The 57,369-nt window shown below is 66.0% G+C and carries 48 protein-coding genes (2 of these 48 only partly in view); 18 read left to right on the top strand and 30 right to left on the bottom strand.

The features are described from left to right. Positions 1-1,221, top strand: the 3' portion of a protein-coding gene (ggt, locus tag CEY08_RS04840; protein WP_076816185.1) for a gamma-glutamyltransferase. Its footprint begins 537 nt before the window's first position; 1,221 of the gene's 1,758 nt are visible here — the last part of the coding sequence; the start codon falls outside the window, past its left edge; it ends in the stop codon at positions 1,219-1,221. Between the two features lie 12 nt (positions 1,222-1,233). On the opposite strand, the gene CEY08_RS04835 is transcribed toward ggt, so the two are convergent. The 3 genes from CEY08_RS04835 to CEY08_RS04825 are packed head-to-tail and all read right to left on the bottom strand — an operon-like array spanning position 1,234 to position 5,101. After that, positions 1,234-2,361 (bottom strand): CaiB/BaiF CoA transferase family protein, encoded by a 1,128-nt coding sequence (locus tag CEY08_RS04835; RefSeq protein WP_063642244.1) that lies wholly within the window; start codon positions 2,359-2,361, stop codon positions 1,234-1,236. Between the two features lie 11 nt (positions 2,362-2,372). Then, positions 2,373-3,353 (bottom strand): Bug family tripartite tricarboxylate transporter substrate binding protein, encoded by a 981-nt coding sequence (locus CEY08_RS04830; RefSeq protein WP_076816183.1) that lies wholly within the window; start codon positions 3,351-3,353, stop codon positions 2,373-2,375. Between the two features lie 47 nt (positions 3,354-3,400). Beyond that, the gene (locus CEY08_RS04825) at positions 3,401-5,101 is read right to left on the bottom strand and encodes an acyl-CoA dehydrogenase family protein (RefSeq protein WP_076816181.1); all 1,701 of its coding nucleotides are present in this window, start codon (positions 5,099-5,101) and stop codon (positions 3,401-3,403) included. 126 nt (positions 5,102-5,227) lie between these two features. Between CEY08_RS04825 and CEY08_RS04820 the strand changes: the two genes are divergently transcribed. Beyond that, the gene (locus CEY08_RS04820; protein ID WP_076816179.1) at positions 5,228-6,130 is read left to right on the top strand and encodes a LysR family transcriptional regulator; all 903 of its coding nucleotides are present in this window, start codon (positions 5,228-5,230) and stop codon (positions 6,128-6,130) included. Between the two features lie 250 nt (positions 6,131-6,380). After that, the gene (locus CEY08_RS04815; RefSeq protein WP_076816177.1) at positions 6,381-8,054 is read left to right on the top strand and encodes a SulP family inorganic anion transporter; all 1,674 of its coding nucleotides are present in this window, start codon (positions 6,381-6,383) and stop codon (positions 8,052-8,054) included. Between the two features lie 39 nt (positions 8,055-8,093). On the opposite strand, the gene purU is transcribed toward CEY08_RS04815, so the two are convergent. From purU to CEY08_RS04785, 6 genes are all read right to left on the bottom strand, one after another. Continuing rightward, positions 8,094-8,948 (bottom strand): formyltetrahydrofolate deformylase, encoded by an 855-nt coding sequence (gene purU, locus CEY08_RS04810; protein ID WP_042796494.1) that lies wholly within the window; start codon positions 8,946-8,948, stop codon positions 8,094-8,096. 82 nt (positions 8,949-9,030) lie between these two features. Continuing rightward, positions 9,031-10,140: an NAD(P)/FAD-dependent oxidoreductase gene (locus CEY08_RS04805; RefSeq protein ID WP_042796495.1), complete on the bottom strand. Its 1,110-nt coding sequence runs from the start codon at positions 10,138-10,140 to the stop codon at positions 9,031-9,033. Next, positions 10,137-10,661 (bottom strand): flavin reductase family protein, encoded by a 525-nt coding sequence (locus tag CEY08_RS04800; RefSeq protein WP_042796496.1) that lies wholly within the window; start codon positions 10,659-10,661, stop codon positions 10,137-10,139. The genes CEY08_RS04805 and CEY08_RS04800 overlap by 4 nt, the downstream gene beginning before the upstream one ends. Positions 10,662-10,700: 39 nt before the next feature. Next, positions 10,701-11,330, bottom strand: coding sequence for a pyridoxamine 5'-phosphate oxidase (gene pdxH, locus CEY08_RS04795; protein WP_063959994.1), 630 nt, complete (start codon positions 11,328-11,330; stop codon positions 10,701-10,703). 105 nt (positions 11,331-11,435) lie between these two features. Further along, positions 11,436-12,098: a gamma-glutamylcyclotransferase gene (locus CEY08_RS04790; RefSeq protein ID WP_063642237.1), complete on the bottom strand. Its 663-nt coding sequence runs from the start codon at positions 12,096-12,098 to the stop codon at positions 11,436-11,438. Positions 12,099-12,100: 2 nt separating this feature from the next. After that, the gene (locus CEY08_RS04785) at positions 12,101-13,309 is read right to left on the bottom strand and encodes an MFS transporter (protein WP_088607591.1); all 1,209 of its coding nucleotides are present in this window, start codon (positions 13,307-13,309) and stop codon (positions 12,101-12,103) included. 410 nt (positions 13,310-13,719) lie between these two features. On the opposite strand from CEY08_RS04785, the gene CEY08_RS04780 reads away from it, so the two are divergent. From CEY08_RS04780 to CEY08_RS04765, 4 genes are all read left to right on the top strand, one after another. Continuing rightward, positions 13,720-14,907 (top strand): efflux RND transporter periplasmic adaptor subunit, encoded by a 1,188-nt coding sequence (locus CEY08_RS04780; RefSeq protein WP_076816175.1) that lies wholly within the window; start codon positions 13,720-13,722, stop codon positions 14,905-14,907. Between the two features lies 1 nt (position 14,908). Further along, complete coding sequence (locus CEY08_RS04775) at positions 14,909-16,867, top strand: MacB family efflux pump subunit (protein ID WP_076817994.1); 1,959 nt, start codon at positions 14,909-14,911, stop codon at positions 16,865-16,867. A gap of 5 nt (positions 16,868-16,872) precedes the next feature. Further along, positions 16,873-18,309: an efflux transporter outer membrane subunit gene (locus CEY08_RS04770; RefSeq protein ID WP_076816172.1), complete on the top strand. Its 1,437-nt coding sequence runs from the start codon at positions 16,873-16,875 to the stop codon at positions 18,307-18,309. A 635-nt stretch (positions 18,310-18,944) separates the two neighbouring features. Continuing rightward, the gene (locus CEY08_RS04765) at positions 18,945-19,775 is read left to right on the top strand and encodes a tRNA threonylcarbamoyladenosine dehydratase (protein WP_042796499.1); all 831 of its coding nucleotides are present in this window, start codon (positions 18,945-18,947) and stop codon (positions 19,773-19,775) included. Between the two features lie 8 nt (positions 19,776-19,783). On the opposite strand, the gene CEY08_RS04760 is transcribed toward CEY08_RS04765, so the two are convergent. From CEY08_RS04760 to CEY08_RS04750, 3 genes are read right to left on the bottom strand one after another with little or no spacing between them, the layout of a single operon-like run. Continuing rightward, positions 19,784-20,095: a non-heme iron oxygenase ferredoxin subunit gene (locus CEY08_RS04760; RefSeq protein ID WP_042796500.1), complete on the bottom strand. Its 312-nt coding sequence runs from the start codon at positions 20,093-20,095 to the stop codon at positions 19,784-19,786. A 17-nt stretch (positions 20,096-20,112) separates the two neighbouring features. Next, positions 20,113-20,586 carry an aromatic-ring-hydroxylating dioxygenase subunit beta gene (locus tag CEY08_RS04755; protein ID WP_042796501.1) on the bottom strand — a complete coding sequence of 158 codons (474 nt, stop codon included), beginning with the start codon at positions 20,584-20,586 and terminating at the stop codon, positions 20,113-20,115. Between the two features lie 2 nt (positions 20,587-20,588). After that, entirely contained in the window at positions 20,589-21,848 is a 1,260-nt protein-coding gene (locus tag CEY08_RS04750; protein WP_076816170.1) for an aromatic ring-hydroxylating dioxygenase subunit alpha, read from the bottom strand. Between the two features lie 211 nt (positions 21,849-22,059). On the opposite strand from CEY08_RS04750, the gene CEY08_RS04745 reads away from it, so the two are divergent. Further along, positions 22,060-22,962, top strand: a complete 903-nt coding sequence (locus CEY08_RS04745; protein ID WP_076816167.1) for a LysR family transcriptional regulator — start codon at positions 22,060-22,062, stop codon at positions 22,960-22,962. An 8-nt stretch (positions 22,963-22,970) separates the two neighbouring features. Here CEY08_RS04745 and CEY08_RS04740 read toward each other — a convergent pair whose 3' ends face one another. The 3 genes from CEY08_RS04740 to uvrA form a co-directional block, all read right to left on the bottom strand. Beyond that, positions 22,971-23,603, bottom strand: a complete 633-nt coding sequence (locus tag CEY08_RS04740; protein WP_042796503.1) for an aminotransferase class IV family protein — start codon at positions 23,601-23,603, stop codon at positions 22,971-22,973. Positions 23,604-23,698: 95 nt separating this feature from the next. Then, positions 23,699-24,835, bottom strand: coding sequence for an aminodeoxychorismate synthase component I (locus CEY08_RS04735; protein ID WP_042796504.1), 1,137 nt, complete (start codon positions 24,833-24,835; stop codon positions 23,699-23,701). Positions 24,836-24,840: 5 nt separating this feature from the next. Beyond that, on the bottom strand, positions 24,841-30,603 hold the full coding sequence (gene uvrA, locus CEY08_RS04730) for an excinuclease ABC subunit UvrA (RefSeq protein ID WP_076816164.1): 5,763 nt from the start codon (positions 30,601-30,603) through the stop codon (positions 24,841-24,843). Between the two features lie 242 nt (positions 30,604-30,845). Here uvrA and CEY08_RS04725 point away from each other — a divergent pair, with 242 nt between their 5' ends. The 4 genes from CEY08_RS04725 to CEY08_RS30260 all read left to right on the top strand — a co-directional run bounded on the left by CEY08_RS04725 (position 30,846) and on the right by CEY08_RS30260 (position 33,566). Next, the gene (locus CEY08_RS04725; RefSeq protein WP_063960002.1) at positions 30,846-31,631 is read left to right on the top strand and encodes an IclR family transcriptional regulator; all 786 of its coding nucleotides are present in this window, start codon (positions 30,846-30,848) and stop codon (positions 31,629-31,631) included. Positions 31,632-31,653: 22 nt separating this feature from the next. Continuing rightward, entirely contained in the window at positions 31,654-32,304 is a 651-nt protein-coding gene (locus tag CEY08_RS04720; protein ID WP_042796506.1) for a bifunctional 4-hydroxy-2-oxoglutarate aldolase/2-dehydro-3-deoxy-phosphogluconate aldolase, read from the top strand. Next, positions 32,297-33,229, top strand: a complete 933-nt coding sequence (locus CEY08_RS04715) for a sugar kinase (protein ID WP_063642229.1) — start codon at positions 32,297-32,299, stop codon at positions 33,227-33,229. The genes CEY08_RS04720 and CEY08_RS04715 overlap by 8 nt, the downstream gene beginning before the upstream one ends. A 208-nt stretch (positions 33,230-33,437) precedes the next feature. Continuing rightward, positions 33,438-33,566 (top strand): hypothetical protein, encoded by a 129-nt coding sequence (locus CEY08_RS30260; protein ID WP_255423380.1) that lies wholly within the window; start codon positions 33,438-33,440, stop codon positions 33,564-33,566. A 91-nt stretch (positions 33,567-33,657) separates the two neighbouring features. Here the strand turns inward: CEY08_RS30260 and CEY08_RS04710 are convergent, their stop codons facing one another. Continuing rightward, positions 33,658-34,626 carry a LysR family transcriptional regulator gene (locus CEY08_RS04710; RefSeq protein WP_076816162.1) on the bottom strand — a complete coding sequence of 323 codons (969 nt, stop codon included), beginning with the start codon at positions 34,624-34,626 and terminating at the stop codon, positions 33,658-33,660. Positions 34,627-34,850: 224 nt separating this feature from the next. On the opposite strand from CEY08_RS04710, the gene CEY08_RS04705 reads away from it, so the two are divergent. Next, positions 34,851-35,786 (top strand): glycosyltransferase family 2 protein, encoded by a 936-nt coding sequence (locus CEY08_RS04705; protein ID WP_063642227.1) that lies wholly within the window; start codon positions 34,851-34,853, stop codon positions 35,784-35,786. 30 nt (positions 35,787-35,816) lie between these two features. Here the strand turns inward: CEY08_RS04705 and CEY08_RS04700 are convergent, their stop codons facing one another. The 14 genes from CEY08_RS04700 to CEY08_RS04635 all read right to left on the bottom strand — a co-directional run bounded on the left by CEY08_RS04700 (position 35,817) and on the right by CEY08_RS04635 (position 53,171). Next, positions 35,817-36,566 (bottom strand): ABC transporter ATP-binding protein, encoded by a 750-nt coding sequence (locus CEY08_RS04700; RefSeq protein WP_076816159.1) that lies wholly within the window; start codon positions 36,564-36,566, stop codon positions 35,817-35,819. After that, on the bottom strand, positions 36,566-38,359 hold the full coding sequence (locus CEY08_RS04695; protein ID WP_076816157.1) for a branched-chain amino acid ABC transporter ATP-binding protein/permease: 1,794 nt from the start codon (positions 38,357-38,359) through the stop codon (positions 36,566-36,568). The genes CEY08_RS04700 and CEY08_RS04695 overlap by 1 nt, the downstream gene beginning before the upstream one ends. After that, the gene (locus CEY08_RS04690; protein ID WP_063960005.1) at positions 38,356-39,396 is read right to left on the bottom strand and encodes a branched-chain amino acid ABC transporter permease; all 1,041 of its coding nucleotides are present in this window, start codon (positions 39,394-39,396) and stop codon (positions 38,356-38,358) included. Before CEY08_RS04690 ends, CEY08_RS04695 begins: the two co-directional genes overlap by 4 nt. Before the next feature lie 184 nt (positions 39,397-39,580). Then, on the bottom strand, positions 39,581-40,732 hold the full coding sequence (locus tag CEY08_RS04685; protein ID WP_042796512.1) for an ABC transporter substrate-binding protein: 1,152 nt from the start codon (positions 40,730-40,732) through the stop codon (positions 39,581-39,583). 189 nt (positions 40,733-40,921) lie between these two features. Then, positions 40,922-41,650 (bottom strand): SDR family NAD(P)-dependent oxidoreductase, encoded by a 729-nt coding sequence (locus tag CEY08_RS04680; protein WP_076816155.1) that lies wholly within the window; start codon positions 41,648-41,650, stop codon positions 40,922-40,924. 35 nt (positions 41,651-41,685) lie between these two features. Further along, positions 41,686-42,471, bottom strand: a complete 786-nt coding sequence (locus CEY08_RS04675; protein WP_042796514.1) for a cyclase family protein — start codon at positions 42,469-42,471, stop codon at positions 41,686-41,688. Positions 42,472-42,517: 46 nt separating this feature from the next. After that, complete coding sequence (locus tag CEY08_RS04670) at positions 42,518-43,759, bottom strand: SDR family NAD(P)-dependent oxidoreductase (RefSeq protein ID WP_063642223.1); 1,242 nt, start codon at positions 43,757-43,759, stop codon at positions 42,518-42,520. After that, entirely contained in the window at positions 43,756-44,922 is a 1,167-nt protein-coding gene (locus tag CEY08_RS04665; protein ID WP_076816153.1) for a thiolase family protein, read from the bottom strand. The genes CEY08_RS04670 and CEY08_RS04665 overlap by 4 nt, the downstream gene beginning before the upstream one ends. Then, the gene (locus tag CEY08_RS04660; RefSeq protein WP_042796517.1) at positions 44,919-46,553 is read right to left on the bottom strand and encodes an AMP-binding protein; all 1,635 of its coding nucleotides are present in this window, start codon (positions 46,551-46,553) and stop codon (positions 44,919-44,921) included. Before CEY08_RS04660 ends, CEY08_RS04665 begins: the two co-directional genes overlap by 4 nt. A 9-nt stretch (positions 46,554-46,562) precedes the next feature. Continuing rightward, complete coding sequence (locus CEY08_RS04655; protein ID WP_076816150.1) at positions 46,563-47,054, bottom strand: aromatic-ring-hydroxylating dioxygenase subunit beta; 492 nt, start codon at positions 47,052-47,054, stop codon at positions 46,563-46,565. Next, positions 47,051-48,370, bottom strand: a complete 1,320-nt coding sequence (locus tag CEY08_RS04650; protein WP_042796519.1) for an aromatic ring-hydroxylating dioxygenase subunit alpha — start codon at positions 48,368-48,370, stop codon at positions 47,051-47,053. The genes CEY08_RS04655 and CEY08_RS04650 overlap by 4 nt, the downstream gene beginning before the upstream one ends. A gap of 19 nt (positions 48,371-48,389) precedes the next feature. After that, entirely contained in the window at positions 48,390-49,367 is a 978-nt protein-coding gene (locus CEY08_RS04645; RefSeq protein ID WP_063960008.1) for a PDR/VanB family oxidoreductase, read from the bottom strand. Between the two features lie 26 nt (positions 49,368-49,393). After that, positions 49,394-50,938: an indolepyruvate oxidoreductase subunit beta family protein gene (locus CEY08_RS04640; protein WP_076816148.1), complete on the bottom strand. Its 1,545-nt coding sequence runs from the start codon at positions 50,936-50,938 to the stop codon at positions 49,394-49,396. A gap of 13 nt (positions 50,939-50,951) precedes the next feature. Beyond that, the gene (locus CEY08_RS04635; protein WP_076816146.1) at positions 50,952-53,171 is read right to left on the bottom strand and encodes a ferredoxin family protein; all 2,220 of its coding nucleotides are present in this window, start codon (positions 53,169-53,171) and stop codon (positions 50,952-50,954) included. On the opposite strand from CEY08_RS04635, the gene CEY08_RS29755 reads away from it, so the two are divergent. The 5 genes from CEY08_RS29755 to CEY08_RS04615 all read left to right on the top strand — a co-directional run. Continuing rightward, a complete protein-coding gene (locus CEY08_RS29755; protein WP_126389659.1) occupies positions 53,152-53,340 on the top strand; it encodes a hypothetical protein in 189 nt (62 codons plus the stop codon). The genes CEY08_RS04635 and CEY08_RS29755 overlap by 20 nt on opposite strands. Before the next feature lie 201 nt (positions 53,341-53,541). Next, positions 53,542-54,039: a MarR family winged helix-turn-helix transcriptional regulator gene (locus tag CEY08_RS04630; RefSeq protein ID WP_076816144.1), complete on the top strand. Its 498-nt coding sequence runs from the start codon at positions 53,542-53,544 to the stop codon at positions 54,037-54,039. 185 nt (positions 54,040-54,224) lie between these two features. Continuing rightward, positions 54,225-55,796: an ABC transporter substrate-binding protein gene (locus CEY08_RS04625; protein ID WP_042796524.1), complete on the top strand. Its 1,572-nt coding sequence runs from the start codon at positions 54,225-54,227 to the stop codon at positions 55,794-55,796. A 58-nt stretch (positions 55,797-55,854) separates the two neighbouring features. After that, positions 55,855-56,844, top strand: coding sequence for an ABC transporter permease (locus CEY08_RS04620; RefSeq protein WP_042796525.1), 990 nt, complete (start codon positions 55,855-55,857; stop codon positions 56,842-56,844). Next, positions 56,844-57,369, top strand: partial view of an ABC transporter permease gene (locus tag CEY08_RS04615; RefSeq protein WP_063642217.1) — the 5' portion only. 389 nt of this gene lie beyond the right edge of the window; 526 of the gene's 915 nt are visible here — the first part of the coding sequence; its start codon is at positions 56,844-56,846; its stop codon lies beyond the right edge, outside the window. Before CEY08_RS04620 ends, CEY08_RS04615 begins: the two co-directional genes overlap by 1 nt.

Raw genomic sequence — 57,369 nt, 5'->3', positions numbered from 1 at the left:
CGGCTGGCCGAGCAGGGATTCGCCGTGTCGCCGCGCCTGCACAAGCTTTTGGCCGGCAACAAAGAGCTGCGCGCGCAAGGCGCGGCTGCGGCCTATTTCTACGCGCCGGACGGCACGCCCTGGCCGGTGGGCCACATGCTGAAGAACCCCGAATTCGCGCGCACGCTGCGCGCGGTCGCGGAACACGGCGCGGACGCGTTCTACCAAGGCGACATCGCCCGGGACATCGTCGCCGCGGTGCGCGGCCATGCCGTGCCGGGAGACCTCAGCTTGGACGACATGGCCGGCTATCGCGCCAAGACGCGCGATCCCGTCTGTGGCGCTTATCGTGGCTACCAGTTGTGCGGCATGGGGCCCCCCAGCAGCGGCCCGATTGCGGTGCTGCAAATGCTGGGCGAGTTGGAACAGTTCCCCCTCGCGCGTTATGCGCCGGGCAGCCTGGAGGCGGTGCATTACTTCTCCGAGGCTGGCCGGCTGGCGTTCGCGGACCGCGACTTCTATGTTGCGGATCCGGACTTCGTGCGGGTGCCGGTGCGCGCCATGCTGGATCCGGCTTACCTGCGCGCCCGCGGCGCCTTGATTCAACCGGACCGGAGCATGAAGGTGGCGCTCCCCGGGGATCCGGAAGGCAAGCTCCTGTCGCTGGGCAAGGACGACTCGCTGGCGCTGCCTTCGACCAGTCATCTGGTGGCGGTGGACGCGCAGGGCAATGCCTTGAGCATGACGACCACCATCGAAAATGAATTCGGCAGCAAGATCTTCGTGCGCGGCTTTCTTTTGAACAACGAAATGACGGATTTCGCGTCGTCCTACAAGGATCCCGAAGGCCGTCTCGTCGCCAACCGCATCGAGCCAGGCAAGCGTCCGCGTAGTTCGATGGCGCCGATGATCGTGCTGCGCGATGGCAAGCCCTATTTGCTGGTGGGATCGCCGGGCGGCAGCGCCATCATCAACTACGTGGCCAAGACCATTGTGGGTGTGCTCGATTGGGGCCTGGATATTCAGCAGGCCATCGATCTGCCCAATATGGGCAGCCGCAACAAGGAAACCGAGCTAGAGAAGGGCACTCCACTGGAAGCGCTGGCGCCAGCACTGGAGCGCATGGGGCATCCGGTGCGCATCACCGAATTCCCGAGCGGCATCCACGGCATCGTGATCGGGGCTGACGGACTGCAGGGGGGCGCCGATCCGCGCCGCGAAGGGGCCGCCCAGGGAGGCTGAGGCCGCGCAGGCTTATTCGGCCGTGCCGGTGGGCCGTAGCGCCGGGGGCAGCTTGCGCAGCGTTGCTGGCGTGCGCGAGAGCTTGATCGGCGAGCCGACGCCGCGGTAGTCCCCTTGTTCCAGCACCATGCCGCGATGGCGGGTATGTGGATGCGCCAGCGCCTGGTCCACGGTCTGCACGGCGGCGGCCGGCACGCCACAACGCAGCAGATGGTCGGCCAGCACGGCGGCGTCATGCCCCGCCAGCAGCGCCGACAGGTCGTCGCGCAGAGCCTGGCGATTGCGCAGGCGATCCGCGTTGGTGGCGTAGCGCGCGTCCTCCGCCAATCCTGGCGTGTCCAGGACCTGCGCCAGTAGCGTGAACTGGCGATTGTTGCCGACCGCGAGGAAGATCGGGCCGTTGGCAGTGGGCAGCGTTTCGTAGGGAGCGATGTTCGGGTGCGCGTTGCCGCTGCGCCCAGGCACCTTGCCGCTATAGAAATAATTGGGCGCGTGGGGATGCAGTAGCGACAAGGCGCAGTCGTAGAGCGTGATGTCCAGGAATTGCCCCAGCCCGCTGCGGACGCGCTCATTCAGCGCCAGCAAAATGGCGACCGCCGCGTTCAGGCCCGTCACCATGTCCACTACCGGCAAGCCGACGCGGGTGGCTTCGCCGTCCGCTTCGCCGTTTACGCTCATCAGGCCGCACATGGCCTGGGCGCAGGCGTCGTAGCCCGGCAAGCCGCCCAGCGGGCCGTCCGAGCCGAAGCCGCTGACCCGGCAATGGATCAGCGCGGGGAAGTCGCGGCTGAGGGTGTCATACCCCAGGCCCCATTTTTCCAGCGTGCCTGGCTTGAAGTTCTCCACCAGCACGTCGGCATCCGCCAGCAGATGGCGCAGCAGTTCCTGGCCGGCGGGTTGCGACAGGTCCAGCGTCATGCCGTCCTTGTTGCGGTTCACGCCGATGAAGTAGGACGCGGTGTCGCCCAGGAAGGGCGGGCCCCAGCCCCGCGTTTCGTCGCCACCGGGCGGCTCGATCTTCAGCACGTCGGCGCCATGGTCGGCCAGGATCTGCGTGCAGTACGGGCCGCCCAGCACGCGCGACAGGTCTATCACTTTGCAGCCGGCGAGGGCGCCAGCGTTGGGCAGGGTTGCAGCCATGTGGGGTCCGTTCAGTCGATGGAAACGTGGGCGCTATTGATGACGTCGCGCCATTTCGGCACTTCGGCCGAGATGAAAGTGGACAAGCCCTGCGGGGTCTGGTCCTGGGCTTCGACGATGCCTTGGCTACGCAACGTCTGCGCGACCTCGGGATCGGACAATGCGGTCTTGAACGCGCGGTTCAGAGTGTCGACGACGTCGGCAGGCGTGCCCTTGGGGGCCACGATGCCGAAGAACACACTGACGTCGTAGCCCTTGAGGCCTTGTTCGGAGAGCGTGGGCAGGTCAGGCAGAGCGTCCGAGCGCTGGGCGCTGGCCAGGCCGATGGCGCGCAGCTTGCCCGCCTTGATGTACGGCAGCGCGGTAAGGATGTCGGTGAACGACATCGACACCTGCCCGCCGAGCAGGTCGTTGAGCGCCGGACCCGTGCCCTTATAGGGGATGTGCATGATCTGCGTGCCGGCCATGTTGTTGAAGAGAATGCCGGCCAGGTGCGACGAGGCGCCATTGCCCGACGAGGCATAGCTGAGCTTGTCCGGGTTTTTCTTGGCGTAGGCGATGAGTTGCTGCGCGTTGTTGGCCGGGACCGAAGGGTTCACCACCAGGATGTTGGGCAGGTGGCCGATGCGGATGATGGGGGCAAAGCTGGTTTCAGGGTTGTAGCCCTGCTTTTTGTACAGGCTGACATTGATCGCCAGCGGACCGGAGGTGCCGAACAACAGGGTGTAGCCGTCCGGCTTGGCCGTTGCCACGTATTCCGAACCGATGTTGCCGCCCGCGCCGGCGCGGTTCTCGACAATGACATTCTGGTTAAGCGGCTGCCGGAGCTTGTCGGCCAGCCTGCGCGCCAGGGCGTCGGTCGGGCCGCCGGGCGGGAAGGGCACGATCAGCGTCACGGGACGGGCCGCGGGATAGGCGTCCGCGGCCAGCGCGGGCGCCGAGGGAGCGATTGCGGCGGCCGCCAGCAGCAGGGGGGCGAGGTATCGGTTCATGCTTGTCTCCAGTGGTTGCGCGCCGGCTGTGCCGCCGGCGTCGGCTTTTACAGCGCGTATTGCAGGATGGCCCGGCATGCCGCGCTTTCGTCGGCCGGGATGGAATAGGGATCGCGGGGGCTCAGCCGGTGCTGCAATACCTGATCGGCCAGCAACGCGCGGCTGGCCAGCCCCGGTTCGGTGGCTTCCCAGCGCAGGGCGGCCATGGACACCGCGTGGTACAGCAGCGAAGCCGCCTGGCGGGCCAGCTCCGGACGGTCCGCCTGTGCGGCATGTTCGGCGAAAGCGTAGGTCTGCTCCAGCGCGCGCGCCTGCATATCCGCCAGCGCGGACGGGCAGGGAACGCCTTCGGCCAGCAGCGCGTCGATGTGGCTGCGCAGCGCCGGCAGCGAGTTTTCCCGGGTGATGGCGCGCAATACATCCAGCGCCACGATATTGCTGGTGCCTTCCCAGATGGAGCCCAGGTGGGCATCGCGCACCAGCCGCGGTTCGGTCCATTCTTCGATGTAGCCGCAGCCGCCGCGCACCTCCATGGCGTCGCCGGTCACTTTGCGGGCATCTCGGCAGGCGCGGAACTTGATCAGTGGCGTGAGGATGCGTGCCAGGGCCGGATCGGTTGAGCCCTGGTCCGCGCCGGCCAGGGCGCGCGCGGTCTGGAACATCACGCTGCGGGCCTGTTCCGCCCACACCGTCATCTTGACCAGCTGGCGCTGCATCAGCGGCATGTCGATCAGGCGTTTGCCGAAGGCGCGGCGGTGTTGCGAGACGTAGACCGCTTCGGTGACTGCCCGGCGCATCAGGCCGGCGGCGCGCATGCCGTTGGACAGGCGCGAGTTGTTGATCATGTCGGCCATGTGCTTGAAGCCGCGGCCGCGCTCGCCCACCAGCCAGGCCACTGCGCCTTCCAGGCGGATTTCGCCGCTGGCCATCGACCGTGTGCCCAGTTTGTCTTTAAGCCGCAGGATGCGGTAGTGGTTGTGGGTGCCGTCGGCAAGGTCGCGCGGCAGCAGGAAGAGCGACACCCCTTTCAGGCCGGGCTGGGGCTCGCTGCGCGCCAGCACCATGGCGTAGCCGGCGTCCGGATTGGAACAGAACCACTTGTCGCCGTGGATGAGCCAGGTGCCATCGTCCTGCGCGGTGGCGGTGACCTCGGTAGCGCTGACGTCCGAGCCCGCACCCTGTTCGGTCATGAACATGGCGCCCTGGCGCAGGGTGTCGAAATCTTGCGAGGTGACGTCGGGCAAGACCCGTTCGACGAGTTCAGGGTCGCCGAATTTGCGCAGAGTGCGTGCCAGTGAGTCGGTCATGCTGACCGGGCAGCACAGGCCGAACTCCGCCTGCACGAACAGGTGGCTGAGCGCGTACTTGGCGGCGGCGGGCATGGGCTCGGGCCAGCCGAGCACACCGCCGCGGTGCGACAGCGCGGCCAGGCCGAATTCGCTATAGGCCAGGCGTTCCAGTTCGACATAGGCCGGGTGCTTGTCGATGCGCGACTCGTCGGTGCCGGCGCGGCTGCGCACGGACAGCGTTGGCGGATTCTTGTCGGCCGTGGCGGCCAGTTCGTCCATGACGCCGCCGGCCAGCGCGCCCAGACGTTCCAGGTGAGGCAGCAGATGGGCATGCAGCGCGGGGGGCAGATAGCGCCGGCTCAAGGCCTCGGCGTAAGGGTCCGCGCTGAACAGGTTCTGTCCCCGGGAGTCCGGGACGGGCGTGGCGGCGGGGGGCGCGGTCTTGATGGGGGTATCCATGGCGGCATCCTGCTGGAGACGGGAACGATGCCTGTGATGGTGCTTGCATGGATTAATCTATACAAATACTGTTTTGGTGTAGAACAATCCAAAAAAAATATGGATCACAGCCGCCGAGGATGACAGATGGACCTGGATCCGCGCCTGTTGCGCTATTTCATCGCCGTGGCCGAAGAGCGCCATTTCAGCCGCGCCGCCACGCGGCTTCACATTTCGCAGCCGCCGCTCAGTTATGCCATCCGGCAGCTGGAGGACAACGTCGGCGCGCGCCTGTTGACGCGCACCAGCCGCCATGTGGAGCTGACCGATGCGGGGCAGGTGCTGTATCGGGAGGCCCTGACACTGTTGCGGCAGGCGGAGGAGGTGCGCACGCTGGTGCAACGCGTGGACGCGGGCCTGCGCGGCAGGCTGCGCATCGGCTTCGTGGGCTCCATGCTGTACCGCGGCCTGCCCGCTCTGCTCAGCGCCATGCGCGCCGAGCTGCCGGACGTGGAACACGTGCTGACCGAGCTGAATTCGCACGACCAGATCGAGGCAGTGCGGCGCGGCGAGCAGGATCTGGGCTTTATCCACGCCAATCCGGTGCCGAATGGCGTGCTGGCGCGCGATCTGATGGCCGAGCCCTTCATGGTGTGCCTGCCGCAAGCGCATCCCCTGGCCGGCCGGGAGTCCCTGCGGCTGGCAGAGCTGGCGGGCGATGATTTCGTCTTTTTTGCGCGGGCAGCCTCGCCCAGCTACTACGAAACCGTGCTGTCCATGTGCGTGTCGGCGGGCTTCATGCCGGTGATCCGGCATGAGGTCAGGCATTGGCTGAGCGTGGCGTCGCTGGTATCCCAGGGGCTGGGCGTGTCCATCGTGCCCGCCTGCCTGTCGCGCAGCGGCCTGGCGGGAACGCGATTCATTGCCTTCGAGCACGCGGCCCGGTCGGTCAGCCAGATGATCTGGCCCGAGGCGCCGCGCTCACCGTTGCAGGAAAAAGCGGTGGAAATGGCGGCGCGGCATGACTGGGAGAACGCTAAGGCGCCGTGAAGCGCGCAATGCGGGTAGGCAGAAACCGGCCGAAGGCTTATCGTTAGCGGTATCCAGCCGCCAATGATGTCCGGCCTGGGTGGGAACCGCTCATACGAACGCGCATTCCGGGTTTTTGCCATGTCCTACCGACCTGTCCTGCCGCTGACGCGCCGCAGGCGTTTCATCACCAGGCTGCGCCATTGCGGCCCTCCGGCGAAGTACTGAACCCCTGGCTGGGTGTTTCGGTTCCACTTCTCCGGAGTCATTCGTGGAAATTCCCTTTTCGTTTCATCCGCGTCTTGTCGACGCGTTGCGCGGTTACGACCGTGGCCGCTTCCTGCAGGACCTGGGGGCCGGCCTCACGGTGGCGGTGGTCGCGCTGCCGCTGGCAATGGCGTTTGCGATCGGGTCGGGCCTCAAGCCCGAGGCGGGGCTGTTCACGTCCATCATCGCGGGCTTCCTGATTGCCTTGCTTGGCGGCAGCCGGGTACAGATTGGCGGGCCCGCAGGCGCCTTTATCGTCATCGTCTATGACATCGTGCAGCAGTACGGCGTGGCCAACCTGATCATCGCCACGGCGCTGTCAGGCGTGCTGCTGTTCGTGATGGGGCTGCTCAGGCTGGGCACGCTGGTGCGCTTCATCCCGGTGGCGGTGATTATCGGCTTTACCAATGGCATTGCGGTGCTGATCGCGCTGTCGCAGGTGAAGGATTTCCTGGGACTTGAAATTCCGAAGATGCCGGGAGATTTCTTCGGCATCCTGGGGGCGCTGGGCAGCCACCTGTCCACCCTCAATCCCTGGGCCGCCGGCGTGGCGCTGGTGTCGCTCGCGGTGATCGTCGGCTGGCAGCGCTGGCTGCCGGCTCGGGGCGGCCAGCGGACGGCCAGGCTCGCCCGGGTGCCGGGCTCCATCGTTGCACTGGTGCTGGCGACGGCTGCGGTAGCCGCGTTCGGCCTGCCCGTCGAAACCATCGGCACCCGCTTTGGCGGCATACCTGCGGCGCTGCCGGACTTTACGCTGCCCGCGTTCAGCTGGGAATCGGCCCGGTTTCTGCTCATGCCCACGGTCACGCTGGCAGCGCTGGGCGCGATCGAGTCCTTGCTGTGTGCGCGCGTGGCCGACGGCATGATTGGCGACCGGCACGACCCCAATCAGGAGCTGATGGCGCAAGGCGTCGCCAACTTCGTCACGCCATTTTTCGGCGGCATGCCGGCCACGGGCACTATCGCGCGCACGGTGACCAATGTGAAAAGCGGCGCCACCAGCCCCGTGGCGGGCATGGTGCATGCGCTGGTGCTGCTCTTGGTGATGCTGGCGGCCGCGCCGCTGGCGGCCTCGATTCCCTTGGCTACGCTGGCGGCCATTCTGGTGTTCGTGGCCTGGAACATGGGCGAGTGGCGCGAGTTCTCGCGGCTCAAGACCTACCGGCTGCCCTATCGGGTCACGCTGGTGTCCGTATTCCTGCTGACGGTGATTTTCGATCTGACGGTCGCGGTGGAATTCGGCATCTTCGCTGCCTGCCTGACCTTTATCTACCGTATTTCCAGCCTGTCGCGCGCGGAACGCATCACGGCCGCCGACCAGCCTCTGCTGGCCGGGCAGGAGCGCAACGTCGCGGTCTGGCGCCTGTACGGCACCGTCTTCTTCGGCGCCACCAAGCTGGTGGAATCGCTGGAAGACCGCCTGCCCGCGCGCGCGCTGGTGCTGGACCTGAAGAATGTGATCTACGTGGACTCGACTGGCGCCGAGGCGCTTGAAGCGCTGAGCAAGGCGTGCGAGAAGAGGCGGGTGGCGCTCATCGTCTCCGGCCTGATGGGGCAGCCGCTGGATATCGTGCGCCGCATCGGCCTGTACAGGCGCTTGCAGGCCCAGCTGCAGCCCGATGTGGCGAGCGCCACGGTTGCCGCGCTGGCTTTGGCGCAAACGGACGGAAACGCCTAGCGTGCGCGGAAGAGGGCGGCCCGCGCGGGCCGCCTTTTCCTAGCGGAAGACGACGGTCTTGTTGCGGTTCAGCAGGATACGGTGCTCCACGTGGCTGCGCACTGCGCGCGACAGCACCAGGGACTCGATGTCGCTACCGACCTGGGTCAGATCCTGCGCAGTCATTGTATGGTCCACGCGTTCGATGTCCTGGTCGATGATGGGACCCTCGTCCAGGTCCGAGGTCACGTAGTGGGCGGTGGCGCCGATGATCTTGACGCCGCGGGCATGCGCCTGGTGGTACGGGCGCGCGCCCTTGAAGCTGGGCAGGAAGCTGTGATGGATATTGATGGCACGGCCATTCAGCGCGCGGCACATGTCTTCCGACAAAATCTGCATGTAGCGGGCCAGCACCACCAGATCGATGCCTTCCTGCTCGACCAGGGCCAGCACCTGCTTCTCCTGCGCCGCCTTGGTGTCGGCGGTGACCGGCAGGTGATGGAACGGGATGCCGTAGGACGCCGCCAGGCTGGCATAGTCGTTGTGATTCGAGACGATCGCGGCCACTTCGGCGTGCAGATGGCCGCTGTGCACGCGGAACAGCAGATCGTTCAGGCAGTGCCCCTGCTTGCTGACCATGATCAGCAGGCGCTCCTTGCGGCGGGCGTCATGCAGCTTCAACTCCATGCCGTACTCCGCGGACATGCCGTCCAGGCGAGACCGCAGGTCGCTGGCGGAAACGCCGGCGGGCGCATCGAAGTGCACACGCAGGAAGAAACGACCCGTCTCTTCGTCGCCGAACTGCTGCGAGTCCAGGATGTTGCAACCCAATTCGAACAACAAACCGCTGACGCGGTAAACGATGCCCGTGCGGTCGGGGCAGGACAGGGTCAGGATGTAGTCGTTGTGTTGCATGGTTCAGGGGACAGGAGAAAAAACAGAGTAGGGAGGGGCAGCCCGGGGGCAGCAAGCAAGCGCAGCGTGCGTGGCGTTGGGGCTATCCATCCAGTCGGGCCAGGGTCTCTTCCGCCAGGGCCAGGCTGGACGTCAATCCGGGGGATTCGATGCCGAACAGGTTCACCAGGCCGGGCACGCCATGCGCGGCCGGGCCTGCGATGACGAAATCGGCGGCCGGTTCGTGGGGACCGGAAATCTTGGGGCGGATCCCCGTATAGCCGGGCGCCAGCGCGTCGTCGGGCAAGGCAGGCCAATAGCTGCGGACCGCCGCATAGAAGACCTCGGCGCGGGCCGGGTCCAGCGTGTAGTCCTCGGTGCCGACCCATTCAGTATCGGGGCCGAACTTGGCCTGGCCGCCCAGGTCCAGGGTCAGGTGCACGCCCAGGCCCGCATGCTGCGGCACTGGGTAGATCAGGCGCGAGAACGGCGCGCGGCCGGACAGCGTGAAGTAGCTGCCCTTGCACAGGTAATCGGTGGGGATGCTGGATGCCGGCAGGCCATCGATGCGCCGTGCCAGCGCCGGCGCATGCAGGCCGGCTGAATTGATCAGCACGTTGCAGCTCAGCGTCATGGCCTCGTCGCCGCCGAATTGCAGCTCGAAGCCCCCCTCCGGACGGACGCGGCCCGACACCAGCGGGGTATGGAAGACGCACTGCGCGCCGGCATTTTCGGCATCGCCCTGGAATGACAGCATCAGCGCGTGGCTGTCCACGATGCCGGTAGATGGCGAAGACAGCGCCGCGGTGCAGCGCAGCGCCGGCTCCAGGCGCATGGCGTCTTCGCCGGAAATGAACTGCAGGTCGTCGACGCCATTGGCGCGGGCGCGCTGGGCGATGCCCTCCAGCTGCGCGGCCTGCTCCGTGTTGGTGGCGACGATGAGCTTGCCCAGCCGCTTGTACGGCACGCCGCGCTCGGCGCAATAGGAATACAGCAGGTGCTTGCCCCGCACGCACAGGCGCGCCTTGAGGCTGCCTGCGGGGTAATAGATGCCGGCGTGTATGACCTCGGAATTCCGGGAGCTGGTGCCCGTGCCGATGGCTTCGGTGGCTTCCGCCACCAGCACTTCGCGTCCGGACTGGGCCAGGGCGCGCGCAACCGCCAGGCCCACCACGCCCGCGCCGATGACGACGCAATCCACATCCACGCTCATGGTGCTTTCCTTTCCGACTTTGCGCCGGCCGGGGTCAGGTCGAAACCGCCGGCATGGAAGACCAGCGGAGGTTCGCCGCTATGGCCGCAGCGCTCCACTTCGCCCACCATGATGACGTGGTCGCCCTCGACGTAGCGGCTGCGGTTGTGGCATTCGAACCAGGCGGCGCAATGTCCGTCCAGCATGGGCGTGCCGCCAGGCGCATGGTGCACCGTCAGTCCGGCGTAGCGGTCCGGCGTCTTGCCGGTGGCGAAGCGGCGCGCCAGCGCGATCTGCTCCGCGCCCAGCACATTGACGACATAGCGTTCGCATTGTTCGAAAGCCGCAAGCGAAGATGAACTGCGCGACAGGCTCCACAGGATCAGCGGCGGGTTCAGCGACACGGAGTTGAAGGAGCTGACCGTCAGTCCGATGGGCGCGCCATCGAGGCCGGCGGCCGTCACGACGGTCACGCCCGTGGCGTAACGGCCCAGCGCGGTACGGAAAAAGGCAGCGTCAAAATCAGGGGAGGAGGCGGTCATGCAATTGTTAATTGGGGCGGGCGCGCGCGGCGCCCGGCATCAGGGCGACAGGCGTTCGATCTTCCAGGCCTGGCCGTCCGCAACATAGCGCAGGCGGTCGTGCAGGCGCGAGGGCCTGCCTTGCCAGAATTCGAAGGCGGTGGGCTTCAGGCGGTAGCCGCCCCAGTGCGGCGGGCGCGGCGGCTGTTCGCCGAAGCGCTCGCGGAATTCCTGTTCGCGGGCTTCCAGCTCTTCACGGGTGATGGGCTGGCTCTGGCGTGAGGCCCAGGCGCCGATGCGCGAACCGGCGGGCCGGCTGTGATAGTAGGCGTCCGATTCGTCGGCCGGCACCTTTTCGACCACGCCTTCGATCCGAACCTGGCGCTCCAGCGGCTGCCAGAAGAACAGCAGACTGGCGCGCGGCTCGGCCTGCAGGTCCAGGCCCTTGCGGGATTCGTAGTTGGTGAAGAACGTGAACCCGCGCTCGTCAAAGCCCTTGATCAGGACGATGCGCGCGCTGGGCTGGCCGCTGGCGTCCACCGTGGCCAGGGTCATGGCGTTGGGTTCGGGGACCTTGGCGGCCAGGGCCTCGTCGAACCAGCGGGTGAATTGCTCGAACGGGGATGCCGAGGCCTGGCCTTCGAGCAACACGTTCTTGTCGTAGCTTTGACGCAGATCTGAGACGGACATGGGGCGTAGAGTTCAGCGTTGATAACAAGGAGTTTATACCGCCTGGACGGCAGCCTCCTTATTGACCCCGCTCAGGTCGCAGGCAAGATTTCCCGGACGCGCGCCTTATGGGCTTTCGGGCAGCGTCTGCGCATCCAGTTCCAGCCGGCGGGCGATGGCGTCCAGGCGGGCGTCATGAATGCCGGCGGCGCGCAGCGCCTGGGCCGTCTGCATCACGTATTCGGTGCAAGGACCGTAGCGTCCGGCGGCGCGGCGCACGATGGCCAGCAGCTCAGGTTCCGGCAGGGCGCGGATATAGGCGGGGTTGTCTCGGTTCATGATGAAGACCAGCGCCCGGACGGTGCCCGTGTCGGTCGAGCAGTTGATCCAGCGGGGCAGATAGGCGCCGGTGGACATTTCGCGTTCCCAAAGCGCAGGGAAGTAGGTGGGCACCTGGTCGCCCGCCAGGCGGTAGACCACGCCGCGGCAGGAGCCGCCCCGGTCCAGCCCGAACACCAGCCCCGGGCATTCCGGAGTGCCGCGGTTGACCCGCGACCACAGGCACAGCGCCCGGTGATGTCCGCGCAGGGTCGCCAGCCGGCGCTCCACGAAGTCGAAATCGGGACGCCAGATCAGCGATCCATACCCGTATACCCATACGTCTTCGCCCGATTGCCAGTGGCGCAGGGCCTCGTCCAGCGATTCCTGCCGCTCTTGCGGAGTCCAGAGACGAAAGGGCAGGCTGGCGCCGGAGTTGCCGGCGGCGGGAGGAGAGGACTGCATGTTCACGGCTACGGTTTCCGGTCAGATTCGATCGGGGGGTTGCGATTGGCCCAGCCTCCGGCCATCAGAGCGACGGAATAGGCCCAGAAGAGGGGAGCTACGCCAATTACCGCACCGAGCGCGCCGAAGGTCAACGGCAGGGAAACCTGCGAGCCATTGATCAGGGCCATTCGCAGGCCTACGGCTTCGGCGGCGCGGCCCGGGGGAGAATGCTGGTGCAGCAGGGAGAGCATGCTCGGCTGGCAGCAACCCAGCGCCAGTCCGAGGATGAAAGACAGCACGATCAGGACGGTAACGTCGGTGAACAGCGGATAAAACATGAAATCGATGGCCGCCGTCGCCATGGCCACGCGCACCAGCGTCCAAGACCGCACGCGGCGCTGGATAAAGGGCAATATCAGTCGAATCACGAAAGTTGCCGCCGCGAAGGAAGCAAGAATGACGCCGATCGTGGTGGCGGACAGGCCGATGGCCACCCCAAAAATAGGCACGACGAACAGGTGGGTGTCCCAGGCGCCGGACAAAATGGTGTTGACCATGAGGATGCGGCGCAATGCCGGTACCGCCAGCAGTTCGGCAACGCGGCGCTTTTCGGCCTCTTTTTTGCCGGACAGCTGCGAATCCACGGCCTTCAATTGGTGACGCAACGCATAAAGCCCGCCGGCCGACAGCAGGGGGCCCAGGGTCAGCAGGCCGAACGCCAGGCGGGTGCCCAGGTGGTCGATAGCCAGGCCGGCGATCAGCGGACCCGAGAATCCGGACCCCGCGAGCGCCAGCGACATGAAAGAGAAATTGCGCAGCCGCTGCGCCGGTTCGGCATGGCCGAGCAGGTCTTGCGTGGCAACCTGGTGCAACATGAAGCCGATGCCGATGCAACAGGACGCAATCAGCAGGGCCAGCTGTGTCTGCGAAATAAAGGGTAGCGCGGTGCCCAGGGCTACCAGCGTCGTGCCGATGACCAGCGGACGCACGATGCCGACACGGTCGACCCACCGCCCGGCGCGCACTGAAAACAGCATGGGCAGCACCGCGAACACCGCGACCAGCGTGCCCACCTTGAAGGTGGACAGGCCCATTTGCAGCGCAGTGAGCGATACCGTGATCCGTCCCCCTGTCAGCGCCACGTGGTTCATCATGGCCAGCAGGCACAAAAGCACCGCCCCGGAAAATTCCGGGGAACTGGGTGACGAAGAGGGGGATCTATGAGAAGTGGACACGGATACGGCGTAACTGCGTTCATTCTGGCCATATCGTCGCGCTATGTCGAGGCGATGCTGTTTTGCAGTGCCGCAAAGCCAGATTGGCGCCAATCGCAGGATAGGCGCCATCTAGGGGCGAACTCGCATACTTATGGCGCAAGATGGCGGCACGTTCGCCGCATCTGCGGGCAGGCGATTGCAGGCGCGTCGGACAAAGCGTTGTATCGTTCATGCAACGGAACAATCGCGCGGCCCTTGACGTTCCGCCCCGCTTTACTGTTTTTCACCGTTTCGCCACAGATCGTCGGTGGTTCGGACGGTTGGCACGTTTAGGATGTGCAGGCATCGTAGGCAATGCGTCTTTGCCTGGTCCGCAATTCGCAATACCGGCGCCCGTCCGATATCCGGCGCCGCATCCGGCAGGTTCAATGAAAAAGTCTCGCAGCAAGTTCAAGCGCTATTCCCTGGTCGCTGTTTTCCTTCTGCTCGTCGTGTTCGGCGTGCGCGCCGCCTTTTTTTCGGCGCCCCCTCCGCCGAGTTTCGCGGTGGCCGAGGTCACCCGCGCCAACCTTGAAGACAGTGTATTGGCCAGCGGCACCATCGATGCCATCGAGCGCGTCAGCGTGGGCGCCCAGGCCACCGGTCAGTTGAAGTCCCTGAAAGTGGCGCTGGGCGACCGCGTCAAGAAGGGCCAACTGGTGGCCGAGATCGACGATATGACCCAGCAGAACGAGCTGCGCAACGCCGAGGCCGCCCTGCAGACCCGGCGGGCCGAGCGGGCCGCCAAGGTAGCCATGCTGAAGCAGGCCGAACTCGCCTTCCGCCGTCAGCGGCAGATGCTGGCGGCCGACGCCAGTTCGCGCGAGGCCTACGAGAGCGCCGAAGCGACGCTGGGCGTGACGCGCGCCGAGATCGCCTCGCTCGATGCGCAGATCGCGCAAGCCGAGATCCAGGTCGACACCGCCCGCGTCAATCTGGGCTACACGCGCATCGTCTCGCCCATCGACGGCATGGTGGTCGCGGTGGTCACCAAGGAAGGCCAGACCGTCAACTCGATCCAGAGCGCGCCCACCATCATCAAGGTGGCGCAGGTGGACACCATGACCATCAAGGCGCAGATTTCGGAAGCCGACGTGACCCGCGTGAAGCCGGGCCTGCCGGTCTACTTCACCATCCTGGGCGAGCCCGACCAGCGCTACCGCGCCCAGCTGCGCGCGGTGGAGCCGGCACCCGACTCGGTGCAGAAGGACGATGCGGCCTCTTCGCTGACTGGCTCCACCAGCGGCAGCTCCACCACCGCCGCGGTCTACTACAACGGCCTCTTCGACGTGCCCAACCCGGACGAGAAGCTGCGCATTTCCATGACCGCCCAGGTCTTCATCGTGCTGGGCGAAGCCAAGGACACGGTCGTCGTGCCGTCCTCGGCGCTGGGCAAGCGCGGCGAGGACGGCCGCTACGCAGTCCGAGTGGTCCTGAAGGACAACAAGACGGAGACGCGCCAGGTCAGGATCGGCATGAACAACAACGTCCAGGCGCAGGTGCTGGAAGGGCTGGAGGTGGGCGAGCGCGTCGTGTCGGCGGATGCCGCGCCCGCCGCCGCGGCCCCGGGGGCCTGACATGAGCGGGCCTCTGATCTCGCTGACGGGCGTGCGCCGTGAGTTTCCCGCGGGCGAGCAGACCATCGCGGTCCTGAAGGACATCAACCTGGCCATCGAGGCCGGCGAGATGGTGGCGATCGTGGGCGCGTCCGGGTCGGGCAAGTCCACTCTCATGAACATCCTGGGTTGCCTGGACCGGCCGACCCGAGGCGAGTACCGGGTCGACGGGCGCAGCACGGGCGAGCTGGACCCGGACGAACTGGCCGAACTGCGCCGCGAGCATTTCGGCTTCATCTTCCAGCGCTATCACCTGCTGTCCGACCTGACTGCGCAAGGCAACGTCGAGGTGCCGGCCGTCTACGCCGGCAAGCGGCGCGAGGCGCGCCTGGCGCGCGCCGATGAACTGCTCGAGCGCCTGGGCCTGGGCGAGCGCTCCGAGCACCGCCCCGGGCAATTGTCCGGCGGCCAGCAGCAGCGCGTCAGTATCGCGCGGGCGCTGATGAACGGCGGCGACATCATCCTGGCCGACGAGCCGACTGGCGCGCTGGATACGCACACCGGCCAGGAAGTGCTGCGCATCCTGGAAGAACTGAACGCGGCAGGCCACACCATCATCATCGTCACGCACGATATGAACGTGGCCCGCCACGCCCAGCGCATCATCGAGATCAGCGACGGCGAGATCGTCTCGGACAAACGCAATCCCGACGCGCCACGGCGTGAACGGCTGAAGGAAGAGGCGCCGGCGCTGGGCGCGCGCCCCGTCTGGCAGGCCTATCTGGACCGTTGCCGCGAGGCCCTGCGCATGGCGCTCCTGGCCATGAACGCGCACCGGCTGCGCACCTCGCTGACGATGCTGGGCATCATCATCGGCATTGCGGCGGTGGTGTCGGTGGTTGCGCTGGGCGAAGGCTCGCGCCGCAAGATCCTGGACGACATCAGCGAAATCGGCACCAACACGGTAGAAATCTTTCCCGGCAAGGACTTCGGCGACGAGAAGGCCGTCAATATCCGCACGCTGGTGCCAGCCGACGCGGAGGCGCTGGCGCGCGAGTCCTATGTGGACAGCGTGACGCCGGAAGTCTCGACCAGCAATACGCTGCGTTTTCGCAATGTTTCGGTCAATGGCGTGATCCAGGGCGTGGGCGAGCAGTATTTCCGTGTGCGCGCCATCAAGCTGGCCCAGGGCAAGTTCTTCGACGACACCAGCGTGCTGCGGCGCGCGCAGGAGGTGGTGATCGACGACGCCACCCGGCGCAAGCTGTTTGGTTCCCATACCGAGCCGATCGGGCAGGTGGTGTTCCTGGGATCGATGCCTGCGCGCGTGATCGGAGTGACGCAAAAGAAAGACACCGTCTTCGGCAGCAACGATACGCTGAACGTGTGGATACCCTACACCACGGCGTTGTCCCGGGTGCTGGGCCAACAGCACCTGAAGAGCATCACGGTGCGCGTCAACGATGCCTCGCCGCCCGCAGCGGCGGAACAGGCCATCGTGCGCGTGCTGACGCGGCGCCACGTGACGAAGGATTTCTTCGTGTTCAACACGGATGCGATCCGCAAGACCATCGAGCGCACCACCGCCACCATGACGCTGCTGGTGTCCATGATCGCGCTGATTTCGCTGATGGTCGGCGGTATCGGCGTCATGAACATCATGCTGGTGTCGGTGACGGAGCGCACTCGGGAGATCGGCGTGCGCATGGCGGTGGGAGCGCGGCGCAGCGACATCATGCAGCAGTTCCTGATAGAAGCGGTGCTGGTATGCCTGATAGGCGGCGCGATCGGCATCGTCCTGTCCCTGGGGCTGGGCGTGCTGGTGTCCAAGGCCACGCACGGTTCGTTCCAGATGATTTACTCCACGGCATCGATGGTGGCGGCATTCAGTTGTTCGACGCTGATCGGTGTGCTTTTTGGCTATTTGCCGGCGCGCAACGCGGCGCGCCTGGATCCCGTCGAGGCTCTGGCCCGGGAATGAGGACGATGAACGCGGTTTCCCTGATCTGCAAACCCGCAGCCCTGGCGCTGCTGCTGGCCCTGGGCGGCTGCGGCAGCCTGCTGCATACCGACTACGAGCGGCCGCTGACGTCCATCCCTGCGGCTTGGACCCACGCGCCCGCTGGCGATTTCCAGGCGGGGCCGCTGGCCGAGGGCGGCGAGTGGTGGCGCAATTTCAACGACCCGACGCTCAACGGCCTGGTCGACGCCGCGCTGGCGCGCAACAACGACCTGGCCGCCGCCGCGATCCGCGTGCGCAGGGCGCAATACCAGGCTGGAATCACCGAGGACAAGCTGCTGCCGCAACTCGGCGGCAACGCCGATGTGACGCGCAACCGCAATCTGTATGGCGATCGCGTCATTACCCGGACCAACGCGGTGCAGCTGACCGTCAGCTATGAAGCGGATCTGTGGGGCAAACTGTCCAGCCAGCGCGACGCGGCGCAGTGGGATGCCCTGGCGACTGAGCAGGACCGCCAGAGCGCCGCGCTGTCCCTGGTGGGCACCACCGCCACGCTGTACTGGCAGACCGCCTTCATCAACCAGCGCATCGCCAGCAGCGCCGAGAGCATCGCGTACGCACGCAAGACGCAAGACCTGGTGCGCGCCCAGTACGCGGCGGGCGGCGCGTCGGCGCTGGAAATGGCCGAGGCCGAACAGACCGTGGCCAGCCAGGAAGCCGCTCATACGCTGCTGGTGCAGCAGCGCGTGGAATACGCAAACGCGCTGGCCATTTTGTTCGACGGTCCGCCTGACCGCATGATGGCCGACCCGGCGCGGCTGCCGGGCTACCCCTTGCCGCAAGCGCGAGCCGGCGTGCCGGCCGACCTGCTGGGCCGCCGTCCTGACTTGCGCGCCGCCGAGCTGCGCCTGCGCCAGTCCCTGTCCACCGTCGACGCGACCCGCGCCAGCTTCTATCCTCCGCTGACGTTGACCGGCGCCTTGGGAAGCTCGAGTCCCTCGCTGTCCGACGTTCTGAAGAACCCGGTAGGTTCGTTGGGGGCGGCGCTGACGCTGCCGTTCCTGCAATGGAACCAGATGCAGCTCAACATCAAGATATCCAAGGCCGACTACGAAGAGCGCGTGGTGAATTTCCGGCAGGCGCTGTACCAGGCGATGGCGGACGTGGAAAATGCCTTGTCGAATCGTACCCAGCTGCGTTTGCAGGCGGAGCAGCTGGACGCGTCGCTGCGGGCGGCCCGCGAAGCCGAGCGGCTGTACGAAGTGCGCTACCGGGCCGGGGCGGTGCCGTTGCGGGACTGGCTGGATGCGCAGGAGAAGCGTCGGGTGGCTGAGGTTTCCCGGGATGAGAATATGTTGAATCGGCTGGTGAATCAGGTGACGGTTTATCAGGCGCTTGGTGGGGATGATGTTGTTGACGTGGCTGCTGGATCTGCTGCTGGCGTCGGAGTGGGTTCTTAAGGCCCCCGACGCGCCAGGCTCCGCTTTTGAAGTTTGACGTCAGCTGGGGCGATTGGTCTTCGTAGGGTTCTCGCCGACGGTGGAGGTGGGCGATGGTCTTACGGGGCCCGCCCCAGGCCGGCCGCCCGGGCGGCCTTTTGGGGCTTACGCGGCGTCTTGCGGTTGGTGATGGCGCTGCGCGCTGATGATGAGCTGTGCACGAACAGGAATCGTTGTTGGGCGATGAACTGCATATGGAAGCGGGCCAGCACCCGCGCGCAGCGCCATCCGTACAACTGACTGCAACCATATGCCAAAGAAGGCCGCCTGCGCGGCCGTCTTTGGCGTCCCTGTAAGATCCTTCTCTCTTCCTCGTCGGGGAGATGAACGCCAAGCACACAGCTCGTCCCCGCGGCCGGCAAGATTCAAAAGCGGAGCCGGGCGCGGCGGCGCCCTGGCTGGCGCGGGGCGTCGATAAGCCCGACGGAATCCGAAGGAACCGCCGAAGGCGGTGACGAGGATGAGGACGGGGAAGTCCGGAGCGAACGCTCCGGACCGCAATCGTTGCCCCGCGCCAGCCAGGGCGATGCCGTGCCAGGCGTCTCAAGAACCAGCACCCCCTCCCGCAACACCCGCCTGCAATAAAATACGTCCCCATGAACACCCCAGAACCCCAAGCCGACCTCGACCGCCGCTTCGGCAGCCTTTCCCGCCTCTACGGCCCCGAAGCCCCGACCCGCCTGCGCAACGCGCACGTGGCAGTCGCCGGCCTGGGCGGCGTGGGTTCCTGGACCGTCGAAGCCCTGGCGCGTTGCGGGGTAGGCGCGTTGACGCTCATCGACTTGGACCATATCGCCGAATCCAACGTCAACCGGCAGATTCACGCGCTGACCGCGACGCTGGGCCAATCCAAGGTCGATGCCATGGCCGAGCGCGTGCTGGCGATCAATCCGGAATGCCGGCTGACACGGGTGGATGATTTTGTTTCGCCCGAGAATGTCGCCGAGGTCCTGCCCGGCCCGTACTCCGTCATTATCGATTGCACCGACCAGGCCGCGGCCAAGATCGCGATGATCCTGCATGCGCGGGAAATCCGCGTCCCGATGCTGTTGTGCGGCGGCGCGGGCGGGAAGACGGATCCTCTGGCTTTGCGCGCCGGCGACCTGTCGGCCGCGGTCAACGACGCGCTGCTGTCCAAGCTACGCAACAAGCTGCGCCGCGAACACGGCTTTCCCAGGGCATCCGACCAGAACGGCAAGGCACTGAAGCGCGTGCCGAAAATGGGCATCCATGCCCTGTGGTTCGACCAGCCCGCCATCCTTCCCGACGCCTGGACTCGCCCCACCGAGGGCGAGGATGACATGGGCGCCTCGGGAGCAATCTTGGCGCCGCAAGGCCTGTCCTGCGCGGGTTATGGCTCGGTCGTGACCGTCACGGCCGCCATGGGCATGGCGGCGGCCAACGAGGCGCTGCGCCTCGCGGTCTGACAATGGCGCTACAACGCCACGAACACCATGCCATCTTCGATCCTGACCGGGTAGGTGGCCAGGTTTTCGCGCAGCGGCGAACAGAGCGCGCGCCCGTCGCGCACGTCGAAACGCCCCTGATGCAGCGGGCATTCGATCTCGTGCCCCTCTAGAAAACCGTCGCACAGCCGCGCATTGCCGTGCGTACAGAGGTTGGCGGTGGCATAGACCTCGCCGTCCACGCCGTAAAGCGCGATCTCGCGGCCGCCGGCCTGCACCGCGATGACGTCTTCTTCAGGCACCTCGTCCCGCGCAATCGCCTTGATCCATTCCGTGCTCATTGCTGTCGTGTCCTTTCTCAGATGGGATAGATAAGTGAATTAGGCACCAGTTCGCTGTCGAAAATGCATAGCCGCGATTCAAACTTGAGGCCGTCCGGGCCACGCTGAACCACGTCCAGGTAGCGCCCCACGTTGAATACGGTGGTCAGCTGGTTGGGCTTGGTGCGGAACACGGCGTAGTTGGCCTCGGATTCGATGCGGTCGCCCTGCACCGACAGCACGCGCGGCGCGCCGACCACGTGGCGCTGGTAATAAGGGTCGTGGAAGATGGTGTCGGTGGCGCCGTAGATGCGGTCCTTCAGCATGCCGCGGCTTTCGAAGGACATGGTCGCCAGCGGATAGCCGCGTTCGTGGTTCTCGCGCGGCAGCACTTTGTACACGCAATCCTCAAGGAAGAAATCCGGCCATTTCGCCCAATCCTCTGCGTCCAGCGCGGCGGCGTAGTCGTTGTACAGGCAGGTCAGTTGGTAGTAGAGGGGAAAGTCCAGCATCGTCAGGCCTCCATGACCCGCCGCCAATACGCGTACATCCCGCGGATCAGCGTTTCAGTGACCATGTGGTCGGTGTTCTCCGCGGTCTTGCCGCCCAGCTCCGCCACGCTGCGGTGCCAGGGCTTCTGCTCGAAGCCCGATTGCGAGAATTCGATGACTTCGCCGTCGTCCGCGGACACGAAGCCAGCGGGGCCGAACAGATTGGCCTGGCGCAGACGGCGGCGGGTCATTTCGGGCGTGTCGTCGGCGAAGCCGAAGTGCGTCCAGACGAAGTCGAAGGCGTCGTGCCCCACCGGCTGGATGTGACGGGTGGACAGCGAGTTCACCTGCTGCTGGATGATGACGCTGGGAAACAGCGTCATCAGCACGGCGGTGGGACCGTTCCACCAGGGTTCCGGCACGATGTCCAGAAAGCGATCGTCGTTCAGCGACATCTGCTCCTTGAAGCTGGACACTCCGCTGGTGACGCTGCCCTTGCCGCCCTGGCCCCGGGTCGAAATCATGGCGGCGTGACGGAAATGGCGGTCCATCTTCAGCTCGGAGCGATTGTCGGCGCGCCACAGACCAAAGGTGACGAACCAGGTGTGCAGCAGGCCCGGATGGTAGGGATCCTTGATGTTTTCCTGCATCAGCTTCCAGTTCCCCGGAATGCGCTGGCGGCTGTAGCCATGGATCACGAGTTCGCGACCGTCGAAAACACGGTCGAAATAGTGCAGGATGTCCGGGCCGAGGTAGTCCTCCAGGGGCTCCACGTCGTGGTCGAACGAGGCGAAGACCACGCCGTTGCGGCAGGCCACGGCCAGCTTCGTCAGTCCATGTTCTTCCGGCTTGAAGTCGGGTGGCATGCCGCCGTTGATCTTGCCGTCCTGTTTGACGCCGCGGCGGAATGGCACGCCGATCAGGTTGCCCTGCAGGTCGTAGTTCCACTGGTGGTAGGGGCAGACGAATTCGCTGCGGTTGCCGGCGCGTTCCCGGCAAAACTGCACGCCCCGGTGCGCGCACACGTTTTCCACCACGCGGACGTGGCCGTCGTTGTCGCGCAGCAGAATGACCGAGCGTTCGCCGACGGCGGTGCGCTTGAAGTCGCCCGGCTTGGGAATCTCGGCTTCCAGGCCCACGTAGCTCCAGTGCCCGCGGTAGAAGAACCGCTCCATTTCGCGCTGATGCAGGGCGGCGTCGGTATACACGCCGAAGGGGATGCGGTGGGATCCGTCGTCCTGCCAACGGAGGGTGAATTGGACGGGCTGTTCGGGGGCGTTCATGAGCCGCTCCGGCTACAGGGCGCGGCGGCGAGTCGCGTACAGGCACGCATGGCTAGTCTCCTTGGTTCGGCGGTCCGCAGGGGGCGGTCCGGCAGAGCCTGCGCGGCATGGGCGCAGGCGTTTTTCGCATCATCGGGCAGGCGGTGAAATAAATAAATAGAATCTGAATGATGAGATAAATCACCAAAATCAATATTGGTGGAGACGAGCCATGAACTTGCAAGACGTGGACCTGAACCTGCTGGTTGTCTTCAATGAATTGCGCAAGCACGGCCGAGTATCCGCCGTGGCCGAAAGCCTGGGTATTTCGCAGCCAGGCGTCAGCAACGCGCTGGGCCGGCTGCGCAAGCTGCTGGGCGATGAACTGTTCCTGCGCACCTCGCGCGGCATGGTGCCCACGCCCTACGCGCAGGACCTGGCGCAGCCCATCGCCGCCGCGTTGGAGGCGCTGCACAGCACCTTGAATGCCCGCGCCGCGTTCGACCCCGCGCACAGCGGCCGCGCCTTCGTGATCGGCGTGAACGATGTCGGCGAAACCTATTTCCTGCCTCGGCTGATGCGCGCGCTGGACCGCGCCGCGCCCAGCGTCACGGTGCGTACCGTGCGCACGACCTCGATCGACGTGAAGGACGAGATGGAGCGCGGCAGGATCGATCTGGCCATGGGCTTCCTGCCCGACCTGAAAAGCGGTTTTTTCCAGCGCCTGCTGTTCCGCCAACCCTACGTGTGCATCTTCCGTCGCGACCATCCCCTGGCGCGCACCGGCGTGTCGGCTCGCCAGTTCCGAGCGGCCGAACACGTGGCCATTGCATCGGAAGGCACGGGCCATGGCGTAGTGGACCAGGTGATAGGGCAGGCCGGTATCCGGCGGCGCTTGCGACTGACGGTGCCGCACTTCATTGCGGTGGGGCCGGTGCTGGCCGCGACCGACATGATCGCCGTGGTGCCGCAGCGCTTCGCCGATTGCGCCTGCGGCCCGTTCGGGCTGGCGACCGCGCCCTGTCCGGTGAAAATCCCGGAGTCGGTCATCAACGTGTTCTGGCATGCCCGCAACCACCGCGAGTCCGCCAACCAGTGGCTGCGGCAGGTGGTGGTCGACGAATTTGCCGACTGAGCCCGGATTCAGGCGTCGCGCAGGACCACGGGGAACCAGCCGCGCAGCGCATTGGACAGCCGGATTTCCTCGGCGGCATGCAGGTCGGCCAGGGTCAGGACGCGTTCTTCCACCTGTTCGGTGTCCAGCAGTTCGGCGCGCTGCACGCCGGGCAGGCAGCCGCTGTCCACGGGCGGCGTGTACCAGTCGCCGTCCAGGCGCAGATAGATGTTGCTGCGGCTGCCCTCGCAGAGTTCGCCGCGTTCATTCAGGTAGAGCAGGTCGAAGATGTGCGGATGCGAGGGCAGCCATTCTATGGTCTTGGTGTACCAGGGGCGGTACGTGGTCTTGTAGCGCAGCAGGGGCTCGGACGAGCGCAGCGCCTCGGGCGCAAGCATCGCTTCCTGCCCGGGATGCAGGGGCGGCAGGGGCGCGGTCTGGATGTTGCGGCTGCCGTCGCGCGCCACCAGCAGGCGCAGGCGGTGCGGCCCAGGCGTCGACACGCCGAGCGCGGTGATCATGATGTCCGCTTCGACGGCCCGGCCGCCCCAGCCATAGCCCAACGCCTTGCAGGATGCTTCCAGGCGTTTGAGATGGCGCGCCAGCAGCGGCACGCGTCGTTCGGCATCGACCAGGATGGTCTCGATCAGTTCGGGTTGCATGGGACTCTCCTGGGATAAAAGTGCGCTGCGGCCGCGCTCTATCCTACTACCGATGACTGCCGGCGCGCAGGGTGCCGGATAGCTGGAATGCGGGGTCAGGCCCGCAGGATACGGGCCTTCCAGTGGCATTCCTGCCATTCCTCGGCCGGGTCGGAATCGTGCACGATGCCGCCGCCCACGCTGTACACGCCATGCCCGGCACGGTCCAGCACCAGGGTGCGGATCGCGACGTTCAGGGAAAAGTCGCCGTCGGGCGCGAGCCAGCCGATGCTGCCGCAATACAGGCCGCGGGGCGATGCCTCCATCTGCCGGATGCGGCGCATGGCCGCCACCTTGGGGGCGCCGGTGATGGAGCCGCAGGGAAACAGCGCGCGCAGCACATCCTCGAGCGTGGCCTGCGGCGCCAGCGCAGATACGGTGGACGTCATGGTCCACACGGTGGGATAGCGTTCCAGCGAGAACAGGGCGTCGACCCGCACCGAACCCGGTTCCGCCAGCCGGCCCAGGTCGTTGCGCAACAGGTCCACGATCATCAGGTTTTCGGCGCGGTTTTTCTCGCTGGCGAGCAGCGCCTGCCCCAATCGTTCGTCCTCGGCCGGATCCGCATGGCGCGGGGCCGTGCCCTTCATGGGCCGAGTGGTCAGGCGCGGGCCGTCGCGGCGCACGAACAACTCGGGCGAGAACGACAGCACCGTGCGGTCGCCGTCCTGGATGAATGCGCCATGCGCCACCGGATTGCGGGCGGCGATGCGCCGATACAGCGTGGCCGCGTCGCCCTGGAACTGCAGGTCCAGCGGCTGGGTGTAGTTGACCTGATAGAGCTCGCCGTCGCCTATCAGGCAGCGGATGGCGTCGATCTGGCGCACATACTCGGCTTCGGTCATGCGTGGCGCGGGCAGGCTGATGGCGGCGGGCGCGCTGCCGGCATCCGGCGCGTCCCAGGGCGCTTCGTTGTGCTTGCGTTCGAATGCCAGCGCCGTCAGGCGCGGCCTGCCGTCATCGCGCGGCGGCGTCCAGGGGCCCGCGGGCGGCGCCATGGCCGCCTCGGGCAGCAGCCATTCGCCCAGTTCGTAGTCCAGCAACAGGGCGATCCACCGCCCCTGCCGCCGTTGCGCCTCGATGGCGTCCAGCGCGGGGGCGACCTCGGCGGCGGAGCGCGCCTCGATTCGCGAGCACAAGCCCTCGAATCGCAGCGCGCGGCCGGCCAGCCGGTCTTCAAAACGACATTCCATGCTTCTTACTGCTGCTGATGTGCCAGGAATTCCTTCAGGACCCGTCCCGTATGGGAATAGTCGCTCAGGGTCATGACGTGTTCGGGAGAACCTTCTCCCACCAGCTTGCCGCCGCCCGTGCCGCCTTCCGGACCCAAGTCCAGGAGCCAGTCGGCTTCGGCGATCACATCCAGGTTGTGTTCGATCACCACCACCGTATTGCCGGCTTCCACCAGGCGGTGCAGAACGTGGATCAGCTTTTCCACGTCGGCCATCGACAGGCCGACGGTGGGCTCGTCCAGCACGTATAGCGTATGCGGGATGCGCGAGGCGCGCCCGGTCTTGATCAGTCCGTCGGTCAGGCGAGCCTTGGACAGCTCGGTCACCAGCTTGATGCGCTGGGCTTCGCCGCCGGACAGGGTAGGCGAGGGCTGTCCCAGCGTGAGGTAGCCCAGGCCCACGTCCTGCATCAGCTGCAGCGGTCGGTGGATCTTGGGATGGGCCGCGAAGTAGCCGATGGCATCGTCCACTTCCATGGCCAGCAGTTCGCCCGCGTTCTTGCCGCGCATCTGCACGCTGAGCGTGTCATTGTTGAAGCGCGCGCCGTTGCAGGCATCGCAAGGCACCTTCACGTCCGGCAGGAAGTTCATCTCGATGGTGCGCATGCCCTGGCCTTCGCAGATCGGGCAGCGGCCGTCGCCGGTATTGAACGAGAAGCGCGCCGCGGTCCAGCCGCGCATGCGCGCTTCGCGCGTATCGGCGAACTGCTTGCGCACGTCGTCCCAGAAGCCCACGTAGGTGGCCGGGCAGGAGCGCGGTGTCTTGCCGATAGGGGTCTGGTCCACTTCCAGCACGCGATCGATGGCTTCCCAGCCCTTGATGCTGTCGCAGCCTGCCCAGCCAGGCGCCTTGCCTTGCGACACGGCCTGCATCAGGTTGTCCAGCAGCACTTCGCGCGCCAGGGTGGATTTGCCCGAGCCCGATACACCGGTCACCACGCTCAGGCGACCTACCGGAATCTTCGCGTCCACGCTGCGCAGATTGTGCAGGCGGGCGCCCTTGATTTCGATCATGGGCGTGTCGGCTTCGACCGGGCGGCGGCCTTGCAGCGGATGCTGCAAGGGCTTGGCCAGGTAGCGGCCGGTTACCGATTCCGGCGCTTCGATCAGGTCCTGCGCGCTGCCCTGGGCGACCACGCGGCCGCCGCGGATGCCCGCGCCGGGACCGATATCGATGATGTGCGAGGCGCGGCGGATGGTGTCGTCGTCATGCTCCACCACCACCAGCGTGTTGCCGTTGCCTTCCAGGCGCGCCAACGCGTCCAGCAGGATGCGGTTGTCGCGCGGGTGCAGTCCGATGGTCGGCTCGTCCAGCACGTAGCAGACGCCCTGCAGGTTGGAGCCCAGTTGGGCGGCCAGGCGGATGCGCTGCGCTTCGCCGCCGGATAGCGTGGGAGCGGCCCGGTCCAGCGCCAGGTAGTTCAACCCCACCTCTTGCATGAAGTTCAGGCGTCCGCGGATTTCCGTGAGGATGTCGCGGGCGATCTCGCCTTCACGGCCGCGCGCCACCAGCCCGGTGAAGAAGGTATGCGCGTCCGACACCGGCAGCGAGGCGAGTTCGGCGATGGACTTGTCACGCCAGCGCACGGCGCGGGCCACCCGGTTCAGGCGCTCGCCGTTGCACTGGGTGCATACCTTGGCTTCGCCTTCGTACCACGCGTTCCAGGCGGTTTCTTCGCCGGTCTGTTCTTCGTCAAAGCCTTGCAACTGCAAGCCCGTGCCGTAGCAGCCCGTGCACCAGCCATGCTTGGAGTTGTACGAGAACAGGCGCGGATCGGGTTCGGGGAAGCTGGTGCCGCAGGACGGGCAGGCGCGCTTGACCGAGAAGTGCTGTTGCTGCAGATCGCTATCCAGCGCCTCGTGCAGCTTGTTCACCGGCCAGACCACGGACATGACGCCCTGGCCGTTTTCCAGCGCGCTCTTGACCGCCGCCCGCAGGTCGGCCTCGTTGGCGGGATCCACCACCACGTCGGCGATGGGCAATTCGATCGTGTGTTCCTTGTAGCGGTCCAGGCGCGGCCAAGGAGCGACGGGAATGAATTCGCCGTCCACGCGCAGGTGCGAGTGGCCCTTGGATCCGGCCCACTTGGCCAGATCCGTGTAATAGCCCTTGCGGGCGGTGACCAGCGGCGCCAGCAGGCCGATGTGCTCGCCCTTGTGTTCGCGCAGCAGCCGCGCCACGATCTGGTCCGTGTTCTGGGGTTCGACCGCCACGTTGCAGTCGGGGCAGTACTGGGTGCCCAGCTTGACGTAAAGCAGGCGCAGGAAGTGGTGGATTTCCGTCATCGTGGCCACGGTGGACTTGCGCCCGCCCCGGCTGGTGCGCTGCTCGATGGCGACGGTGGGCGGGATGCCGAAGATGGCGTCCACGTCCGGCTTGCCGGCCGGCTGCACGATGGCGCGCGCGTAGGCGTTGAGCGATTCCAGATAGCGGCGTTGCCCTTCGTTGAACAGGATGTCGAAGGCCAGCGTGGACTTGCCCGAGCCGGACACGCCCGTAATGACCGTGAACTTGTCGCGCGGGATTTCCACGCTGACGTTCTTCAGGTTGTGCTCGCGCGCGTTGCGGATTTCGATCGCCATATTGGCCTGGCGGCGCTCACGCATGATGGATTGCAGCGGCTTGCCCACGTCCGCGGCATAGGTTTCGCCCGGTTCGGCGATGCGCGCGGTCAGTCCCGCCTGTTCGACCTCTTGCGCATCGGCGTCGGTGCTTACGACCACGTCGGCCGGCAGGATGCTGACATCGTAGTCGCGCAGGGCTGCGCCGGTATGCGACTTGGGATTGTCCATCAGGTCCTGCGGCGTGCCGGTGCCGATGACCATGCCGCCGGCGTCACCGCCTTCCGGCCCCAGGTCGATCAGCCAGTCGGCCGCGCGGATCACGTCCAGGTTGTGTTCGATGACCAGCAGCGTGTGGCCGGCGGCCAGCAGTTTGCGGAACGCGCGCATCAGCCGGGCCACGTCGTCGAAGTGCAGGCCGGTGGTGGGTTCGTCGAACAGGAACAGGCTGCCTTTCTTGGCGACCTTGGCGGTCGAAATGCCGCTGCGCGCCGCCTCGGCCAGGTGGCCGGCCAGTTTCAGGCGCTGCGCTTCGCCGCCCGACAGCGTCGGCACGGGTTGGCCCAGCCGCACATATTCCAGGCCCACGTCGGCCAGGGGCGCCAGCCCGGTCTGCACATCGCGCAGGCCCTTGAAGAAGTCCAGCGCCTCGCTGACGGTCATCTCCAGCACTTCGTCGATGGACGCGCTCTTGCCCAGGTGCTCGACGCGCACCTCCAGCACTTCCGGGCGGAAGCGCTTGCCATCGCAGTCCGGGCAGCGCAGGTAGACGTCCGACAGGAACTGCATTTCCACGTGTTCGAAGCCGGTGCCGCCGCAAGTGGGGCAGCGGCCATCGCCGCCGTTGAAGCTGAACGTGCCCGCCGTGTAGGCGCGCTCGCGCGCCAGCGGCGCCTGGGCGAACAGCTTGCGGATGGCGTCGAACGCGCCGACATAGCTGGCCGGATTGGAACGGGCGGTCTTGCCGATGGGGGTCTGGTCCACCATGACCACGTCGGCGATCTGTTCGGCGCCCAGCAGACGTTCGAAGGCGCCCGGCGCTTCGGATGGTTTGCCCTTCTGCTTGAGCAGGGCGGGGTACAGCACGTCCTGCACCAAGGTGGACTTGCCGGAGCCGGACACGCCAGTCACGCAGACCAGGCGGCCCAGCGGCAGTTCGACGGAAACGTTCTTGAGATTGTGCGCGCTGACGCCTTCCAGGAGCAGGCGCGGCGTGTTCGCCGCCACCGGCATGGGACGCGGCGCTTCCACGCGCTGGCGGCCGCCCAGGTAATCGCCCGTCAGTGTGCGCGCGGTGCGCAGCTTGGCTGGCGTGCCATCGAAGACGATCTGGCCGCCGCGTTCGCCGGGGCCGGGGCCGATGTCGATGATGCGGTCCGCGGCCACCATGACCTGCGGATCGTGTTCCACCACCACGAGCGTGTTGCCGGCATTGCGCAGGCGGTGCATGACTTCGACGACGCGGTGCATGTCGCGCGGGTGCAGACCGATGGACGGCTCGTCCAGCACGAACAGCGTGTTCACCAGCGAGGTGCCCAGCGCCGTGGTCAGGTTGATGCGTTGGACCTCGCCGCCGGAGAGCGTGCGGCTCTGGCGATCCAGCGTCAGGTAGCCCAGGCCCACGTCGCACAGGAACTTGAGCCGCGCGCGCACTTCGGTCATGAGCAGGTCGGTGGCGGCGTCCAGCGCGCCCGAGAACGACAGCGTGTCGAAGAAGAGGCGCACCCGTTCGATGGGCAGCAGCATCACGTCATGGATGGACAGGCCGCCCAGGCCGTCGAGCTGCTCGCGGCTCCAGTTGGCGCCAACCGGCATGAAGCGCTTGTAGCGGCCGTCATCGGGCGGCAGCACGGTGTCGGCTTCTTCTTTGGTGCCCAGGCGCCAGAGCAGCGCGTCGGGCTTTAGCCGCGCGCCATTGCAGGTGGGGCAGGGCGTGTAGCTGCGGTATTTCGACAGCAGCACGCGCACGTGCATCTTGTAGGCCTTGGTCTCGAGCCAGTCGAAGAAGCGCTGCACGCCGTACCACTGGTGCTTCCAGGCGTCGTTGCCGCCCTTCCAGTCGGGCGTGCCGTAGAGCACCCACCGTTTGTGCTCTTCGCTCATTTTCTTCCAGGGCACGCCCAGCGGGACGCCGGCCTTGGGCGCGTATTTCTGCAGCTCGTCCTGGCACTCCTTGTACGACGGCGTCGTCCACGGCTTGATGGCACCTTCCAGCAATGTCTTGTTCTCGTCCGGGATGACCAGGCCGAAATCGATGCCGATCACGCGGCCGAAGCCGCGGCAGGCTTCACACGCGCCCAGCGGCGAATTGAACGAGAAGCTGCTGGGCAGCGGATCCGTGTATTCGATGTCGCAATCGGCGCAATGCAGCCGGTCGCTGTATTTCCAGATATGCGCGTTGCCGCCTTCGGCGTCCATGACGTACACGGCCAGATGCCCGGCGCCCATGCGCAGCGCGGTGTCCAGCGCTTCCATGACGCGTTCGCGTTCGGTGCCGGCGAAGCGGAAGCGGTCCTGGATAACGTGGAGAATGCGGCGCGATTCCGTGGCGCTTTTGGCCGCCTTGGCTTTCTTGGCGCCCTTGGCAGGAGCGGCCGCGCGCGGGGCGGCGTTTTCCTCGGCGTGCACGCGGGTGTAGCCCTGCTGCTCCAGGAAGCCACGCACTTCTTCTTCGGTGAAATTGGAAGGCACGGCGATGGGGAAGGTCACCACCAGCCGCGGGTCGCCGGCAACAGCGGCGCGTTCGGCCAGCGAGTGGTAAATGGAATCCGGCGTATCGCGCCGCACTACCTTGCCGCAGCCGCGGCAGTACAGCTTGGCGCCGCGCGCGAACAGAAGCTTCAGGTGGTCGTTCAGTTCCGTCATCGTGCCGACCGTGCTGCGCGAGCTGCGCACCGGGTTGGTCTGGTCGATGGCGATGGCGGGCAATATGCCTTCGATGCGGTCTACCTGCGGCTTGTCCATGCGGTCCAGGAACTGGCGCGCATAGGGCGAGAAGGTTTCTACGTAACGGCGCTGCCCCTCGGCGTACAGGGTGTCAAAGGCCAGCGAACTTTTGCCGGACCCCGACACGCCGGTCACGACGACCAGTTCGCCGGTGGCGATGGTCAGGTCCAGGTTCTTGAGATTGTTCTGGCGGGCGCCAACGATGCGAATTTGGGAGCTCATGGACGGTATCGTAGCCTGAGGGGAGAGGCCTGCCCGAGCGACAACCCATCGCTGGTTCCGAGCGCGGCGATATGGAATAATTGACTATATTGTGAGTCACGCGTCCAAAATATGGACAATAAGCAGACTCACTAGCTGTACAAATAAACAGTATCGCAGATTCGTCTGAAATTCGCGCTGTCCGTGTTGCGTGTTCTGCTGATTCGTTGCTAAAGGCATGCCGCCTTTAGTTGGAGACATACTTGCTGGAAACCAAGGTCCCGGGCGCCGCGGCGTTCGCCAAATTCATGACGGTGCTGCAGGCGGTGGCGGACGCGCCCCAACCGCCCACGGCGGCCTCGCTGGCGCGCAGCTGCGGTTATCCCCGGCCCACGGTCTACCGCATCGTCGCGGCGTTGGCCGAGCAGGGCATGGTGGCCGAAACCGGCGGCGCCTACCGTCTTGGGCCGCGCCTGATGTCGCTGGCCAGCCGGGCGTGGTCGCAGTTCGACCTGCGCGCGGCGCTGGCGCCCGACCTGCAGGCCTTGCGCGACGAAACCGGCGAAACCGTGCATCTGGCCGTGCCCGCCGGGCACGAGATGACCTATATCGATAAGCTGGAAAGTCCTGGTCCAGTGCGCATGGCGTCGCGCGTGGGGGCGTCCGTGGCCTTGCATTCCAGCGCGGTCGGCAAGGCCTACCTGGCGGCCCTGGACGAAGCCGCTCGTGAACATCTGTTGCGTTCGCTCCCGCTGACCGCCCGCATGCCCCGCACCGTGACCAGCCTGGCCGAACTCCGCGCCGTGCTGGACGTGGCCGCCGCTCGCGGCTACGCCACCGACGACGAGGAAAACGAAGCCGGTATCGTCTGCTATGGCGTGGCCCTGTGCGATGCCGCCGGACGGCCAGTCGCCGGCGTCAGCGTCAGCACCTTGCTGTTCCGGCGGCGCGAAGACCCGCAATCCGCCTATATCGAACCCTTGCTGCGGCTGCGCGATGCCGCCGCGGCCAAACTCGCCGTACTGCCGGTATCGCCCGGCGGCGCCTGACCGTCTGCCTCCAAGGAATGCCATGACCGCATCTGCTGCCCCTCTTGCCTCCAAGCTCTCGGCCCTGCTGGCCTCCCGAGTCGTTCCCGTGCTGCGCTATACGGACGCAGCCACCGCCGCCTACGCGGCCGAGGTCGCCGTGGCCGCCGGCTGCACCACGCTGGAATTGACCTGGACCATTCCCGGGGTCACCGACCTGCTGCGGGCGCTGCGCGACAAGCACGGCAGCGAATTGCTGCTGGGCGTGGGCACGGTCCTGGACGAGCACCAGGCGCGCGAGGCGCTGGTCGCGGGCGCGGACTTCCTGGTGTCGCCGGCGCTGGCCACCGAGATCGTCGATCTGGCGCACGCGGCCGACGCGCTGTGCCTGCTGGGCGCATTCACCCCCACCGAAGTGCTGGCTGCGCGCCGCGCCGGCGTGGACGTGGTGAAGATCTTCCCGGCCGACACGGGCGGTCCCAAGCACCTGGCGGCGCTCAAGTCCGTGTACCCGGACACGATCTTCTGCCCGACCGGGGGCGTCACGCAGGACAATATGGGATCGTATTTCGCGGCGGGCGCCGCCATCGTGGGCATCGGCAGCAACCTTTATGACAAGGCGGCGTTCGCCGCCCGCGACACGCCCGCGCTGGTGGCGCAGATCGTGCGCACGCGGGAGGCTGCCCATGGCTGATTTCGACATCGTCGCGCTGGGCGAACCGCTGGTTGAACTCAACCAGACGCACCAGGACCAGCGCCAGTACCTGCAGGGCTTCGGCGGCGACACCTCCAATGCCGTCATTGCGGCGGCGCGGCAGGGAGCAAGCTGCGCCTATCTGACCCGGGTCGGCAATGACGCCTTTGGCCAGCAGTTCCTGGACTTGTGGCGGTCCGAAGGCGTGGACACTTCGGGCGTTCAGGTGGACGAACAGGCGCATACCGGCCTGTATTTCGTACAGCACGGCCCGGACGGCCACGCCTTCAGCTATCTGCGCCGCGGCTCCGCCGCCAGTTTGATGACGCCGGCCAGCCTGGATTCGGGGCTGATCGAACGGGCCCGATACCTGCACGTTTCGGGCATCAGCCTGGCGATCAGCACCAGCGCTTGCGATACGGTGTTCGCCGCGATCGAGCGCGCGCACGCGGCCGGCGCGCAGGTCAGCCTGGATTCGAACCTGCGTCTGCGGCTTTGGCCGGTGGACCGCGCCCGCGCCATTCTGCGCGAGACCATGCGCATGGCCGATCTGTTCCTGCCCAGCATGGACGACATGCAGCACCTCACCGGCAACGACGACCCGGAGCGCACGCTGGATTGGATACGCGACGCAGGCGCTCCCGGGGTGGTGGTGCTGAAGCTGGGCAAGGAGGGTTCCATCATCGACGACGGCCGTCGCCGTATTCCGGTGGCAGCCCTGCGCGTGGACGCGGTGGACGCGACCGGGGCGGGCGACTGCTTCGCTGGCAGCCTGCTGGCGCGCCGCTGCCAGGGAGACTCCTGGGAGGACGCGGTGCGCTACGCCAATGCCGCGGCGGCCTTGTCCACCCTGGGCTATGGCGCGGTCGATCCGCTGCCCCGCAAGGAGCAGGTCCTGGAAAGGCTGAAAAGCCTGTCCGCCTGAATCCTGGCAAGCGGGGAGGGGATCTGTCCCATATTTCTACGTGGCAGGCTGGCTGCGGCGGGATGCCTGCCGAAAACGCTCTGGTTGGCGCAGTGCGGGAATTTCAGGCTAAAATGCCAAGTTACCCGAATTTTCCGCCAGCCCGGTATCCGGTTGTGCGGTCGTCGATCCCCGCAAAGATTTCCGCATATTCAACAGGAGAATCAACATGGCTGAACGCAAACGCGTGCGTCGCAACACCCTGGAACGCCGTTGCCTGGGCAAGGCTTTCAAGCGCTTGTTCGTCACGTCGCCCAAGGGCGTTTTCAAGATGCTGGAAAAGATCAAGCGCGTCTAAGTGACGCGTCCGGCCGGAGCCCGCTCCGGCCCGATCAAAAAAACCCGCCGGTTCGCCGAGCGGGTTTTTTTTCGTCCTGTGCGGGCGCGGCCTACTTCCCGGCGTCGGGCGGGCCGAGCTTGGGCAGGATGAAATCCATGAAGGCGCGGGTTTTCGCTGGCTGGATGCTGGACGGATACACCACATAGATCGAGATCGGATCCACCGACCAGCCCGGCAGTACCCGTTTGAGGGAATTGCGCTTGATGATGGGCTCCAGCGCCAGGCAGTGCGGCATGCGTGTAATCGCCAGGTCCAGGCCGGCCAGGGTGCCCGCGATGCTCATATTGTTGGCCGCCAGATGGCCGCTGACCGGGACGCGTTCGCTGACCGCGCCGCGGCGCAGGGTCCAATGCGAATGCGCCTCGTCGATCGTAGTGCGCAGGCACTGGTGCTGAGTGAGATCCGCCGGCGTCTTCGGTTCGCCGTGGCGTTCCAGGTAGCGGTCGGAGGCATAAAGATAGTTGTCCAGGGACACCAGTTCCTGCACGACGGCCCCGCCTTGCATGGCGCGGTTGCCGTTCATGTCGGCGGCGCTTGCCGCCGCCAGGGGGTAGTCGGCGTTGCTGCCAAAGCGCAGCACGATGTCGAATGGCGTGCCCTGCGCGTCCGAGGCCGTCAGCATGCTCAGGTCGAATTCGCATTCCACTTCGGGATAGCGATCCGTGAAATCGTTGATGGTTTCGGGCAGCAGCCAGATCGCCAGGCTATACGGCATGGAGACCCGCAGATTGCCCGAAGGACCGCCCGACAGCGACAGCAGTTGCTCGTGCGCGAGCCGCGCTTCGTCGATCAGCCCCTGGCAGCGGCGCATATAGGCTGCGCCAGCTTCGGTGAGATCCAGGCGGCGCGTGTTGCGGTTGATCAGGCGCAGGCCGATTGCGCGTTCCAACTCATTGATGCGGCGCGACAACGTCGAGGTCGGCATGTTCAGCGCGCGAGCCGCCAGGCTGAAGCTTTTGCGCTTGGCAACCTCCACGAACAAGGCGATGTCATTGAGCTGGACGGTCGAAGCTTCCATAGGCATTCCGAATTTGGCCGCCCGAGTGTACGCCACTACGACGCGCGTTCCCAAGATAGGCGGGGCTGCAGGGGGGGCTTCGAATTGTCGTTTTGTCAGATTTGATTGCAAATTTGCGCCGCGCGGGGCAGGTTCGCGCAGGCATATCCCCTAAACTTCAGGCGAAAACACGAAAACCAAGACCGCAGCGCTTGCATGACGCATCGCAAAGGGGCTCAGTGGGCATGACCGACACACCAACTTTTTTCACTGTTTTGACGCCCACTTATAACCGGGCGGGCACGCTGCACCGGGTATATGAATCCCTTTCCCGGCAAACGTTCCGGGATTTCGAATGGGTAGTGGTGGATGATGGTTCTACCGACAATACCCACGAATCCATCCTGGACTGGCAGGCGCGCGCCGATTTTCCGATCCGTTATTTCTGGCAGAACAACCGCCACAAGAAAACCGCGTTCAACCGGGGCGTGCGCGAGGCGCGCGGCCAGCTGATCGTGGGGCTGGACAGCGACGACGAAATGCCGCCCGATGCCCTGGCCACGTTCAAGGACGCGTGGGACGCCATTCCGCCGGCCCGGCGCGAATCCTACGTTGCGGTGACGGGCTTGTGCGCGCGTCCGGATGGCAGCATTGTCGGCGACCGTTATCCACAGGACGTCTTTGACAGCACGGCCGTGGATGTTTATTTCCGCTATCGCATCAAGGGCGAGAAATTCGGCTGTATGCGCACCGACATCCTCAGGAAGTACCCCTTTCCGGAGGATGTCGCAGGCTTCGTGCCCGAAAGCCTGGTGTGGTGGGCGATCGCGCGCGCGGGCTACCTCAGCCGCTTCATCAACCGCGTGGTGCGCACCTACCACGACACGCCGGGCGGCCTGAGCCAGGGCGCGGTTTCGGTGGGCAACAACGCCCAGGGCCTCTATCTGCTGGCCTGGGACATGCTGCAGCACCACTTGGAATTCTTCCGCTATCGGCCGCGTGAATTCATCATGGCGGCGGCGCGCTATACCCGCTTTCGCCTGCACCTGAAGCACTCTGGCGTGCCCACGGCGGTGCAAGCCTACAAGCTCACGAACCCCGTGGCGAAGTTCATGGTCGCGGCCATGTGGCCGCTGGGGTATGCCATGTACCGGCGCGACAGGCGCCGCGGCGTGGCCTAGGGCCCGCGCCGGCAGGCTCCCGCCGGCAGGTCATGCGGGTGCCGCGGCGGGCGCCCCGTGGCCGAGCCCCAGATAGATCTCGACCACGCGCGGATCCTCCGCCACCTGCGCAGCCGGGCCGTCCAGCGTGACGGCGCCGGTCTCCAGCACATAGGCGTAATCGGCCACTTGCAGCGCGGCGCGGGCATTCTGCTCGATCAGCAGGATGGATACGCCCATTTCCCTCAGGCGGGCGACGATGCGGAACACTTCGCGCACGATGCGCGGCGCCAGGCCCAGACTGGGTTCGTCCAGCATCAGCAACCGCGGCTTGGCCATCAGGGCGCGGCCCACCGCCAGCATCTGGCGTTCGCCGCCGGACAAGGTGCCGGACAACTGGGCGCGGCGTTCCTTCAGGCGCGGGAACAGCTCGTAGACCTCGGCCAGCGTCTGGTCCTGGTCGCGCAAGCCGCTGCGAAAGCGATGAAATGCGCCGAGCATCAAGTTGTCCTCCACCGTCATCTCGGCGAACAGCTCGCGCTTTTCCGGCACGAGGTTCATTCCCGCGGCCACCATTTCCTCGATCTCGGCGTGTTCCTGCCGCTTGCCGCCGAAGACGATCTGTCCGCTGGACGGCAGCACGCCCATGATGGCGGACAGCAGGGTTGTCTTGCCTGCGCCGTTGGGGCCGATCACGGTGACGATCTGGCCTTCGCCGACTTCCAGACTGACCCCCGAGACAGCTTCGACCTTGTCATAGGCCACGCGCAGGTCGCGTACTTCCAGCAATTTCGCGCTCATCATTCCACTCCGCCCAGATAGGCTTCAAGCACCGCGGGATTGTTCTGGATCTCGGCGGGCAGGCCTTCGGCGATCTTCTCGCCGAAGTCCATGACCACCACGCGGTCCACCAGCCCCATCACGAAGTCCATGTCGTGCTCCACCAGCAGGATGGCCATGCCTTCGGCCCGCAGCTTCTTCAGCAGCTCGGCAAGCTCGCATTTCTCCTGGTAGCGCAGACCGGCGGCGGGCTCGTCCAGCAGCAGGATGCAGGGATCGGAAGCCAACGCGCGGGCAATTTCCAGGATACGCTGCTGCCCCAGGGCCAAGGAGCCCGCCTCGTCGTGCAGATGCTTGCCCAGGCCCACGCGTTCGACCTGGCGGGCAGCCTCGGCCAGCAGGCGCGCCTCCTCGGCGCGGTCCAGCCGCCAGGCGGCCGGCAGCACGCCGCGGTGGCCGCGCAGATGGGCGCCGATGGCCACGTTTTCCAGCACGCTCATGCGGCCCAGCAGGCGCACGTGCTGGAAAGTGCGCGACAGGCCCAGGCGCGCAATGCGGCGGGCACCGGCGCCCGCCACCGAATGGCCCAGCAGCGTTACCGTGCCGGAAGTCGGCGTGTCCACGCCGGAAATCTGGTTGAACATGGTGCTTTTGCCGGCGCCGTTGGGTCCGATCAGCGCCAGGATTTCACCCGCGCGGATTTCCAGGTTCATGGCGTTGTTGGCGACCAGGCCGCCGAACTTGCGGGTCACGTCCACGGCTTTGAGCACCACTTCGCCGCGAGGCGGCATGGGCTTGCGCGGCAACGGCTCGGCACTCATGTCCAGCTTGCGCTGCTGCTTTTTCAACGGCACGCAGCGCGTCAGGACGGGCCACAGTCCGCTGCGGGCGCGGTGCAGCAGCAGCACCATGCCGAAGCCGAACACGATCACCTCGAAGTTGCCGGTCTGGCCCAGCAGCTTGGGCATCCAGTCCTGTAGCCATTGCTTGAGCACGGTGAAGACGCCGGCGCCGACCAGCGCGCCCCAGACCTGTCCCGCGCCGCCGATGACGGTCATGAACAGGTATTCAATGCCCATCTGCAAGCCAAAGGGGTTGGGATTCACGAAGCGCTGCATATGCGCATAGAGCCACCCGGACGCGCAGGCCTGCAGTGCCGCGATAATGAAGATCACCATGCGCGAACGGGCGGTGTCCACGCCCATGGACTCGGCCATCACACGGCCGCCCTTCAGCGCACGGATGGCGCGGCCCTCGCGCGAATCCAGCAGGTTTTGCGTGGACCACACGGCCACCAGCAGGAAGGCCCAGATCAGGTAGTAGATGTTGTCGCCCTGGTTCAGGGTCCAGCCGAATAGATTGATGGCGGGTATGTCCGGGATGCCGGTGTGGCCGCCCAGGCCTTCGACGGAGCCGAAGACGAAGTACAGCGACAGGCCCCAGGCGATCGTGCCCAGCGGCAGGAAATGCCCCGACAGCTTCAGCGTGATCGCGCCCAGCAGGTAGGCGATGGCCAGGGTCAGCGCCAATCCGGCCAGCAAGCTCAGCCAGGGCGAGGCGCCCAGCCATGCCAGCCAGGACGGCAGGGTGTCCGCACGGGTGGTCAGCAGCGCCGTGGTATAGGCGCCCACGCCGACGAACGCAGCCTGCCCGAAGCTCGTCAGGCCGCCGACGCCGGTCAGCAGCACCAGGCCCAGCGCCACCATGGCGTACAGGCCGATATAGTTCAGCAGCGTCACGTAGAACGGCGGCAGCACCAGCGGGGCAAGGGCCAGCAGCGCCAGGAATGCGAGAAGGATGTGGCGCGGATTCATTCGTCTTCTTCCTCGACGTGATGGCTTTTCAGTGAACGCCAGAGCAGCACGGGGATGATCAGCGTGAACACGATGATTTCTTTGTAGGCGCTGGCCCAGAACGAGGAGAACGCTTCGATCAGGCCGACCAGGATGGCGCCGGCCGCAGCCAGTGGGTAACTCACCAGGCCGCCGATAATGGCGCCCACGAAGCCCTTCAGGCTGACCATGAAGCCCGAGTCGAAGTACATGGTGGTGATGGGGGCGATCAGGATGCCCGAGACCGTACCGATCAGCGCGGCCAGGAAGAACGTGGCCTTGCCTGCGAAGATCGGCGATATGCCCATCAGCCGCGCGCCCAGCCGGTTGAATGCCGCCGCGCGCAGCGCCTTGCCATACATCGATCGTTCGAAGAATTGGTAGAGCACGATGATCAGCAGGGCGGACACCGCCACTACCCACAGCGCCTGGCTGTTGACGTTCAGCGGCCCCAGGCTCAGGCTGGCGTCGCTGAACGGCGCGGTGCGGGCGCCTTCCGCGCCGAAGGCGAGCAATCCCAGGCCGACCAGCGCCAGGTGCACGGCGATGGAGACGATCAGCAGCACCAGGGTCGAGGCCGACGCGATGGGCTGATAGAACAGGCGGTACAGCTGCGGCCCCATCGGCACGACCAGCAGCAGCGTCAGCAGCGCCTGCGCGGCCATGGGCAATTGCGCCAGCGGCAGGTTGTAGAACAGCGCGGCCAGCACCAGCGGATAGATGAGCTTGACGGCCATGCGCCAGGCGCCACGATTGCGCCCCGGCCGTTTGCGGCGCGCGAGCAGGTCGGCGATCACTTCGGCCACCGCGAAGGCAAACAGCAGCCACACCAGCAGCACCGGCTTGCCAGCCTGCAGCGCAGCCATGGTGAGCGCGCCGAACGCAACGAATTCACCTTGCGGGATGAACAGCACGCGGGTGACGGTAAAGACCAGCAGGATCGACAAAGCCAGCAGCGCATAGATGGCGCCATTGGTGATGCCGTCCTGCCCAAGAATCAGGGCAATCTGAGCATTCATGCGAAATTCCGGGTAAGACAGACAAGCACGTCGGGCACATCACCCCCTATCCACGCGCGCCCGCCAGGATGCAACGGAGCAAACTCTGTGCACCCCATCGGGATGCCGCGGAGCCGGGCTCCGCCGGTCCGCAGGCATGCCCCCCAGGGGGGAAGCGCGCAGCGCTTCGGGGGGGACCCAACCTCTACTTCACCAGCGTCCAGGCGCCGTCCTTGACGGTGATGAGTTCGCGGCCACGGTCGTCAAAGCCGCTGTGGTCGGCGGCCGTCATGTTGTAGACGCCCTGGGTGCCGACCAGCTCTTTCGTCTGTTCCAGCGCATCGCGCAGCGCGCTGCGGAATTCCTTGGTGCCCGGCTTGCCGGCCTTCTCGGCGAGGGGCACGGCTTTTTCCAGCAGCAGGCCGGCGTCATAGACGTTGGCGCCGAAGGTAGCGGGCTTGGAGCCGTTGAGCTTTTCATAAGCGGCGATGTAGTCGGCAGCGACCTTCTTGGAAGGGTTGCTGTCCGGCATTTCCGGCAGTACCAGCATCAGGCTGGCGGCCAGCACCGTGCCTTCCACCTTCTTGCCGCCCAGCTTCAGGAAGTCTGGCAGGGCCGCGCCGTGGGTCTGGTAGAACTTGCCCTTGTAGCCCTGGTCGAACAGGGTCGTCTGCGGCAGCACGCTGGCGGCGCCGGGGGCAGCCACCAGCACGGCATCCGGCTTGGCGGCGAGGATCTTCAATGCCTGGCCGGTGACCGAGCTGTCAAAGCGCAGATAGCGTTCGTTGGCGCTGATCTTGATGCCTTTCTCGGCAGCCAGGCCGGAGAAGACCTTGTACCAGTTCTCGCCGTACGGATCGTTCAGGCCGATGAACCCGACTGTCTTGATGCCGGTCTTGGCCATGTGGTCGACGAGAGCGCGCGCGATGATGTCGTCGTTCTGCGTGGTCTTGAACACCCATTTCTTCTGGTCGTTCATGGGCAGCACGACCGCGGCGGTGCCTACCGGCGCCAGCATGGGCACGCCGGCCTCGGCCGCGAACTGGATCACGCCCATGGCATTGGGCGAGCCCGAGGGGCCGATCAACGCATCGACGTTCTGCTCCGAAATCAGCTTCTTGAAGGCCGTTACCGAGTTGGTGGAATCGCTGGCGTCATCCAGCGAAATGTATTCCACGGTCAGGTCGCCGATCTTCTTCGGCAGCAACGGCACGGTGTTCTTCTGGGGGATCCCCACCAGCGCCGTGGGGCCGGTGGACGAGGTGACGACGCCGACCTTGACTTGGGCCAGGGCGGGCAGGGCGAACAGCGCGGCTACCGCGGCGGCCGCGGCCAGGGGGAGTTTCTTCGACAGCATGGCAAAACCTCCGGATAGGGAGCAGGGTGGGGGTGCGGCTGGAAAACGGAGAAAACAGGTACTGCGGAAATTGCTGGGCTTGCTCTGATACTTGTTACTTAAACTTTCTGTGCGCAGGCTCGCACTGTAGACCTGGTCCGCAGTGCTTACCTATCCGTCAAAACCCGAAGCGGGCTGAAGGGTATGCGTTCAGATGGTGATGGAACTGACGCTGGCGCCGCCGCAGACGAACAGCGTCTGGCCGGTAACGAAGCTGTTGGCGGGATCGGCGAAGAACATGACGGCGCGCGCCACATCGTCCGAGCGGCCCAGCCGCTTGACCGGTATGCCGGCGGCCAGCTGCTGCTCGCGTTCGCTGCCGGGTTCGATCACTTCGTAGAACATGTCGGTCTGGATCGGGCCGGGGGCCACCACGTTGACCGTGATGCCGTAGGGCGCGAGTTCCAGGGACCAGGTGCGCGCCATGCCTACCATGCCCGCCTTGGTGGCTGAATACGCCGTGCGGGTGGGCAAGCCGAGGGCGCCGCGCGAGGACATCATCACGATGCGGCCGAACTTGCGTTCCTGCATCCCGGGCAGCGCGGCCTGCACCAGGCTGATTGCCGCGCCCAGATGAATCTGCGTCAAACCGTGCAATTCTTCCTGCGTGACCTGCGGCAGCAGGTTGGGCCAGATGACGCCTGCGTTATGGATCACGTGGCTGATGGGAAACTTGGCCGCGGCTTCAGCGCCCGCCTGCGCGGTGGCTTCGGCGTCCAGCAGGTCCACCTGCACGTTGTGCAGGCGCGGATGGCTGAAGTTGGCCGCGCGGCGCGCCATGGAAATCACTTCATAGCCCGCGTCCAGCATGCTGCGGCAGATTTCCGCGCCGATGCCGGCGCTGCCGCCGGTCACGATAGCGACGTTGGAGTGCGTCATGGATATCCCCCTGTTGTCGTTGTTGTGCGGCCGGCTCAGGCCTTGGGTGCCAGCGCCAGCACGCGCAGCGGACTGCCCGAGCCGCTGCGGATCTTGAGCGGCGCCGAGAAGACCACCGCGCCGGTGGGCGGCAATTGGTCCAGGTTGGTCAGGCACTGCAGGCCGTAGCGGTTGTTGCCGTGCATGTAGTAGTGGCAGGGGTAGGGAGGATCGAGGTGTTGCGCCTGGCCGGCGTCGGTGCCGACCGACTCGGTGCCAAAGCCGTGCACGTCGCGTTCCTTGATCAGCCAGGGCACCACTTCCGCGTCCGGACCGGGCGAGTGCGCGCCGTCTTCCTGCAGATTCAGGTATTCGGCGGGTTTGGCGCGCTTGGACCAATCGGTGCGCATCAACACCCAGGAGCGCGCCGGAATGCGGCCATGCCGCTCTTCCCATTTCTTTACGAAGTCTATGGTCAGCAGGAAGTCCGGGTTGTCGCGTGCCTCGGCCGAGCAGTCGATGACGCAGGCGCTGGCGATGAAGGCCTCGATCGGGATCGTGTCCACGGTGTTGTCGGGCTGGTCCTTGCCGGTGACCCAGTGGGCCGGCGCGTCGAAGTGGGTGCCGGTGTGCTCGGAACACGAGAAATTGTTCCAGTACCAGGCGGGGCCGCGCTCGTCATAGCGCGAGATCTCCTCGATGCGGAACGGCCAGGCCTGACCGAATTCCGGCGGCAGCACGATGGTGGGGAATTCGGGCGTGAGCGTCTCGGTCAGGTCCACCAGGCGGATGCGGCCGGACACCAGTTCGGTCATGAATTGGGCAAGAATGTTTTGGCTCATGTGCTGTTCCTCTAGATTCGTGCGTTATCGGGGGATAGGCGGGCCGTCAGGCTCCCAGCTCCCGTTCCAGTCCTTTGGGGTTCTCCGCCAGCCGGGCGCGGAATTCCTGCGCGACATCGCCGACGTAAACGTCCTCGATGCCGTCCTTCAGCGCGCGCACGATGGCGGCTGCGATCGCCGCGGGCGCCACGCGCGGGGGCGGCGTGCGCTGTTCCCATTCGTGGTCCACGGGTCCCGGGAACACGTTCACCACCCGCACGCCCGCGCCGCGCATCTCGGCGCGCAGGCATTGCGCCAGGGATAGCGCGGCCGCCTTGGACGCCGACCACATGCCGCGCGACGGCAGGTTCATGTGCGCATAGATCGACAGTACGTTGACCCAGGCCGTGGCGCTGTTCACGCCGTCCGCGGCGCGTCCGCAAAGGGCCGGGCCAAAGCTTTGCGCCAGGCGCATCAACCCCAGCACGTTCACGTCCAGGGCATCGCGTGCCGTGTTGACGTCCTTGCGGTTCAGCAAGCCGCCCTCGCGCTCCTGGTCCGCGGTATTTACCAGGATCTCCACCTTGCCGCCGATGGAGGCCGCCACCCGCTCGACAGAGTCGGTATCGGTCACGTCCAGCACTACCGTCTGCACACGCGGGTCCGCCGCCAGCGCGTCGAAGGCGGCGTCGCGCTTCCAGGCTTGCGGATCGCCCAGGAACACGGTGGGGCAGCCTGCTTCCAGCAGGGCGCGCGCCACGGCCTGGCCCACCGCCGATTTGCCGTCGGTGACGAGCGCGCGGCGGAACTTCGGATCGCACGAGGTTTCGCGCAGGGTCTTGTCGTCTTCCATGTTCGGAGTGTTCCTTTCTGGCAGGGCGATCATCACGGCCTGGCCGCTGCGGTCCAGCTTCAGCGCCAGGCGCACGCGGCCGCCATCAACGCAGTCCTGGTGCACATGCGCCACGACCGAGGGGCCGGCCGTCATGCGCACCGTGCCCACGCGCCAGGGCAGGCGTTCGCGGAAATACAGGTCATTGCTGTGGTGCAGGGTGGTGCTGACCAGCAAGACGCCGCCGGGGTCGGCCGGACGCCATGGCAAGCGTTCGGACAGGCAGTTGCCGCAGACCTCGCGAGGCGGATACTGGACCTCGCCGCAGTCGGCGCAGGTCTGCAGCTCGAAGCGGCCTTCGGCGGCGGCGGCGGTCAGCCCCAACGCGCTGCGGCTGCGCCAAGCTGGCGGTAAGGTGGGCTGGCGGGTGCGGGCGATCGGATTCTTGCGGGGAGGCTTGGCCAAGGGTTCGGTCATGCGTCGCTCCCCAGAATGGCCGCGGCGGTGCAAAGCCCGCGGTCGTAGTTGATCATGCCGAAACCACTGACCATGCCGAGGCGGGCGTCGGCCACCTGCGTGCCGCCGGCGGTGCCGCTCAGCTGGCGCAATGCCTCGACCAGTCCGAGATAGCCGCCGGCAGCGCCGGCCTGGCCGACCGACAACTGGCCGCCGTTGGTATTGAACGGGAAGCTGCCGTCCACGGTGAAACTATGGTTGCGCACGAAGTCGGGCGCCGAGCCCTTCGGGCAGAAGCCCAGGTCTTCCATCTGCATCAGGTTGATGACGGGATAGTCGTCATAGGCTTGCAGGAAATCCATGTCGCCGGGTTGCGTGCCGGCCTGGCCGTAAAGCTCGTCCAGATCCATGGTCCAGCCGCCTCGCGTCTGGATCGGGTCCTCGATCCAGGCATTGTGGCGTTCGATGGTGGAGAGAATGCGGGCATAGGGCAGGTTCAGCGCGCGCGCGCGGTCCCGGCTCATGACCAGGAACGCGTCGGCACCGGCGCAGGGCATCACGCAATCGAAAAGATGGATCGGGTCGGTGATGACGCGCGCGTCCAGGTATTGCGCCAGGGTCAGCGGCTTTTTCATCAGCGCGTGCGGGAAGCGCAGGGCGTTGTCGCGCTGAGCGACGCAAAGCTTGCCGAAGTCCTCGCGGGTGGCGCCGGTCGCGCGCATGTAGTTGGCGGTCAGCAGCGCGAAGCTGGCGTTGGGTCCACCCGCGCCATAGGGGTAGACCGCGTCCTGCGCAAAACGCGAAAACTGGCTCACGGTGTTGCGGAACGAGTCCACGTGGTTGGTGTCGCCGGCCAGGCAAGCCACGATGTCCGCATCGCCGGCCTGCACGGCGCGGGCCGCGCGGCGCAAGGCGGCCACGCCGCTGGCGCCGCCCATGGGAATGTGGTCCAGCCAGCGCGGGCTCATGCCCAGGTGCTGCACGAGCCCGACGGCGGTGTCTGGCGCTAGCGTGAAGCTGGAAACGCAGAGTCCGTCCACGTCGGTCTTGGCGATGCCTGCCTGTCGGATCAGTGCGCCCAGCGCTCGTCCCAGCCACCAATGGGCGGCGTGGGTGGAATAGCGTTCATACGGAATGGTGACGGGCAAGGCCGCCACCACGCCGTCGTAGCCTTGGCGGCTCATCGCGCGGGCTCCTGGCGTTTCTTCATGTGGCCGGTGTCCACGCAGCGGGCCGTGCCGGGCAGCGTGGGCGCCAGGGCTTTCATTTCGCCGCGCTGGATCTTGTTGGTGGTGGTCAGCGGCAGGCTGTCGACGAAGGCCACGTAGCCGGGCGCCTTGTAATAAGCCAGCTGTTCCAGACTCCATTGCACAATGCTGCGGGCGGCCTCGGCCATGGCGGCGCCCTCGGCCGGCAGGCTCTCGGCCACCACGCAGGCCAGCACCTCGTCGCCGCGCACCGCGTCGGGCACGGCGGCGACCGCCACGGCCTTCACCAGCGGATGCTGCAGCAGCACGCTTTCCACTTCCACCGCGGAAATGTTTTCGCCGCTGCGGCGGATGACGTTCTTCTTGCGATCCACGAAGCGCAGCGCGCCATCGGCATCGCGGCGCACGATGTCGCCGGTATGGAACCAGCCGTCTTCCCAGGCCTGGGAGGTTGCTTCCTCGTCCTTGAGGTAACCGGCGAAGAAGCCATAGCGCGGGTCCTCGCCGGCATGCCGCACCAGGAGTTCGCCCGGCTCGCCCGCGGCGGCCTCGGTCCCTGCATCGGTGACGATGCGCACCAGCACATCGTCTTCCTCGCGGCCGAAGCAGCTGCTGCCGATGTGGCGCGGCTCGCGGTTGGCGATGATCACGGCGCCTGCGCCGGTCTCGGTCATGGCCCAGGCTTCCAGCAGCGGAAAGCCGAAGCGCGCCTCGAAGGGCTCATGCAGCTTGCGGTCCACGCCGGCGCCGAACCCGAAGCGGATCGCCGCTTGCTTGTCGCTCGGGGATGGCTCGGCCTTCATCAGGATGGCGGGCATGACGCCCAGGTAGTGCAGTACCGTGGCGCCAGAGTCGCGCACGCTGTCCCACCAGGTTTTGGGATGGAAGCGGTCCAGCGGGATCAGGCAGCCACCGGTCAGCACCATGGCCATGGCCGAGTACGCCATGGCGTTCATGTGGACCAACGGCAGAGGCGTCAGCATGCGTTCCTGGCCCGGGCGCAGTTCGCACAGTCCGCCGATGCGGGCATACCAGCCGCCCGCGTGCAGGAAATAGCGGTTGGGCAGGATGCAACCCTTGGGCCGGCCGGTGGTGCCGGAGGTGTAGAGCAGGGCGCATTCCGTCAGTACGCCGGGTTCCTCGCCGGCCAGCGGCGCGGCAAAGGGCGCGGCGGGCGGCGCGTCGTCTGGCCCCATCACTCGCAATTCGCGGCCGGCGCGCTCTGCTGCGGCCAGCAGGTCCGCGTGGCGTTCGGGCAGCGCCACGGCCAACGCAATCTCGGAGTGTCCTGTGAGGTATTCGAGTTCGGCGGCGCGCAGGTCGGGGTTGATAGGCACCACCGATACGCCCAGCGCGTTCAGCGCAAACCAGTGCAGGAAAAAGGCGGGGCGGTTCTCCAGCAGCAGGCCGGCGCGATGGCCGTGGCCGTAGCCGGCGCGGGCATAGGCCGCGCGCAAGGCTTCGATGGCGTCGGCGGCCTGGGCGTAGGTCAATTCACCGGCGGCGATGCCATAGGCCTGCGCCGTTTCCGGCAGGATGCACAGGAAGGGCTGGGCGCCGTAGCGGGCCGCGGTGTCGCGGAATGCCTGATGGACCGTGGTGCTCACAAGCCGCTCCTACATGAACAATTGGATATTGCCGAAGGCCGCGTCGCAATTGACGAGGTCCACGCGCTTGAGGCGGATACGCAGTCCGCGGTCGTGCTCCACCAGATGGTGGGTGGCCCAGCCGGCGTACAGCGTCTGCGAGTCTTGGCGCGTTTCGACGTAATGGAAGGCGGTGCGGACCACGTGGCGGCCTTCGGCAGGCGCGGCGTCGGGATGCCCGTGTTCTACCGTGGGCGCCTGCAGCAGGTGATGGCAGCGGCTCTTGGGCTGTTGAGAGAAAGTGCGTTGGCCCGCCAGTCGTTCCACGCGCACGCGCAGCAGCAGCTTGTCCTCGTACATGAGGGACGCATGCAGCCTGGGGTCGGTCTGGCCATGGGCCAGCGGCATCCAGTAGTAGCCGTCGTCGGTGTACAGGTTCAGCCAATCCTCGAACCGCAGCTCGTCGAGCATGCGCGCCTCGGCGTAGACAAAATCGATCAACTCGCGGTCGCTTGCGCTCATACCGACTCCGGTCCGGTCATATAGCGGCCCCATGCGCGGTACTGGTTGCGCATCTGCCATTCATTGGTGCCGTTGGTGGCGACGTTCTTCTGGCCGACTTCGTCGGGCGAGTACAAACGGCCCACGTTCACCCAGTCTCGCGCGCGTGACTGCAGGCCGTCCTGCGCGCGCTCGTACATTTCAAGGTCGTCGTGCCCGACGACCGAGGTCGGCGCGTTGATGAGGCGGTTGTACATGAGTGTGCGTTCCAGCAGCAGATCGGGCGCGCCCACCAGGCGGAAGGTCCAGGATTCCACCAGCGTGCGGTCCGCGGCAATGGGCTTGAAGACGCGCAGCGTCTGGATCGGGCCCTTGACCATGATGTTGGGGAAGTACACGGTGTTGTGGCGCACGTCGCCCAGGATCTGGTGGGCGCGTTCCTCGCCGTAGGCCGCAACCATGGAGTCCCAGTAACCGGGAATGCCGGAGTAGGAGGCATGGATGGAGTCGGATACGCCCGTGTGGCCATGGCCGTTCTCCCACACGCGGATGCCCATGTTTTCGAAGAACTCGTAGGGCGAGATGAACGGCGCGAACAACTCCACGGCCATGGGCTTGGGCGTGCCTTCGGGAGCCTGTTCCCAGACCTTCACTGCCGTGCCCGCCGAGGACTCGTGCGCCACCATCGGATGGCAGGTGTCGGTCTGGTTGTCGACCAGCATCTTCCAGTTGCACCGGTGCATATAGCGCAGCACGCCGCCGGCGACTTCCAGGCGGCCTTCGGGAGAGCGGTCCACCATGTTGTCCAGCGTGGAGAGCGATTCGCCGAAGAAATCCTCGAAGGATTGGCCCTCGGGGTTCAGGCGGCAGAACACAAAGCCGCGATGGTTCTTCACGTCCTTCACGGCGGCCATGCCCTGGCTGGCTTCGCAGTTTTCCAGGCCAGTGTTCTCATAGCCCTTTTTCAGCGGGATGGACAGCAGGCTGCCGTCGGTCTTGAAGGTCCAGGCGTGGTAGGGGCAGCGGAAGAACTTGCCTGTGTTGCCGCAGGCATCGCCCGCCACCATGGTGCCCTTGTGCGGGCAGCGGTTGTGCAGCACCCGCACCGAACGATCGCTGTGGCGCACCATCACTACCGGCTGGTTGCCGACGGTGGTGGTGATGTAGTCGCCCGGGTTGGGAACCTGGCTGTCATGGCCCACGTAGACCCAGGTGTTGGCGTACAAGCGTTCCATCTCCAGGTCGAACAGTTCCTGGTCGATGAACAGATCCTTGTGCACTTCGGTGTCGCGCAGCAGGGCGCGGATGGCGTCGGGATTGTCGCGGTATTTGCTCATGATTGCGCTTTCTTCCGGGCTACAGGTCCAGCACCAGGCGCGCAGACTTCGCGCGCGAGATGCAGATCTGGATGATCTTGCCGCTGGCCTTCTCGGTATCCGAGAGGTAGTAGTCGCGATGGTCGGGTTCGCCTTCCAGAACGGTGGCTTGGCAGACGCCGCACTCGCCGCGTTTACAGTCGAACATCGGATCGCAGCCTTCCTCTTCCATCACGTCGACGATGGTCTTGTCCGCGGGGATGGTCAGCACCCGGCCGGACTGGCGCAGCTCGACCTCGAAGGGCTGGTCGCCCGCTTGCGGCGCGGCCGTGGCGAAGAGTTCGAAATGGATGTGCGCATCGGGCCAGTGGCGCGCGCGGGCTCCCTGGATGACGGCGTCGATCAAGCCCTTGGGGCCGCATACGTACAGATGCTGACGCGGCGAGGACGCCGCCAGCAGCGCCTGCAGGTCGAAGCGGCAGGAGGGGTCATCGTCGGCATGCAGGCTCAGGTCGTCGCCGGCCAGGGCCTGGAGCTCGGGCAGGAAGGCCAGTTGGTCCTTGCTGCGGCCGCAGTAGTGCAAGTGGAAGGCGCGGCCGGCCGCCTTCAGCGCGGCGGCCATGGAGGCGACCGGCGTGATGCCGATGCCGCCCGCGATCAGCACCACGGGTTCGTCGCCGGCAGGTGATTCGTGCAGCGGAAAGTCGTTCTTCGGGCCTTCGACCGTAAGCGTGTCGCCTTCGGCCAGCGCGTGCATGTGGCGCGATCCGCCCTGGCTGGTTTCCTCCAGGCGCACGCCCAGCCGGTACTCCGCCGGCTGCGCGAACTTTCCTGCCTCCGGCGCCAGCTGCACCAGTGAGTAGCAGCGCGGTTCGCGCAGGCCCGGCACCGTTACCTTCAGGTGCGCGCCCGGGCCGAAGGCGGGCAGCGGGCCGGCGTCCTCGCGCGCCAGCCGGAACGAACGGATCAATGGCGATTCCTGCCGGACTTCCCGGACGATGAGTTTCAATGTCTGCACGGCGTTTGTCCCTATCTGTATTGGTCTCAGGCCGCCAGCTTTTCAGCCAGCTGGCGTTCCATGGGACCGCATTTCTCATTGGCCAGCGCGGTTTCGCGCAGCAAGCGCAGCGTGTCGGCGGCGTCGGGCCTGCCTGCCAGTTGTTCCGCCGCGGCAATCAGCTGGCGGTACTTGCCGCCGCCGCGCACGTGCGTGTCGCTGTAGCCCTTGACCAGGCGGCGGCAGTTGACGGTTTCAACGGCCAGCGCGTAATCGCGCGGAGCCAGCCTGGCGATCAGGTCCAGCCACTGTTCCAGGCCGGCGGCCTCTGCCTGATGGCGCAGCGTACTGCGGCGGAAACGCCGCATGCCGGCCAGCGTGTACAGCATCAGGAAGCCGCCCAGCGTGCCGCTCTGCATGCGGCGGCCACGGCCCAGGCGACGTTCGACGAAGCCGCCGAACACCTTGGAACCTTCGAGCCAGCGTCCCAGTCCGGCGGGCAAGGTGCCGCAGATCTCTTCCAGGCGCGGGTGCATGAACTCGGTGGTGTAGACCAGTTGGTCCGCGCGCGCGCCCACTTCCTGGCGCACGCGGTCAAAACGCGCGCCGCGGGTTTTCAGGTCGGCGACGCGGATTACGTCGTCGTAGGCCATGGCCGTGGCCACATAGCGCGCGGCGGCACAGGTCAGGGCCCATTGCCGGGCTTCCCCGCCATGGGCGGCGTCCAGGTCGCGGATCGCCTTCATGCGGCGCAGGTATTCGGTGGCGTAGGCCAGGTCCTGGAATTCGATCTGGCGGCGCACGCCCACGGCCAGCATGGGTTGGGCACAGGCAGGAAAGTCGCGCTTGATCGTATCCAGCAGGGCTTGCGCCTTGGGGCTGGCGGCGCGCTCAGGCACCGCGGGCACCGGGCGCGCCAGGTCGATGGGGGCAGGCTGCGCGGGCGCCTGGTCTGCGGACTCGTAGCCCAGCGCAAAGGCGCGCAGGCTGGCTTCCACGCCCAGGCCGGCGCGCCGCACCGTGGCTTCGAAATCGTCGCGCGAGAACGGCAGGGCGCCGCTGCCGGCCACCGCGCCGAACAGGCTGGCGCTGATGACGCTGCCGGCGCGGTCGGCCAGGTCTTGCAGATCGAAGCACAGAAAGCGCTTGGCCGCGGCGCGGCCCGCCTCCAGCACCTTGTTCGGGTCGGCGATGCCATTGCCTGGCGCGGACTTTTCGCTCACCGCGTAGCTGCGGTGCGACGAGGTAAGCAGCACGGTGCGTTCTGGCGTGACCAGCCCGCGCTGGATGGCGCGGCCGCCCTCCATCAGTTCGGCCGCCACCACCAGGTCCACGTCGCCCGGCGTAGGCATCAGAGCCAGCGCGGGCTGCTTGCCCGCGCGCCGAACTTCGGCTTCGGGCAGCAGTTCCAGGTAATAGATGGTGGCGCCGGTGCGTTGGGCCACGCCCGGCACCGAGGTGGTCTGGGCCCACCAGCCGGCGTGCTCGGCCATGTCGACGATCCAGTCGGCCAGCACGCCGCCGCCCTGGCCGCCCATGGCGAGAATGGCGATCTTGATCGGGTTGCCTTGTTGCATAACGGCCGGGTTCATGGAACTGGTGTCCTCAGAGGGCGTGGTGAGCCAGGCGCGCGGCGCGGCGCCGTTGCAGGAAGCCGATGACGGCGGTGCGCACGCGTGCCAGGAAGCGGTCGCGGCCCGTGGGGTTGTGGACGATGTCGGCGCGATAGAAAGACGGGCAGAGCACGGCGGCATGGGCGACTTCACCGCAATTGCCGCAGCCCACGCAGCTGCTTTCCACGTGCGCCACCGGGTCTTCCTTCAGGGGATCGCCGCTGTCCTTGACCGTCAGTGAGGGGCAGCCCGACAGGCGGATGCAGGCGTGGTCGCCCGTGCACACGTCCGGGTCCACGCCGAAACGTTCCTTCACCACCCGCTTGCCTTCCTTCACTGCCTTATTGAACAGCGGCTTGACGCGGCGCTGCTTGTTCAGCATGCATTCCGACTGCGCAATGATGACCTTGGGACCCTTGACGTCAGTGGTCAGGGCCTCTTCGATGGTGGCGCGCACCTTGGCCACGTCATAGGTGCGGTCCAGCGTGCGCACCCACTTCACGCCCACGCCGCGCACGGCCTGATCGATGGGGTTGTTGGTCGATCGGTCCGGGTTTTCGGCGCGCGAGGACAGGATGTCCTGGCCGCCGGTGGCCGAGGCGTAGAAGTTGTCGACGATGACGATGACGCCGTCATACTTGTTGAATACCGCGTTGCCGATGCCCGAAGACAGGCCGTTATGCCAGAAGCCGCCGTCGCCCATGATGGAGATGGGGCGTTTGGCCGCCGGCACGTTGAAGGCCGCCGCGCTCGAGGCCCCCAGGCCATAGCCCATGGTGGTGGCGCCCAGGTTGAAGGGCGGCAGGATCGAGAACAGGTGGCAGCCGATGTCGCACGAAATATGGTGCTGGCCCAGTGTTTCCTGCGCCAGGGTCAGGGCCGAGAAAATCGGCCTTTCCGGACAGCCCGTACAGAAGCCGGCGGGCCGCGGCGGCACCACGGCGGCCAGGCCCTCGACATGCTTGTGGAAGGTAATGGGCTGTTCGGCAGGGCGGGCAGGCTTGGGACGCGCCACCTCGGTGATCTGCAGTTGGCGTTCCGCCGGGGCGTCGGCTGCGGCGGCTGGGTGCGTTTGCAGCGATTCCGGGCGCTGCCGTTTGAGGAATTCGCGCAGGCCGTCGCGCATGACCTGGGTGGTGTATTCGCCCGCCATCGGCAGGACGTCCTTGCCGGACAGGTGGGTATTGATGCCGGCGCGGCGCAGCACGGCGTGCAGGTTCTGCTCGATGTAGTCGGGCTGGCCTTCCTCCAGCAGCAGCACGGCGCGCTTGCCGCGGCAGAAGTCGATGACTTCGTCCTCGATGACCGGGTAGGTCACGTTCATGACATACAGCGGAATGCGGCTGTTGCCGAAATTGTCCGCCAGGCCCAGCAATTGCAGTGCGCGGATCACCCCGTTGTAGAGTCCGCCCTGCAGGATCAGTCCGATATCGTCCTGGTCGCCGTCGAAGTGTTCGTTGAGCTTGTGCTCTTTGATGTAGCGGATGGCGGCAGGCCAGCGGTCCTTGATTTTTTCCTGCTCGTGCAGGAAGGAGGCCGGCGGCAGCACGATTCGGCTGGTGTCGCGCGCCGGGCTTTCCAGGGCCTGCGCCAACGTGAAGGCAGGGCGCTTGTTTTCCTTGGCGACGAAGCGGCCGTGCACGTGGCAGCCGCGGATGCGTAGCTGCAGCATCACCGGCGTCTTGCTGGCCTCGGACAGTTCGAAGCCGTCTTCCACCGCCTTGACCATGCTTTCCAGATTGGGGCGAGGGTCCAGCAGCCAGATCTGCGATTTCATGGCGAACGCGTGCGAGCGTTCCTGCATGATGGACGAGCCTTCGCCATAGTCTTCGCCCACGATGACGAGCGCGCCGCCCGTGACGCCGCCAGAGGCCAGGTTGGCCAGGGCGTCGGACGCCACGTTGGTGCCCACGGTGGACTTCCAGGTGACGGCGCCACGAATGGGGTATATGACCGAGGCCGCCAGCGTGGCCGCCGCCGTGGCTTCGGAGGCGCTGGCCTCGAAGTGCACGCCCAGTTCCTGGAGGATGTCGTTGGCATCGGCCAGCACGTCCATCAGGTGCGAGATCGGCGAACCCTGGTAGCCCGCGACGTAACCCACGCCCGATTGCAGCAAGGCCTTGGTGACCGCAAGAATGCCTTCGCCGCGGAACTCTTCGCCCGCGCCGATGCGCAACTGCTGGACTTCTTTCTTGAAAGACCTTTCAGCCATCTGGCACTCCTTCGCGGCCCGGCCTGCGGGTCCTCAATGGTTGCTGCTGCGCAGCATCGTCACGTCAGGAAAATCTCGTCTTAAAAATACTTTAGGAGTCAACGTTTTAGCTGTCAACAAAAAAGATGAAATTTCATGGAAAACAAAAAATATCACGCTAAAACAATGACGTATATACTCGTTGTTCTCTAGTTCACAGCGCCCCGGCGGCGCTGTGGTGGTGCAAAAACGGGTTGCGATTCGGGGTATACCCTGTGCTGCGCAACAGCATTGCGACACATCATGGCGCGCCGTTGCGCCACCGTGGTGCAATGCGCATTTCGTCGGGCCGGCACAGGCCCTGTATTCCGGTGCGTGGGAGCTAAGCAACATGCGGTTGGACAAGCAGCGGGACACGGACGCGGCGGCGCACAACGCGCGCTTCGTCGATGGTTATCTGGCCTACCTGCTGGCGCAGGCCAGCCAGCGCATTTCGGCGGAATTCCATCTGCAGGTGAAGGCGGCCGGCCTGTCGGTGACCGAATGGCGGGTGCTGGCCAGCCTGCAGGGCAGCGCGGGCGAAACCATAGGCACGCTGGCGGTGCTGGCCATCACCAAGCAGCCCACCTTAAGCAAAGTGGTGCAGCGCATGGAAGCCGAAGGGCTGGTGGCGCGTACCGGCGTGCGGGCTGACCGGCGGCAGACCCGGGTCTGCATCACCGCCAAGGGCAGCAACCTGATCGCCTCGCTGTGCGACCAGGCCTTGCAGCATCAGAAGGCCGTGCTCGCTCCTTTTGGCGAAGAAAAGGCCGCGATGTTGATCGACATGCTGGAGGTGCTGATGACGGAGCACGTGCCGCTGGAATTGGCGACGCCGGACGAGGAGTAGCCGGGCGGGGGCGGGCCGCATGTCCAACACTGTTTACTTCGATTATTTTGTTACAAGCTTATGTGTCCCCAATTGGTTCTCCCTCTGTGAAAACCGCCTACGGTACGCATAAACCCTCAATTGACGGAGGTCTTGCGCCTAGGCAATATCGCGCCGGTATTCAGATTACAGTCAGGAGTAAACCTATGCGCCGCACTTTGATTGCTATCGCGATCGCCGCCGCCGTCGCCGTGCCCTCGATCGGGCAGGCCAAGACCTTCCGCTGGGCTGCCCAGGGCGACATCCTCACCTTCGACCCGCACTCGCAGAACGAAGGCATGACGATCGCCGCCAACAGCTACGTCTACGAACCGCTGGTGGACTATGACAAGTCCTTCAAGGTCAACCCCCGCCTGGCGACGGAATGGGAGCAGGTTTCGCCCACGCTGTACCGCTTCAAGCTGCGTCCCGGCGTGAAGTTCCATGACGGCGCCGCCTTCACCGCCGACGACGTGGTGTTTTCGATCCACCGCGCCATGGCGCCCACCTCGAACTACAAGGCCTACACCACCGGCATCAAGGAAGCCCGCAAGATCGACGACCTGACGGTCGAGATCGAGACCTCGGCGCCCAACCCGGTGCTGCTGCGCCAGCTGACCAACGTGTTCATCATGAACAAGGCCTGGTCGGAAAAGAACAATGTCGCCAAGCCGCAGGACTTCGTCAACAAGGAAGAGACCTACGCCGCGCGCAACACCAACGGCACCGGCCCTTACAAGCTGAAGTCGCGCGAAGTGGACGTGCGCACGGTGTTCGAGGAAAACAAGGACTGGTGGAACAAGGCCGGCAAGGTCGGCAATGTGACCGAAGTCGTGTTCACCCCGATCAAGCAGAACGCCACCCGTACCGCGGCGCTGCTGTCCGGCGAAATCGACTTCGTGCTGGATCCGGCCGCGCAGGACCTGGATCGCCTGCGCCAGTCCGCCAAGGTTGTGGAAGGCAACGAGTACCGCACCATCTACCTGGGCCTGGACCAGAAGCGTCCGGAACTGCAGTACTCCAACATCAAGGGCAAGAACCCGTTCCAGGACATCCGCGTGCGCGAGGCGCTGTACCGCGCGATCGACGTGGACGCGATCAAGCGCGCCGTGATGCGCGGCCTGTCCGCGCCCACCGGCACGATGATCGCACCGCAGGTGCACGGCTGGGCGCAGCAGTTGCAAGCGCGCGTGCCCTACGATCCCGAAAAGTCCCGCGCCCTGCTTAAGGACGCCGGCTACGACGGCACCCTGAACTTCACGCTGGATTGCCCCAACAACCGCTACATCAACGACGAAGCCATCTGCCAGGCGGTGGTCGGCATGTGGGCCAAGGTGGGCGTGAAGGCCACGCTGAACGCCATGCCCCGTTCCACCTACTTCCCCAAGGTGCAGTCGTTCGACACCAGCGCCTTCCTGTTCGGCTGGGGCGTGCCCACGTTCGACGCCATGTACACGTTGCAGAACCTGATCCGCACCAAGGGCGAGGGCGCGGACGGCATGTACAACCTGGGCAACTACAGCAACAAGGAACTGGACGTCATCATCGACCGGATCAAGACGGAAACCGACCCGGCCAAGCGCGACGCGGACATCATTACCGTGCTGCAAGGGCACGCCAAGGACTTCGGCCACATCCCGCTGCACGACCAGGTCATTCCCTGGGCCATGCGCAAGAACGTCACGGTCATCCACCGTGCCGACAATCGCCTCGTTGCCGATTGGGTCAAGGTTGACTGATCCAGGCTAATCAAACGGCGGGGGCGCTCCAGTCCCCGCCGTTACGCCTTTCCCGCCTATGTTTGCTTTCATACTGCGTCGCCTGTTGCAGGCCGTAGCGGTGATGCTCACCGTCTCGCTACTGGCCTTTGTGCTTTTTCAATACGTCGGCGACCCCGTCACCATCATGCTGGGGCAGGACGCCACCGATGCCGAGCGCATCGAATTGCGTGAGCGCCTGGGGCTGAACGAGCCCGCCATTGTCCAATTCGGCCATTTCGTGGCCAACGCCGTGCAGGGCAATTTCGGCATATCCCTGCGCCAGAGCGAACCCGTTTCCACATTGCTGAAATCCCGTTTGCCGGCGACGCTGGAGCTTTCCATGGTGGCTGCCCTGCTGGCGCTGCTGGTGGGCGTGCCCCTGGGCGTGTATACCGCGCTCAAGCGCAACAGCCTGTTGTCCCAGCTGCTGCTGGCCGGCTCGCTGCTGGGCGTGTCGCTGCCCACCTTCCTGATCGGCATCCTCCTGATCCTGGTGTTCTCGGTCCAGCTGGGGTGGTTGCCCAGCTACGGGCGCGGCGACACCGTCAGCGTGGGCTGGTGGTCCTCCGGGCTGTTCACCGCCACGGGCTGGAAGCACCTGATCCTGCCGTCCATCACCTTGTCGCTGTTCCAGATGACCCTGGTGCTGCGCCTGGTGCGCTCGGAGATGCTGGAAGTGCTGCGTTCGGACTACATCAAGTTCGCCCGCGCCCGCGGCCTGAAGCGCCGGGCCATCCACTTCGGCCATGCGCTGAAGAACACAATGGTGCCGGTCATTACCATCACCGGCCTGCAGCTGGGCGGCATCATTGCCTTTGCCATCGTCACGGAAACCGTGTTCCAGTGGCCGGGCATGGGCCTGCTGTTCATCCAGGCGGTGCAGTTCGCCGATGTGCCTGTCATGGCGGCCTACCTGTGCCTGATCGCGCTGGTATTCGTGGTGATCAACCTGATCGTCGATCTTCTGTATTTTGTCGTGGACCCGCGCCTGCGTTCCGGGCTGACCCGCGGCGGGGGGGCTCACTGATGCGCGCCGTACTCAAACGCTGGTGGGACAGCGATATTGCCTGGGCCTGGCGCCGGGCGCCCGTGGCCATTGCGGCCACTGTGCTGCTGGCAGCCTTGCTGATCGGCTCCTTCGGGGCTGGCTGGGTGGCTCCGCATAATCCGTTCGACCTGACCAAGGTGGAACTGCTGGACGCGCTATTGCCGCCCGCCTGGGAGGCCAACGGCCAGCCGACCTATCTGCTGGGCACCGACAGCCAGGGCCGCGACCTGTACTCGGCCATCCTGTACGGCACCCGGGTGTCGCTCTTGATTGGCCTGGCTTCGGTGCTGCTGTCCATGGCGATCGGCATTGTTTTGGGACTGATCTCGGGTTACGCGGGCGGACGCATCGACGCGTTCATCATGCGTATCGCCGACGTGCAACTGTCGTTCCCCGCCATCCTGATCGCATTGCTGATCGATGGCGTGGCGCGGGCGGCGGTGCCGCGCGACATGCACGAGTTGATCGCATTCCCCGTGCTGATCGGCGCGATCGCGCTGGCGG

Source organism: Achromobacter insolitus (genome assembly GCF_002209555.1).
GTDB lineage: Bacteria > Pseudomonadota > Gammaproteobacteria > Burkholderiales > Burkholderiaceae_B > Achromobacter > Achromobacter insolitus.
This window is presented reverse-complemented; position numbering and strand designations above follow the sequence as displayed.

What these genes read in the sequence shown, in the direction of transcription:
- CEY08_RS04630 (WP_076816144.1), top strand. Translation starts at nt 53,542, where the DNA reads ATGCGGTTGGACAAGCAGCGGGACACGGACGCGGCGGCGCACAACGCG.
- CEY08_RS04675 (WP_042796514.1), bottom strand. Translation starts at nt 42,471, where the DNA reads ATGAGCCAAAACATTCTTGCCCAATTCATGACCGAACTGGTGTCCGGC.
- CEY08_RS04655 (WP_076816150.1), bottom strand. Translation starts at nt 47,054, where the DNA reads ATGAGCGCAAGCGACCGCGAGTTGATCGATTTTGTCTACGCCGAGGCG.
- CEY08_RS04640 (WP_076816148.1), bottom strand. Translation starts at nt 50,938, where the DNA reads ATGAACCCGGCCGTTATGCAACAAGGCAACCCGATCAAGATCGCCATT.
- CEY08_RS04835 (WP_063642244.1), bottom strand. Translation starts at nt 2,361, where the DNA reads ATGGCTGCAACCCTGCCCAACGCTGGCGCCCTCGCCGGCTGCAAAGTG.
- CEY08_RS30260 (WP_255423380.1), top strand. Translation starts at nt 33,438, where the DNA reads ATGGCTGAACGCAAACGCGTGCGTCGCAACACCCTGGAACGCCGTTGC.
- CEY08_RS04765 (WP_042796499.1), top strand. Translation starts at nt 18,945, where the DNA reads ATGAACACCCCAGAACCCCAAGCCGACCTCGACCGCCGCTTCGGCAGC.
- CEY08_RS04830 (WP_076816183.1), bottom strand. Translation starts at nt 3,353, where the DNA reads ATGAACCGATACCTCGCCCCCCTGCTGCTGGCGGCCGCCGCAATCGCT.
- purU (WP_042796494.1), bottom strand. Translation starts at nt 8,948, where the DNA reads ATGCAACACAACGACTACATCCTGACCCTGTCCTGCCCCGACCGCACG.
- CEY08_RS04755 (WP_042796501.1), bottom strand. Translation starts at nt 20,586, where the DNA reads ATGCTGGACTTTCCCCTCTACTACCAACTGACCTGCCTGTACAACGAC.
- CEY08_RS04625 (WP_042796524.1), top strand. Translation starts at nt 54,225, where the DNA reads ATGCGCCGCACTTTGATTGCTATCGCGATCGCCGCCGCCGTCGCCGTG.
- CEY08_RS04720 (WP_042796506.1), top strand. Translation starts at nt 31,654, where the DNA reads ATGACCGCATCTGCTGCCCCTCTTGCCTCCAAGCTCTCGGCCCTGCTG.
- CEY08_RS04770 (WP_076816172.1), top strand. Translation starts at nt 16,873, where the DNA reads ATGAACGCGGTTTCCCTGATCTGCAAACCCGCAGCCCTGGCGCTGCTG.
- CEY08_RS04705 (WP_063642227.1), top strand. Translation starts at nt 34,851, where the DNA reads ATGACCGACACACCAACTTTTTTCACTGTTTTGACGCCCACTTATAAC.
- pdxH (WP_063959994.1), bottom strand. Translation starts at nt 11,330, where the DNA reads ATGTCCGTCTCAGATCTGCGTCAAAGCTACGACAAGAACGTGTTGCTC.
- CEY08_RS04715 (WP_063642229.1), top strand. Translation starts at nt 32,297, where the DNA reads ATGGCTGATTTCGACATCGTCGCGCTGGGCGAACCGCTGGTTGAACTC.
- CEY08_RS04635 (WP_076816146.1), bottom strand. Translation starts at nt 53,171, where the DNA reads ATGGCTGAAAGGTCTTTCAAGAAAGAAGTCCAGCAGTTGCGCATCGGC.
- CEY08_RS04740 (WP_042796503.1), bottom strand. Translation starts at nt 23,603, where the DNA reads ATGCAACCCGAACTGATCGAGACCATCCTGGTCGATGCCGAACGACGC.
- CEY08_RS04780 (WP_076816175.1), top strand. Translation starts at nt 13,720, where the DNA reads ATGAAAAAGTCTCGCAGCAAGTTCAAGCGCTATTCCCTGGTCGCTGTT.
- CEY08_RS04745 (WP_076816167.1), top strand. Translation starts at nt 22,060, where the DNA reads ATGAACTTGCAAGACGTGGACCTGAACCTGCTGGTTGTCTTCAATGAA.
- CEY08_RS04700 (WP_076816159.1), bottom strand. Translation starts at nt 36,566, where the DNA reads ATGAGCGCGAAATTGCTGGAAGTACGCGACCTGCGCGTGGCCTATGAC.
- CEY08_RS04750 (WP_076816170.1), bottom strand. Translation starts at nt 21,848, where the DNA reads ATGAACGCCCCCGAACAGCCCGTCCAATTCACCCTCCGTTGGCAGGAC.
- CEY08_RS04680 (WP_076816155.1), bottom strand. Translation starts at nt 41,650, where the DNA reads ATGACGCACTCCAACGTCGCTATCGTGACCGGCGGCAGCGCCGGCATC.
- CEY08_RS04685 (WP_042796512.1), bottom strand. Translation starts at nt 40,732, where the DNA reads ATGCTGTCGAAGAAACTCCCCCTGGCCGCGGCCGCCGCGGTAGCCGCG.
- CEY08_RS04665 (WP_076816153.1), bottom strand. Translation starts at nt 44,922, where the DNA reads ATGAGCCGCCAAGGCTACGACGGCGTGGTGGCGGCCTTGCCCGTCACC.
- CEY08_RS04820 (WP_076816179.1), top strand. Translation starts at nt 5,228, where the DNA reads ATGGACCTGGATCCGCGCCTGTTGCGCTATTTCATCGCCGTGGCCGAA.
- CEY08_RS04710 (WP_076816162.1), bottom strand. Translation starts at nt 34,626, where the DNA reads ATGGAAGCTTCGACCGTCCAGCTCAATGACATCGCCTTGTTCGTGGAG.
- CEY08_RS04805 (WP_042796495.1), bottom strand. Translation starts at nt 10,140, where the DNA reads ATGAGCGTGGATGTGGATTGCGTCGTCATCGGCGCGGGCGTGGTGGGC.
- CEY08_RS04650 (WP_042796519.1), bottom strand. Translation starts at nt 48,370, where the DNA reads ATGAGCAAATACCGCGACAATCCCGACGCCATCCGCGCCCTGCTGCGC.
- CEY08_RS04800 (WP_042796496.1), bottom strand. Translation starts at nt 10,661, where the DNA reads ATGACCGCCTCCTCCCCTGATTTTGACGCTGCCTTTTTCCGTACCGCG.
- CEY08_RS04760 (WP_042796500.1), bottom strand. Translation starts at nt 20,095, where the DNA reads ATGAGCACGGAATGGATCAAGGCGATTGCGCGGGACGAGGTGCCTGAA.
- uvrA (WP_076816164.1), bottom strand. Translation starts at nt 30,603, where the DNA reads ATGAGCTCCCAAATTCGCATCGTTGGCGCCCGCCAGAACAATCTCAAG.
- CEY08_RS04825 (WP_076816181.1), bottom strand. Translation starts at nt 5,101, where the DNA reads ATGGATACCCCCATCAAGACCGCGCCCCCCGCCGCCACGCCCGTCCCG.
- CEY08_RS04690 (WP_063960005.1), bottom strand. Translation starts at nt 39,396, where the DNA reads ATGAATGCTCAGATTGCCCTGATTCTTGGGCAGGACGGCATCACCAAT.
- CEY08_RS04620 (WP_042796525.1), top strand. Translation starts at nt 55,855, where the DNA reads ATGTTTGCTTTCATACTGCGTCGCCTGTTGCAGGCCGTAGCGGTGATG.
- CEY08_RS04775 (WP_076817994.1), top strand. Translation starts at nt 14,909, where the DNA reads ATGAGCGGGCCTCTGATCTCGCTGACGGGCGTGCGCCGTGAGTTTCCC.
- CEY08_RS04735 (WP_042796504.1), bottom strand. Translation starts at nt 24,835, where the DNA reads ATGGAATGTCGTTTTGAAGACCGGCTGGCCGGCCGCGCGCTGCGATTC.
- CEY08_RS04670 (WP_063642223.1), bottom strand. Translation starts at nt 43,759, where the DNA reads ATGACCGAACCCTTGGCCAAGCCTCCCCGCAAGAATCCGATCGCCCGC.
- CEY08_RS04695 (WP_076816157.1), bottom strand. Translation starts at nt 38,359, where the DNA reads ATGAATCCGCGCCACATCCTTCTCGCATTCCTGGCGCTGCTGGCCCTT.